This window comes from Chryseobacterium paridis (assembly GCF_016595215.1).
GTDB classification, from domain to species: Bacteria; Bacteroidota; Bacteroidia; order Flavobacteriales; family Weeksellaceae; genus Chryseobacterium; species Chryseobacterium paridis.
In genome coordinates this window covers 1,101,390-1,159,060 of sequence record NZ_JAENHK010000010.1, presented here as the reverse complement: position 1 = coordinate 1,159,060, position 57,671 = coordinate 1,101,390, and the positions used below count along the sequence as shown (strand labels likewise).

At 33.9% G+C, this 57,671-nt stretch carries 51 protein-coding genes (1 of these 51 only partly in view); 23 read left to right on the top strand and 28 right to left on the bottom strand.

Features of this window, described 5'->3' with window-relative positions; translation table 11 throughout:
- Both JHL15_RS14740 and JHL15_RS14735 read left to right on the top strand, forming a co-directional pair.
- Positions 1-1,416, top strand: partial view of an FAD-binding dehydrogenase gene (locus JHL15_RS14740; protein WP_200246932.1) — the 3' portion only. The gene continues 246 nt to the left of window position 1, outside the view; 1,416 of the gene's 1,662 nt are visible here — the last part of the coding sequence; its start codon lies beyond the left edge, outside the window; its stop codon occupies positions 1,414-1,416.
- Positions 1,417-1,433: 17 nt separating this feature from the next.
- Positions 1,434-2,237 carry an SDR family oxidoreductase gene (locus JHL15_RS14735; protein WP_200246930.1) on the top strand — a complete coding sequence of 268 codons (804 nt, stop codon included), beginning with the start codon at positions 1,434-1,436 and terminating at the stop codon, positions 2,235-2,237.
- Positions 2,238-2,268: 31 nt separating this feature from the next.
- Here JHL15_RS14735 and JHL15_RS14730 read toward each other — a convergent pair whose 3' ends face one another.
- The gene (locus tag JHL15_RS14730; RefSeq protein WP_200246929.1) at positions 2,269-3,114 is read right to left on the bottom strand and encodes a helix-turn-helix transcriptional regulator; all 846 of its coding nucleotides are present in this window, start codon (positions 3,112-3,114) and stop codon (positions 2,269-2,271) included.
- 81 nt (positions 3,115-3,195) lie between these two features.
- Here JHL15_RS14730 and JHL15_RS14725 point away from each other — a divergent pair, with 81 nt between their 5' ends.
- Both JHL15_RS14725 and JHL15_RS14720 read left to right on the top strand, forming a co-directional pair.
- A complete protein-coding gene (locus JHL15_RS14725) occupies positions 3,196-4,566 on the top strand; it encodes an MFS transporter (protein ID WP_200246927.1) in 1,371 nt (456 codons plus the stop codon).
- A 4-nt stretch (positions 4,567-4,570) separates the two neighbouring features.
- Entirely contained in the window at positions 4,571-4,963 is a 393-nt protein-coding gene (locus JHL15_RS14720) for a hypothetical protein (RefSeq protein WP_200246926.1), read from the top strand.
- A 218-nt stretch (positions 4,964-5,181) separates the two neighbouring features.
- Here the strand turns inward: JHL15_RS14720 and JHL15_RS14715 are convergent, their stop codons facing one another.
- Positions 5,182-5,706 (bottom strand): SRPBCC family protein, encoded by a 525-nt coding sequence (locus tag JHL15_RS14715; protein ID WP_200246925.1) that lies wholly within the window; start codon positions 5,704-5,706, stop codon positions 5,182-5,184.
- 841 nt (positions 5,707-6,547) lie between these two features.
- Here JHL15_RS14715 and JHL15_RS14710 point away from each other — a divergent pair.
- A complete protein-coding gene (locus tag JHL15_RS14710; RefSeq protein ID WP_200246923.1) occupies positions 6,548-8,023 on the top strand; it encodes a tetratricopeptide repeat protein in 1,476 nt (491 codons plus the stop codon).
- A gap of 80 nt (positions 8,024-8,103) precedes the next feature.
- Here the strand turns inward: JHL15_RS14710 and JHL15_RS14705 are convergent, their stop codons facing one another.
- The 7 genes from JHL15_RS14705 to JHL15_RS14675 all read right to left on the bottom strand — a co-directional run bounded on the left by JHL15_RS14705 (position 8,104) and on the right by JHL15_RS14675 (position 18,807).
- Positions 8,104-10,116, bottom strand: coding sequence for an alpha/beta hydrolase family protein (locus JHL15_RS14705; RefSeq protein WP_200246921.1), 2,013 nt, complete (start codon positions 10,114-10,116; stop codon positions 8,104-8,106).
- 239 nt (positions 10,117-10,355) lie between these two features.
- Positions 10,356-10,757 carry a hypothetical protein gene (locus JHL15_RS14700; protein ID WP_200246918.1) on the bottom strand — a complete coding sequence of 134 codons (402 nt, stop codon included), beginning with the start codon at positions 10,755-10,757 and terminating at the stop codon, positions 10,356-10,358.
- A 49-nt stretch (positions 10,758-10,806) separates the two neighbouring features.
- The gene (locus JHL15_RS14695) at positions 10,807-11,556 is read right to left on the bottom strand and encodes a LytR/AlgR family response regulator transcription factor (RefSeq protein ID WP_200246916.1); all 750 of its coding nucleotides are present in this window, start codon (positions 11,554-11,556) and stop codon (positions 10,807-10,809) included.
- Positions 11,557-11,560: 4 nt separating this feature from the next.
- Positions 11,561-12,619, bottom strand: a complete 1,059-nt coding sequence (locus JHL15_RS14690) for a sensor histidine kinase (protein ID WP_200246914.1) — start codon at positions 12,617-12,619, stop codon at positions 11,561-11,563.
- 509 nt (positions 12,620-13,128) lie between these two features.
- On the bottom strand, positions 13,129-14,334 hold the full coding sequence (locus tag JHL15_RS14685) for an MFS transporter (protein ID WP_200246912.1): 1,206 nt from the start codon (positions 14,332-14,334) through the stop codon (positions 13,129-13,131).
- Between the two features lie 91 nt (positions 14,335-14,425).
- The gene (locus tag JHL15_RS14680; protein ID WP_200246910.1) at positions 14,426-15,340 is read right to left on the bottom strand and encodes a helix-turn-helix domain-containing protein; all 915 of its coding nucleotides are present in this window, start codon (positions 15,338-15,340) and stop codon (positions 14,426-14,428) included.
- Positions 15,341-15,465: 125 nt separating this feature from the next.
- Complete coding sequence (locus JHL15_RS14675) at positions 15,466-18,807, bottom strand: DEAD/DEAH box helicase (RefSeq protein WP_200246908.1); 3,342 nt, start codon at positions 18,805-18,807, stop codon at positions 15,466-15,468.
- Between the two features lie 364 nt (positions 18,808-19,171).
- On the opposite strand from JHL15_RS14675, the gene JHL15_RS14670 reads away from it, so the two are divergent.
- From JHL15_RS14670 to JHL15_RS14660, 3 genes are all read left to right on the top strand, one after another.
- Positions 19,172-19,348, top strand: a complete 177-nt coding sequence (locus JHL15_RS14670; protein ID WP_089026768.1) for a histone H1 — start codon at positions 19,172-19,174, stop codon at positions 19,346-19,348.
- A 205-nt stretch (positions 19,349-19,553) separates the two neighbouring features.
- Positions 19,554-20,699: a hypothetical protein gene (locus JHL15_RS14665; RefSeq protein ID WP_200246907.1), complete on the top strand. Its 1,146-nt coding sequence runs from the start codon at positions 19,554-19,556 to the stop codon at positions 20,697-20,699.
- A gap of 160 nt (positions 20,700-20,859) precedes the next feature.
- Positions 20,860-22,431 (top strand): M20/M25/M40 family metallo-hydrolase, encoded by a 1,572-nt coding sequence (locus JHL15_RS14660; RefSeq protein WP_200246905.1) that lies wholly within the window; start codon positions 20,860-20,862, stop codon positions 22,429-22,431.
- A 52-nt stretch (positions 22,432-22,483) separates the two neighbouring features.
- Here JHL15_RS14660 and JHL15_RS14655 read toward each other — a convergent pair whose 3' ends face one another.
- The 3 genes from JHL15_RS14655 to JHL15_RS14645 form a co-directional block, all read right to left on the bottom strand.
- Positions 22,484-23,056 (bottom strand): RDD family protein, encoded by a 573-nt coding sequence (locus JHL15_RS14655; protein WP_200246904.1) that lies wholly within the window; start codon positions 23,054-23,056, stop codon positions 22,484-22,486.
- 9 nt (positions 23,057-23,065) lie between these two features.
- Positions 23,066-25,189 (bottom strand): Tex family protein, encoded by a 2,124-nt coding sequence (locus JHL15_RS14650; RefSeq protein WP_200246902.1) that lies wholly within the window; start codon positions 25,187-25,189, stop codon positions 23,066-23,068.
- Between the two features lie 92 nt (positions 25,190-25,281).
- The gene (locus tag JHL15_RS14645) at positions 25,282-25,947 is read right to left on the bottom strand and encodes an O-methyltransferase (protein ID WP_200246901.1); all 666 of its coding nucleotides are present in this window, start codon (positions 25,945-25,947) and stop codon (positions 25,282-25,284) included.
- Between the two features lie 254 nt (positions 25,948-26,201).
- Between JHL15_RS14645 and JHL15_RS14640 the strand changes: the two genes are divergently transcribed.
- A complete protein-coding gene (locus tag JHL15_RS14640; protein ID WP_200246900.1) occupies positions 26,202-26,879 on the top strand; it encodes a YceI family protein in 678 nt (225 codons plus the stop codon).
- Positions 26,880-27,068: 189 nt separating this feature from the next.
- On the opposite strand, the gene JHL15_RS14635 is transcribed toward JHL15_RS14640, so the two are convergent.
- Complete coding sequence (locus tag JHL15_RS14635) at positions 27,069-27,443, bottom strand: GIY-YIG nuclease family protein (protein ID WP_317193046.1); 375 nt, start codon at positions 27,441-27,443, stop codon at positions 27,069-27,071.
- On the opposite strand from JHL15_RS14635, the gene JHL15_RS14630 reads away from it, so the two are divergent.
- The 5 genes from JHL15_RS14630 to ychF all read left to right on the top strand — a co-directional run bounded on the left by JHL15_RS14630 (position 27,442) and on the right by ychF (position 33,487).
- Positions 27,442-27,738 (top strand): DUF1294 domain-containing protein, encoded by a 297-nt coding sequence (locus tag JHL15_RS14630; protein WP_317193045.1) that lies wholly within the window; start codon positions 27,442-27,444, stop codon positions 27,736-27,738. The two genes, JHL15_RS14635 and JHL15_RS14630, sit on opposite strands and share 2 nt — an antisense overlap.
- A gap of 187 nt (positions 27,739-27,925) precedes the next feature.
- On the top strand, positions 27,926-29,731 hold the full coding sequence (typA, locus tag JHL15_RS14625) for a translational GTPase TypA (protein WP_200246897.1): 1,806 nt from the start codon (positions 27,926-27,928) through the stop codon (positions 29,729-29,731).
- A gap of 128 nt (positions 29,732-29,859) precedes the next feature.
- On the top strand, positions 29,860-31,467 hold the full coding sequence (locus JHL15_RS14620; RefSeq protein ID WP_200246895.1) for a glycoside hydrolase family 10 protein: 1,608 nt from the start codon (positions 29,860-29,862) through the stop codon (positions 31,465-31,467).
- Between the two features lie 242 nt (positions 31,468-31,709).
- Positions 31,710-32,261 carry a ferritin gene (locus tag JHL15_RS14615; protein ID WP_200246894.1) on the top strand — a complete coding sequence of 184 codons (552 nt, stop codon included), beginning with the start codon at positions 31,710-31,712 and terminating at the stop codon, positions 32,259-32,261.
- 134 nt (positions 32,262-32,395) lie between these two features.
- The gene (gene ychF, locus JHL15_RS14610) at positions 32,396-33,487 is read left to right on the top strand and encodes a redox-regulated ATPase YchF (protein ID WP_200246892.1); all 1,092 of its coding nucleotides are present in this window, start codon (positions 32,396-32,398) and stop codon (positions 33,485-33,487) included.
- A 77-nt stretch (positions 33,488-33,564) separates the two neighbouring features.
- Here the strand turns inward: ychF and JHL15_RS14605 are convergent, their stop codons facing one another.
- The 3 genes from JHL15_RS14605 to JHL15_RS14595 form a co-directional block, all read right to left on the bottom strand.
- On the bottom strand, positions 33,565-33,762 hold the full coding sequence (locus tag JHL15_RS14605; RefSeq protein WP_200246891.1) for a hypothetical protein: 198 nt from the start codon (positions 33,760-33,762) through the stop codon (positions 33,565-33,567).
- A 63-nt stretch (positions 33,763-33,825) separates the two neighbouring features.
- On the bottom strand, positions 33,826-33,987 hold the full coding sequence (locus tag JHL15_RS14600; protein WP_200246890.1) for a hypothetical protein: 162 nt from the start codon (positions 33,985-33,987) through the stop codon (positions 33,826-33,828).
- A gap of 193 nt (positions 33,988-34,180) precedes the next feature.
- The gene (locus JHL15_RS14595; RefSeq protein ID WP_200246888.1) at positions 34,181-34,336 is read right to left on the bottom strand and encodes a hypothetical protein; all 156 of its coding nucleotides are present in this window, start codon (positions 34,334-34,336) and stop codon (positions 34,181-34,183) included.
- Between the two features lie 152 nt (positions 34,337-34,488).
- On the opposite strand from JHL15_RS14595, the gene JHL15_RS14590 reads away from it, so the two are divergent.
- On the top strand, positions 34,489-35,424 hold the full coding sequence (locus JHL15_RS14590) for a helix-turn-helix domain-containing protein (RefSeq protein ID WP_200246887.1): 936 nt from the start codon (positions 34,489-34,491) through the stop codon (positions 35,422-35,424).
- Between the two features lie 87 nt (positions 35,425-35,511).
- A complete protein-coding gene (locus JHL15_RS14585; protein WP_200246886.1) occupies positions 35,512-36,276 on the top strand; it encodes an SDR family NAD(P)-dependent oxidoreductase in 765 nt (254 codons plus the stop codon).
- Between the two features lie 104 nt (positions 36,277-36,380).
- Here JHL15_RS14585 and JHL15_RS14580 read toward each other — a convergent pair whose 3' ends face one another.
- The 6 genes from JHL15_RS14580 to JHL15_RS14555 all read right to left on the bottom strand — a co-directional run bounded on the left by JHL15_RS14580 (position 36,381) and on the right by JHL15_RS14555 (position 44,333).
- Positions 36,381-37,529, bottom strand: coding sequence for a methionine aminotransferase (locus JHL15_RS14580; protein WP_200246884.1), 1,149 nt, complete (start codon positions 37,527-37,529; stop codon positions 36,381-36,383).
- Between the two features lie 113 nt (positions 37,530-37,642).
- Positions 37,643-38,305: a YiiX/YebB-like N1pC/P60 family cysteine hydrolase gene (locus JHL15_RS14575; RefSeq protein ID WP_200246883.1), complete on the bottom strand. Its 663-nt coding sequence runs from the start codon at positions 38,303-38,305 to the stop codon at positions 37,643-37,645.
- A 3-nt stretch (positions 38,306-38,308) separates the two neighbouring features.
- Entirely contained in the window at positions 38,309-39,019 is a 711-nt protein-coding gene (locus JHL15_RS14570) for a hypothetical protein (protein WP_200246881.1), read from the bottom strand.
- A gap of 186 nt (positions 39,020-39,205) precedes the next feature.
- Positions 39,206-40,429: a T9SS type A sorting domain-containing protein gene (locus JHL15_RS14565; protein ID WP_200246879.1), complete on the bottom strand. Its 1,224-nt coding sequence runs from the start codon at positions 40,427-40,429 to the stop codon at positions 39,206-39,208.
- A 279-nt stretch (positions 40,430-40,708) separates the two neighbouring features.
- Positions 40,709-41,437: a LytR/AlgR family response regulator transcription factor gene (locus tag JHL15_RS14560; protein WP_200246877.1), complete on the bottom strand. Its 729-nt coding sequence runs from the start codon at positions 41,435-41,437 to the stop codon at positions 40,709-40,711.
- The gene (locus JHL15_RS14555) at positions 41,406-44,333 is read right to left on the bottom strand and encodes a sensor histidine kinase (protein WP_200246875.1); all 2,928 of its coding nucleotides are present in this window, start codon (positions 44,331-44,333) and stop codon (positions 41,406-41,408) included. Before JHL15_RS14555 ends, JHL15_RS14560 begins: the two co-directional genes overlap by 32 nt.
- Positions 44,334-44,474: 141 nt before the next feature.
- On the opposite strand from JHL15_RS14555, the gene JHL15_RS14550 reads away from it, so the two are divergent.
- From JHL15_RS14550 to JHL15_RS14520, 7 genes are all read left to right on the top strand, one after another.
- The gene (locus tag JHL15_RS14550) at positions 44,475-46,358 is read left to right on the top strand and encodes a DNA topoisomerase IV subunit B (protein WP_200246873.1); all 1,884 of its coding nucleotides are present in this window, start codon (positions 44,475-44,477) and stop codon (positions 46,356-46,358) included.
- A gap of 83 nt (positions 46,359-46,441) precedes the next feature.
- The gene (locus JHL15_RS14545; protein WP_200246871.1) at positions 46,442-46,927 is read left to right on the top strand and encodes a hypothetical protein; all 486 of its coding nucleotides are present in this window, start codon (positions 46,442-46,444) and stop codon (positions 46,925-46,927) included.
- Positions 46,927-49,509, top strand: a complete 2,583-nt coding sequence (locus JHL15_RS14540; protein WP_200246869.1) for a DNA gyrase/topoisomerase IV subunit A — start codon at positions 46,927-46,929, stop codon at positions 49,507-49,509. Before JHL15_RS14545 ends, JHL15_RS14540 begins: the two co-directional genes overlap by 1 nt.
- Positions 49,510-49,523: 14 nt before the next feature.
- The gene (locus JHL15_RS14535; protein WP_200246868.1) at positions 49,524-50,165 is read left to right on the top strand and encodes a rhomboid family intramembrane serine protease; all 642 of its coding nucleotides are present in this window, start codon (positions 49,524-49,526) and stop codon (positions 50,163-50,165) included.
- A 33-nt stretch (positions 50,166-50,198) separates the two neighbouring features.
- The gene (locus JHL15_RS14530) at positions 50,199-51,299 is read left to right on the top strand and encodes a helix-turn-helix domain-containing protein (RefSeq protein WP_200246866.1); all 1,101 of its coding nucleotides are present in this window, start codon (positions 50,199-50,201) and stop codon (positions 51,297-51,299) included.
- 144 nt (positions 51,300-51,443) lie between these two features.
- A complete protein-coding gene (locus JHL15_RS14525) occupies positions 51,444-52,229 on the top strand; it encodes an SDR family NAD(P)-dependent oxidoreductase (RefSeq protein WP_200246865.1) in 786 nt (261 codons plus the stop codon).
- Positions 52,226-53,242, top strand: a complete 1,017-nt coding sequence (locus JHL15_RS14520) for an NAD-dependent epimerase/dehydratase family protein (protein WP_200246863.1) — start codon at positions 52,226-52,228, stop codon at positions 53,240-53,242. The genes JHL15_RS14525 and JHL15_RS14520 overlap by 4 nt, the downstream gene beginning before the upstream one ends.
- Here JHL15_RS14520 and JHL15_RS14515 read toward each other — a convergent pair.
- From JHL15_RS14515 to JHL15_RS14490, 6 genes are all read right to left on the bottom strand, one after another.
- A complete protein-coding gene (locus JHL15_RS14515; protein ID WP_200246862.1) occupies positions 53,193-53,552 on the bottom strand; it encodes a DUF4180 domain-containing protein in 360 nt (119 codons plus the stop codon). The two genes, JHL15_RS14520 and JHL15_RS14515, sit on opposite strands and share 50 nt — an antisense overlap.
- A 3-nt stretch (positions 53,553-53,555) precedes the next feature.
- Entirely contained in the window at positions 53,556-54,605 is a 1,050-nt protein-coding gene (locus tag JHL15_RS14510) for a serine hydrolase domain-containing protein (RefSeq protein WP_200246860.1), read from the bottom strand.
- 112 nt (positions 54,606-54,717) lie between these two features.
- Positions 54,718-55,101 carry a 5-carboxymethyl-2-hydroxymuconate Delta-isomerase gene (locus tag JHL15_RS14505; protein ID WP_200246859.1) on the bottom strand — a complete coding sequence of 128 codons (384 nt, stop codon included), beginning with the start codon at positions 55,099-55,101 and terminating at the stop codon, positions 54,718-54,720.
- 55 nt (positions 55,102-55,156) lie between these two features.
- Positions 55,157-56,005, bottom strand: coding sequence for a peptide chain release factor N(5)-glutamine methyltransferase (gene prmC, locus JHL15_RS14500; RefSeq protein WP_200246856.1), 849 nt, complete (start codon positions 56,003-56,005; stop codon positions 55,157-55,159).
- The gene (yaaA, locus tag JHL15_RS14495; RefSeq protein WP_200246854.1) at positions 56,006-56,764 is read right to left on the bottom strand and encodes a peroxide stress protein YaaA; all 759 of its coding nucleotides are present in this window, start codon (positions 56,762-56,764) and stop codon (positions 56,006-56,008) included.
- Positions 56,765-56,958: 194 nt separating this feature from the next.
- The gene (locus tag JHL15_RS14490) at positions 56,959-57,570 is read right to left on the bottom strand and encodes an L-threonylcarbamoyladenylate synthase (RefSeq protein WP_200246852.1); all 612 of its coding nucleotides are present in this window, start codon (positions 57,568-57,570) and stop codon (positions 56,959-56,961) included.
- Between the last annotated feature and the right edge of the window lie 101 nt (positions 57,571-57,671).

Genomic DNA, 57,671 nt, shown 5'->3' with positions numbered 1-57,671 from the left:
GGCTTTGATCGTGAAGAAGATTATTGGCCTAAACAATGGGCCGAAGCGTATTTGAAATTTGCAGCAAATGAGAAATATGAGTATATCAGTAAAATGGGGATCAAGCTGATGTTTATGGTAGGATGGGCAGAAAGAGGAGATGGTTCAGCAAATGGTCATGGAAATTCAGTTCCCCGCTTTCATGTCAGCTGGGGAACGGGTACCGGAGTAGTGAAACCTTTTGTAGAAAAAGCTTACGAGGCTAAGGCAAAAAATTTACTTCAAATGAAATTCAGACACCGGGTAACTAATCTTATCCTGGAAAATGGTAGAATCATTGGTGTTGAAGGTGATGTATTGGAAGATGATAACAAAGCAAGAGGTGAAGCAACTAACAGAACTGTTATTTCCCAATTTACATATAATGCCCCTCATGTTATTATTGCTTCCGGAGGAATAGGAGCCAATCATGAAATCGTGCGGAAAAATTGGCCGGAAAGGCTGGGGAAGGCACCAGAGAAAATGGTTTGCGGGGTACCTGCTTATGTGGATGGAAAGATGATCGGTATAGCTGAGCACGCAGGAGCTGATATTATTAATAGAGATAGAATGTGGCATTACACAGAAGGTATTCAGAACTGGGATCCTATCTGGTCAGATCACGGTATAAGGATATTGCCAGGTCCGTCATCTCTTTGGTTCGATGCCAATGGAAACAGACTTCCTGCTCCTTTCTTACCGGGATTTGATACATTGGGAACCCTTAAATATATACAGGATACAGGCTTTTCCTATTCGTGGTTTATCCTGACGCAAAAAATCATTAAGAAAGAATTTGCTTTGTCAGGATCCGAACAAAACCCAGATATTACCAACAAAGATTATGTTCTTTTTCTAAAAAGGATTTTCGGGAAAAAAGCACCAGGACCTGTGGAGGCTTTTAAAGAACATGGAAAAGACTTTATCGTTTCAGATAACCTGCAAGATCTTGTTCAAAGAATGAATGAGCTCTCTGGTGATCATCTTCTGGAATATGATAAAATAAAATCTCAGATTGAAGCGAGAGATAGAGAGCTGGATAATCAGTTTTCAAAAGACACCCAGGTTAACTATATCAGAAGTACGAGAAAATATATTGGTGATAAATTAGGTAGAGTAGCTGCTCCACATAAAATACTGGATCCTGAAAATGGACCTTTGATTGCCGTAAGACTTAATATTCTTACCCGGAAAACATTGGGAGGAATAAAGACTAATCTTAACGGACAGGTTTTGAAAGAAGATGGAACCATACTGGAGGGTTTGTATGCTGCGGGAGAAGTATGTGGATTTGGAGGAGGTGGAATGCATGGTTATCGTGCATTAGAAGGCACATTCCTTGGTGGGTGCTTATTTTCAGGAATGAAGGCCGGAAGATATATTGGTTACAATAGATAATTGGAAATATTCAACGCATGAGTACCTATTTTAATGATAAAACAATTTGGATTACAGGAGCTTCTTCGGGAATAGGTGAGGCTTTAGTGATGAAATTGGCGGCAAAAACCACTGCAAGGATCATTCTTTCATCAAGAAAAGAAGAACAATTGGAAGCAATTGCCCAAAAAGCTAATCTTGGTAAGAATCGTTATGCTATATTACCGTTGGATCTATATAATTATAAAGAGATGCCTGCTATTGCAGCACAGGCAGTGGAAATATTCGGAAACATAGATATTCTTATCAATAATGCAGGCTTATCTCAACGTTCCTTAGCAATGGAAACGGATATTGAAGTGGATAAGCGTTTAATAGATGTTGATTATATTGGGACGGTAGCCATTACAAAGGCGATATTACCCTATATGGTTAAACATGGTGGTGGACAGATTGCGGTAGTATCCAGTCTGATGGGAGTGTTTGGTGCTCCTATGCGAAGTGGATATGCTGGCGCTAAACATGCGTTGCATGGTTTCTTTGAAGCTCTTCGTGCTGAATTATACAAAGAGAAAATCCTCATTACCATTATATGTCCTGGCTTTATACAGACCAATATTTCTATGAATGCAGTAACGGGAGACGGATCCTCGCAAGGGACAATGGATGATGCTACTAAAAAAGGAATGCCCGTTCACATTTTTGCCAGAAAAATGTTGAATGCCATTCAAAGGAAAAAATATCAACAGGCCATAGGAGGTAAAGAAGTTATGGGAGTGTATTTGAAAAGGTTTTTTCCAGTGTGGTTGGCCAGAATCACACGGAAAGCAAAGGTGGTTTAATTATAATAACACAAGTTTTAATATTAAATCCTCAACTACTTCTGTATTGTGAAGGACTAAGCCCTCTGTGCTTTTTAAATATTTTTGATAAATGGCTTTCATCACTAAAGCCCATTTCCTGGGCAATTTCTTTTAATCTCATGGTACTGAATTTTAAACGGGTATCAACCAATTTCAAGCGGTATTCCAATAGATAGTCCTGATAAGATATTCCTACATTCTTTTTAAAGAATTCACCGAAATAAGTTTTTGATACATCAAAATGCTCTGAAATCGTGGAGACTTTTGTTTTTCCTGGATTTTTAATATTCTTTTGTATATAACTGATGATTTTCATGATCAAGAACTCGGTACTGTTTTCATGAAGTTCCTGAGTGTCACTTAATATCAGGTTTCTGGCTACAAGATTAAGGAGAATGGAAATAGATTGCCGGATGATTAGGTAGTCCTTGTTTAGTAATGTAGTATACTCTCTTACTATATTATGGATGAGGGCCTCTGCAAATTGTAGATCATCTTCGCTTCTAAATATACAACCAGCCTGGCTATGATAGTTGTTAGCAATATAATTTAGTTTGTTAATGTTCTCACATGTTTCTATCCGGTCTGCCTCAGTTCTGACCTGATCAATAAAAGACAAAGGGCATTGAATTATAATTAAAGTAGCATCTTGAGCATAAAAATGATACATCAGTGAGGTGTTTAACAGGAAGAATTTTCCAGCTTTGAAATCATATTGATGATCATCTACATTTACTGTTCCTGCTCCTTTTTTAATAAAGATCATAGTGAATGACTGTCTGGAACTTACAGATAATGTACGATTTTTAATTTCTTTTTCCTGTGCGGAAAATATATCAATGCCTTCTCTGCTCATATTCAATTATACATGATAAACCTTCAATTGTACAAATATACGTGTATTTATTATGGTTCCTTTGCTGTAAGATTTTTTTATATGGAATACAGTAAGAACAGATGGCAGGCTTTAGGCTTTCTTACCATGGGAGCTTTTCTTTCTCCTCTTGATTATTTTATTGTGAATATTGCACTGCCTGAGATACGGTCTGATTTTAATGCGACTAATGCTGCTCTACAATTGGTTATTGCTGCTTATGGTCTTACGTATGCAGCTTTGGTTGTCTGTGGTGGAAGATTTGGAGATATATTCGGCAGAAAGAAGATGTTTATTACAGGACTGTATCTGTTTATGATTGCTTCAGCGGGATGTGCTTTTTCTCCAGGTATTAATTTCCTCATAGGATTCAGGATTTTACAGGGAATCGGTGCGGCGATGTTGGCCCCACAGGCTTTAGCGAATATCAGAATCATTTTTCCGGCAAAAGAGCAAATAAAAGCGATAGGGGTATTTGGCTCTGTCTTTGGATTTGCGGCTATTTTAGGACAGCTTTTGGGTGGAATACTCCTCAAACTTAAATTATTTGGATTTACGTGGCAATCAGTTTTTCTGATCAATATTCCGGTTGCTGCTGTTTGTATTATTGGGGTATCAAAAGTTCTTCAGGAAACAAAATCGGAGAAAAGAGCGAATATAGATTTCATTGGTGTTTTACTTATCATTACCTCGTTATTATGTATTATTTATCCTTTAATAGAAGGAAACAATACAGGTTGGCCTATATGGATTTTTATTATAATAGCTCTTGGATCATTGCTCTTATACATCTTTATTATCTACGAGTCCCGGTTAGAATTTTTAGGAAAAACACCATTGATCTACACAAGCCTTTTGAAGAACAAAGCATTTAGCAAAGGTCTTTGTATTATTCTGATTTATAACTTTACAGCAGGCCTTTTTATTTGCTATCCATATTACCTTCAAAAATATTTATTATGGACACCATTGAATACAGGATTGGCAATTTTGCCTTATGGTATTGGTTTTTTTGTTGCACCGCTTATCAGTACAAAAATACGTATCAGTAGTCACAATCTGACTAAAGCAGGATTGTTCCTGTTGATGGGCGGAACATTGATAGCTGCCTGTTTATTTTATCAAAACGAAAAACCAGATATAAAAGTTCATTTAGCATTGCTGATGGCAGGAGTAGGACATGGGACAGTAATGCCTGCTATGCTGAAAAACGTAATGGCTAATATAGGCGATAATGAAGAAGGGCAAGCCTCCGGAATTGTGAGTACAAGTATTCAGATAGGTAGTGTGCTAGGTGGAGCAATTATAGGATCCGTTTTTTTTTCAATGGCAGAAAGGGTGGGAGCGTCATCTGCTATTGCAGGAGCGATTGCCACTATTGGTATCTTCCAGATTATGGCCTTGATTATCTCTTTTAATAACTCAAAAAAATAAAGAAATGACTAAAAAAGAATTAGTACAAAAAGAAATCTTAGATTTTCATCAGAATATAGAAAATTGGTTCAAAGGAAAGACGAATGATAAGGAGGTTTTGCAGGATGTTATGTTGCAAAATTTTCATCCTTATTTCCGGATGAAAGGAATGGCTGGTAATGAAGTAGACTACGAAGGTTTATCAGGTTGGCTACTCAAAGCCTTTGGAAGGTTTCCAAAAATGAAAATTGAGATTTCTGAAATTAAAATCCAGCTTTCACATCAACATGCTTTGGCAGAATATATAGAAACTCAAAATACTGGGGAAGAAGTGAATATCAGAAAGTCCTCTGCTATATTTTTATTGAATTCTATTGATAGTGTTAGTTGGTATCATTTATTAGAACAAAGGGTTTAAACCAATAAACATCGGTGAAAGTGATTAAAAATTCTTAGCTTTTAAAAAGGAGGAGTTTTTTTAGTTGTAATAAAAAAACCTCCTGAATAAACAAGAGGTTTATAACTGTTGAGATTATAATAACACAGGTTATTAGACTATAAAAGTACAAAATTTTACATTTATATTTCATAATTCTATTTATAATAATCTGTTTCTTAATTATTGGCGAAAATAATTTACTTCTCAGCTTCCGTTTTTAGATCTTTCAACCACGTCTGTAGAGATTGTTCAAGATGAGTCTGAAACTTTGTACTCATCATAGAAACAAGCCACCCCTCCATACTTTCATCTACAATTACTTGAGTATCATTACTATCCCGGACGAATGTCCAGTTGTGAATGGCAAAAGCACCAAAAGCAGGTCCAGACCATCCTATTTTACGATTCGGGATTGTTGTATGTAAAGTTGAACAGATCGTAAGTCCGCCACTTTTCCAGTCGAAACTATTACCTTTTACAAAGGGAGTATTCATAACAGGATCCTGGATATCTTTATTCCAGGTCGACCAATGATTGACATCGCTCATTATGCGGTATATCTTTTCAGGAGAAGCGTGAATGGTAATTTTCTGCTGTGTTTTTACGGGTGCATTCCTGTTAATATCTTCTGTAACTTTGTAAGAGCTGGTGAGTTCAAGGATGCCAACGATTAGTATTAATGCAACTAATATCGCAAGAATGCTTAAAAAAATCTTTTTCATAATGATCTATTTAGAATATTTTGATAAACAAAGCTACTTATTTGCAGATGATGTAAATTGTAAGAAAGCGAAATAATCAATATAATTATTGATGTCCATTTATAATATATAAGACACAGAATAGACAGGATGATTTTTTACAGAAAAATCCGAAACCAAAGGTTTCGGATGGGAAAACAGTTGAAACTATTAACACTGATAAACGACTACTTCAAATTTTTAAAGGATAATCAATTAGAAAATCTAAAGTATAATAGCCCTTTTATTGAAATCACTTCCTCTCATCATTTGTGTTTTTTTTAGTAGGAGAAATTTATATTGGCTTCTTAAGATTTTTACTGATTACCCTTAAGTTTTTCATTTTTAAATAGTCAGTTTTCTTTAAAGTATGATGGGCTTATTATAAAATTGATGGGTTATCACACTTTTAACTTTAATTGTTTTTACAATTTTTTTATTTCATATTATATATTTGAAGATTGATTTTTATAATCTAAATATGTTTTACGATTTATTATTTTCTTCTGCAAAAGTATAATGAAAAAATACACAAACAAAGAGTAGGATCTGTATTGTGAATAGATGTGTTTATTTATGTATGTTTGTGTTAAGATAGTTTTTTGAAGACTGTATTTAATTAGTTGTATTATAATGTATTACGATAAATTACACATAAATACACAAAATACAAAATGCCTAAAATTATGGGAGTTAGAATGAATAAAAACAGGTGAGTAAATTAATTTTCAATTTATCTATCTTTGTTAAATAATTATGAAATATGTATAACAGCAAAATATTAAAAACATCTATATGCTCTATTGTTTTTTTTATTTTTTATATGAATACGGATGCACAAAATAGTAACAGGGAAATTGATAGCATAAGCCAGTTATTAGAAAAAAATTATATAAAGGGAGATACTAATCCGGGGATTACTCTTAAGAATGCTACCGCTCTTTATTATTTATCCCGTGAAAAAAAATTCTACCCCGGGCAGGTTTATTCCATTTTTGAAGAAGCTAAATTGTATCAGCTTAATGGAGATTTTGATTCTGCTCTGGTTAAGATAAATGAAGGTATAGATTTAGCCAAAGTGAACAACGATAATAATATGCTTTGTCGTATTCTTTTGTTATATCAGAGAGTACTTTTGCAATTAGACCATTTAAATGCTGCTAAACAAATCTTATACAAAACAGAGTATTACAATAAGCTTATCAAAAACGAAGATGATAGACGTCTAAATGAAGTTTGTATTATTCTGGCTAGAGTTGATTTATTAACAATTAGTGATAATTTTGATAAAGATACAGCTGAAGAAGTTACCAAACTAAAGAAGCAGGCTTATTCTGAATGTCTGAAAATAAATGATTCTAACAAACGAAAAAAGGTAACTTTAATCTATACCCTGCAATCATTGACTAGCTGTCTGGTAGATCAAAAGAAAATAGATGAAGCCCGAAAATATGTTGGAATTACTGAAAGGTTATTGGTATCGTTTCCAGATAATACTTTTATTGTTAGAAACTTTATCACAAAAGGTATTATTGAGAAAGAATCTCAAAATTACCCTTTAGCCATCGAATACTTTTCAAAGGCTATTAATAATTCGCAAAAAGATTACAATAGATATGAGCAATATGAAGTTTACGCTTTGATTGCAGAATCCTACGAAGAAATGAAAGATTTTGAAAAGTCTACATTTTTCTCAAAAAGATATAAGCGTCTAATGGACAGTATTACTTTAGTAAAGAAAAAGTCCGGGGATGTCAATTTTATTAATAATATTAATGTCAAGGTTTTAGATACAAAAACAAAAATACCTGCTGACAGATCAAATTTGATCATTGGTGTAAGTGTCATTCTTTTAGGTGTATTGATTGTAGTTTTCTATAGTAGAATGCGTAAAAAGAAAAGACTCAATTATGCTGGAAATACTACGGAAGATCCTATTTCGGATAATTTTATTGCTCTTGAGAAGCCAATAACTGAAAATTATATAGAAAATAATCCAAAATCAGAAAAGACAAAAGAATTGATTCTTTTGGCAAAAGAAGATATTAATGTATTCTATATTGAGTTTCAAAAGATGTATCCAGATTTTTACACGACTCTGAAAAATAAATACACTGATCTCAATATATCTGATATTAATTTTTGTTCTCTTTTGAAAATGAATTTTGGGATCAAGGAAATATCGCAATACACCAATTCTACTATCAGAGCTGCTGAAGCCAGAAGGTACAGGATAAATAAGAAAATGCAACTGAAAAGCCAGAACGAATTGTATATGATACTTTCAACAATAAATTAATGAATACTGCTTTGTAAAGGAAATCCGAAGCTTTTGGCTTCGGATTAAGAAACAATCTGAATTGTTTATAATGAAAACGACTATTTTAAATGTTGACTGAAAAAACCTACCATTGCTTTATAAAAGTCGATTTGGTTTTCTTCTTTTATAAAACCATGACCTTCATTGTATTTTACCATATACGGAACATCAAATCCTTTTTTTCGCAAGGCTTCTACGATCTGATCAGATTCGTTAATATTTACCCTCGGATCATTTCCTCCCTGTACTACAAATAAAGGGGCTTTGATTTTGTCAATATGATAGATTGGAGATACCTCTTTGGCTATATTAGCTTCTACCGGATCATCAAGGTCATACCATACATCTTTTAGCATTTCCCTTAGCGGTTTCCAATACGGCGGGAAAGCCTCAAAAAAAGTGAAAATGTTTGAAATTCCCACATAATCTACTCCAGCTTTGTAAAGTTCAGGAGTTTTGATTAACCCCATTAAAGTAGCGTAGCCACCATGGCTTCCACCATAAATAGCAATATTATTTTGATCTATCCAACCTTGTTTTATGGCATAATGAACACCAGCTTCCAGATCATCCATTATCTTTTGTCCGGTTTGCTTGAATCCGGCACGAAAGAATTTCATACCATATCCGTCGGAAATCCGAAAGTTAATCTGGAGTGTTGCATAACCTCTGCTTGCAAATAGCTGAGCCTCTTTATTGAATCCCCAAGTATCACGAGTGCCTTGAGGACCGCCATGAGGGTTTACTACCATAGGAACCTTTTTGCCTTTTAATGCTGTTTTGGGTAACGTGATATATCCGTGAATAGTAAGCCCGTCTCTAGATTTAAAGGTAATAGGTTTCATGACTCCCATATCTTCTTCTTTCAGTTTTGGCATAAGATCATGCAGCAAAGTTGCTTTCCTTGTGATGGTATTGTACTGATAAAACTTACCATACAATTGATCACTGCTAACCTTTATAAGATACTGATCTTCCTTGTCTGTAGGATCTGAAACCTCAAACTGATATCCTTTAAACTGCTTGTGAAGGTTTTTGTAAATGGTTTTAAAATGATGACTCAAAGGTTTTATAATATATCTTTTACTTTGATAATCTATATAGTCAGCTTCCCAATTTCTTTTTCGGGATAGTACAATATGCGTGGCATCAAAATTCTTATTTGAAAAAATCTTTTTTAAAACCTTTTTTGATTTCAGATCATATAATAAGATACGCGCTTTATCAGAATTTTGATTAGTGAGGACATACGCTTCATCTGGATTTTTAGAAGCGTAATTGAATGAAAGGATTTTAAACTTATTGTACCATTTAGAAGTGTGAACAAGCTCAAAATCTTTAGCACCAACAAATTTGTAGAAATATTGATATTCAGTACCATTAGAGATTCTGTTGAACCCTCTTAAGTTAAGGTCTTTATCAAAATCATAACCATCGATTGGATTGTCCGGATCTTTATCCTCATATAATTTAACAGTGTCACCCGTATGAATATTTACTTTATAAGGTTCAAAAGTCTGAGGATTATCTTTGTTCATTGAAACAATGAGAAAATCTCTTTGTTCAGGAGACTGTTTAAGAATGGTTGCCCTTACGCCATCATAAGGAGTGAGATCTATATTATTCGATCCATCAATTTCTACAGAATAAAGATGGTAATTTTCATTACCCCCATTGTCCATCAGATAAAGTAATCGGGTGTTGGTCGCCCATCCATATCCTATGATTACGTCTTCTTTTTCTTCGAGGGCACGGATAATCGTACCTGTACTTACTTCTTTAATCATAATATGCCCTTTACCTTTATCATCCCTTTCCTTGAAAGATAAGTGCTGGCCATTTGGTGATAATTGAAAATCAGAAAATTTTGGATGTTCAAAGAAATCTTCTACTTTATAAGGGTGATCTCCCTCAGATAATTTCATTAGCTCCTTTAGTTCTGCTTCGGTAGATACCAAAGCTGGATTACCAGGCTTATTTCCAGGTATGGATTTCTCATGAGGATCAGCTTGTGCATTTGTGACAACCATGCTAAGCATCAATAATGAGGTAAGGTTAAACTTTTGTTTCATTGTAATAGGTTATGTTGGTTATATAGTAAGCATGCTCAACTGACTTCCGATACTTTCACATCTATTTTTCGGGATTGATATTTGATTATGACACATAACTTTCCTATAGCCATATGATGAGCTATATAAAATTGATGTTAAAAATGATTGAAAATAGCTGAATGTGCAGTCAACAGTAGAATAAGATCTGCAACAGAAGTCAGAAAAGCTGCCTAAGTTAGTCTTAGAGGGTGATAGACTTACTTGTATTTAATGAAAGTTGCCTGTACTTTTTTCACCTTCATATTCGTGGTGATGGATCCTCCACTATATGTATTGTTTTTGCTTCCGTTTTTTACGTTTCCAAAATCGCTTTTAGAACTTCCGGTAACTTCCTCAGTTAGTTTCATAATAACACCGTCAGCGCCTCTGGATTTTCCCAGTTCAATTGCTTTTTGTTGCATAGCATCTATAGAACTGAATCCCTGATCAATTTCTGTTGTTCCCATTGTTTCATGCTCTCTTTTTACATCCTTTGCATCGAAATAAACATCTACATTCTGAGTAGCGGCGTATGTTTTCCCAAAATAAGAGGGTGTACATGAGGTTGCCACTGAAAGAGCTAAAATTCCAATGGATTGGATAAATAATGATTTTCTCATTTTTTCTGATTTAAAAATTAATTGTTTTGTTATTTTAATGTGTGTACTGTTAATTCCCTGATTCCGTATCAGAACCTTCTTCTTTTTTATTGGTGATCACCTTGTCCATCATTTGGCTCATGAAAACATCGCGGTAAGTTTGACCGATAGGAATTTGATTTTTGGCGAATTCAAGCTGAATCATATTTCCATGGATCATCATGATAAATGGAACTGCAATGATGAAAGATTTATGTACCCGAAGAAAATGATCGCCCGGTAATTTGTTTTCAAGTCCACCGATATTAAGTAAAGCCATGATCTGCTCTCCGTCTTTGGTATGAAAACATACATATTTACCTTTTCCTTCGATATAGATAATGTCTTGAATCTTAATTTTTAAAAGCTTTCCTTTATACTCTGTTTTCACCATAATAAAATCATCATCTGTTTCTTTTTTGGGTGAAGAAATGATTTGCTGAGCACGTTGTACGGCTTTTAAAAATCGGGGGAAGAAAATCGGTTTCAGAAGATAATCTACTACATTGTGATCATATCCATCAAGAGCATATTCTCTGAAAGCAGTAGTCAGAATAACCTTGTATTTATTATTTAATAATGGTAAAAACTCGATCCCTGACATGCCCGGCATTTGAATGTCCAGAAAAATAAGATCTACATCTGTAGTATTGATAAGCTGTAATGCTTCAGCGGGATTGGTAGCTGAACCCACCAATTTTAAAAAGGGTGTTTGCTCAATATGTAAAGTAAGTAATTCTATTGCGTGGGCTTCATCATCTACGACGATACAGTTAATCATGGTTCTAAAGATTAATGGTTATTTCATTTAAATAATAGTTTTCATCCTCTTTGATCGTAAAGGAATGCTTAATTCCATACATGAGATCCAGACGTTGCCGGATATTGCTTAGACCAATTCCTTTTGAAGGTTCTTTCGGTCCCTTTTTCTTTTTATTGCTTACCAGAAAATAGATTTTACTCTTCGTAACTTCCAGCTCAATGGTTACCTGGTTTTTCTCGTCATTCAGCTCACCATGCTTAAAAGCATTTTCTACCAAAGAAACAAAAGCTAATGTAGGAACATAAGATACATATGCATCATCTGTTTCAATATTTTCATAATACTTCACCTTCAATATATGATTGAAGCGGATCTGATTCATTTCTATTACCTTTTTCATATGATCAATTTCTAAGGCAAGAGGTACGGTTCCGAGCTCATCCCAATCATCCAGAGCATAATTCATAATTTCTGAAAGCAGGTGAACAGCATGGGCTGCTTCGGGGCTTGTTTTGAGTGTTTTTGTATAAATAAAACTCAGTGAGTTAAATAAAAAATGTGGGTTGATCTGATATTTTATGGCAGAAAGTTCTGCTTTTAGCTTTTCTTTTTCTAGTTCTTCTTTCCGTTTACGCATGTCATTCGAAGTTATGATCGTTGCAAAAAAGAAAGCGATAAGAATGATCACGATGTCCAGTAGTCCTGCGGTGATAAGAAATGTACTTGGGGAAACATAACTGGGATCTTTTGGACCTGGATCTTGGATGTTGAAATTCCATACATATTCATACACTGTTAGTACTCCAAAAAATAGAATGGTCTGAAGTCCGATTTTTTTCCATTTTCTGGTTGTAATAAGTGGAATAGCCAAATGATAAATGGTAATATAATAAATAACAGTGCCTTTAATTATAGTATGAATAAAGTTGATATAAAGCTTACTTCCTGTTCCGAACTGTTTCAAAGTAGTTTCCAACCCCTGTAATCTGATAAGAAATAGAAATACAGCCAGGCTCCACGCTGTATAGACCAATAAGATGATCAAAATCTGTTTCCATTGTTTTTTGATGAACTCAATCATTTTTTAATGCTTTACTTTGATATTTTTATGAGAGAGAAAATAATATCAACAATCTCTATGAAAATTACAATATTTTATGTTTATAGTATACTATGAGTTTATATGTTATTTGTAATAACAACTTTATGTATTAACAAATCGATTGCCGGCATGAATAAGAGAATCATGATGGTTATAAATGTAAATGTTGTTAGGCTCCATATGATAAAAATAATCAGGACTACCAGTATCTGCTTCCATTGCCTTTTCATGAATTCTGTCATTTCTAATGCTTTGTTTTAAACTTATAATAATGTGATCAGATGGCTAAAAGGAGAAACAAAGTTCTCTCGTTTTGATAGATAATGCATCTGCCTTTTTTTAACAGTGCAATATTAGTTCAAATGCCATATATCATAAAAACATTATCCATCAACAATTGAATTACTGGTATCAACAATGTGATTCGGGTAATTTTGTAGTGATCAGAAGCAATAGATCATCCTGGTTGATAATAAAAAAAGCAGAGATTAATTCTCTGCTTTTTCTTTTTTTAAAGTGTGATTCATGGTGAGGATAATACCAAAAAGGATAAGAGCTATAATTAAATACCGCCAGGAAAGATCCTTTTGCAGGGAAACGGTTCCACTTACTGAAATAATGAAACTTGTAATAGATGTGATAATGTAGACCAATCCACCCATTAGTCCACCTGCAGTTCCGGCATTTTTAGGAAAATACAACATACTGGTGGTAAAGAAAGATGTAAATAAAATACCTGAACAGATATGAATGAAAAAGGCAAACGGAATCATGATGTACAAGCTTTCTGTAAAATAACTTACAGCAATCAGGCTTATAATAAGAATTAATTGTAAAATGATAGGTTGTAAGATTCTTGATTTAAAACCTAAAGAAACCCTTTTTTTACCAATAAAGCCACCAATCATCCAGGAAAACCCTAAGATCAGTGTACAGTATCCAATCACAACTGGAGTGAAATGAAACGTATTTTCAATAATGAAAGGTCCTGTAATATTGAAGAGCATGACAATAGAATAGCTTAATCCCAAAATGATGATTCCTAGCATAAAAATGCGATTTTGTAACATCATTTTATATAACCCAATGTTCTCTGAAAAATTAAGTTTCTTTTTCTCCGGCAAACTTTCACCACTGAAAAACCATTCAAATATAAAGATGGCTCCTGCATAAAAGGCCAGGAAATAAAAATTAGCATGCCAGTTAAATAGCTTTTCGAGATAACCACCCAGGAAAGGAGCTAAAATAGGTCCTAATGACCATACGATGGTAAAATAACTCAGGTAATGTTTTACTTTATCAGCATCATAAATATCTACAAAAATAGCACGGGTGGCAACCACCATTACGGAAACGGCTATTCCCTGAAGGACACGCAGTATACATATTAATAAGATACTATTTGTCATGGTGATTAAAATACTGCTTACTACCAATAAAAGCAATGCAGCTAATTTAGGACGATAACGGCCAATGTTGTCCAGAATTCCACCGATAAAGAGTTGTGAAATTCCATAGCTTAACAAATAGGAGGTAAGGGTAATCTGAATATCTTTTTCTGAAACTTGCATTCCTTTTGCCATTGATGGGAAAGAGGGTAGATAAATATCTGTAACAAACCCTGATAAAGGGATTGATATAAAGGCCATAATGGTAATTAATCTGATGCGTTGCTCAGATGCTGCTGTCAACATAATTCATTCTTTTTTTAACAATACAAAAATAAGGCAAGAATCTTTGATATTCATTTTAAAAGACAAAGTAAAAATTACAAAAATCAAAGAATTAATAAGCGTGCTTAAATTTGAGTGGTGATGTATTTGAATGCTTCTTAAAGAAATTATTAAAATGAGAAGGCTGTTCAAATCCCAATGTATAGCCAATCTCGGCAATATCCCAGTTGGTATACTTTAAAAGGTTTTTAGATTCTTCAAACATCCTTTCTTTAATAATGTGGGTTGTTGTAAGATTGGTTACGGATTTTACTGAAGAATTTAAATGATTGACATGTACGTTGAGGTGCTCTGCAAAATCTGAAGCCGTTTTTAAGGCAAGCGGGTAGGCAGGCGAGTCTAGTGGAAACTGTTTGTTAAGCAGTTCGTCAAATAAGCGATATAAACGAACATTTGCTGGAAGTTCATTGAGATCGATATCCTCTACACGGTTTTCTAAAGCTAAGTGGAGAACAGAGGCCAGGTGACTTTTAATACTTCCACAACGAAAAGGATAGGTTGAGTTGTTGAGTTTGTACATCTGCTCAAAATAAATGGTAACCAGCTGTGTTTGCTCTTCTGTTAAAAAAACAATAGGCATGCTCCATTCCTTGAAGATTGATGTTTTCTTAAATAATTTGAACTCTGAATTTCCATTAAAAAATTCCTGATTGAAAAGGCAGAAATACCCTTCCTGTAAATCTCCGTCACATTCCCAGGAGTAGGGAATATTAGGAGAAGGAAAGAACAATGCAGGCCGATCTATATACAGTTTTTGCTGTCCATACTGGAAAGTTCCTTTGCCTATAATGAAGCTTATTTTATAATAATCACGTCGGTTATAAGGACTTTTGAAACTGCAATATTTTCGCATAGATATATTGAAATGTGATTTTCCCAATTCGAAATCATGAGAATCAAACATTCTTAACTGGTTTTCTCTGATGTTTCTGTAATAATCTTCAATCGTTTCTAAATGATCACTCATAATTTTAAAAATTATAAAAATCAAAGGTACGTAAAACGAATTTATTCTATAGTAAATTTCCTCTTCCTGACGAAACAAAAATGTTTCACGAAAGCAAGAGACTGTTTTTTTATTGATAAGCTCTATTAATCCAAAAGCTCTAGTAGTTCTGTTTTATTAAATCCCTGCGATTTAGATTCCTCTGTTTTTATGAGACCTTGTGCCAGTTTACTTTTCTTCTTTTGAAGGTTTAGAATTTTTTCTTCAATAGTATTGGTACAGACCATCCGTACAGCTACAACATGTTTTGTCTGGCCTATTCTGTAACTTCGGTCAATGGCCTGGTTTTCTGCCGCTGGATTCCACCATGGATCTACAAGATAGACATAATCGGCTTCCGTGAGGTTAAGCCCCACACCGCCAGCTTTTAAGCTGATAAGAAAAACCCGGACATTTTCATCTGTCTGAAAACGGTGAACCTTGGCTCCTCTGTTTGTACTTTGTCCAGTGAGGTATTCAAAAGGAATATTCTTATATTCCAATTCTTTTTTGATGAGGTCAAGCATCCCTACAAACTGTGAGAATACAAGAATTTTATGTTCCTGTGATTTATTTTCAATCTGCTCAGTTAACAGTTGGATTTTTACTGCATGTTCGCCTGAATGGCCTTCCTTCAATAATATAGGAGAGTTGCAGATTTGCCTTAGTTTCGTTAAACCTGTTAAAACATGCATGCTATTTTTTAAGGTCTCATCATCTGTGGAGGCAGATATAAAATCACGTAATTCACGTTCGTAAAGATCATAAATTCTGCGTTGCTCTGCATTCATTTCACAATAAATGACCATTTCTGTTTTCTCAGGAAGTTCCTGGGCCACCTGTTTTTTCGTTCTTCTTAAGATAAAAGGATTGATCTTTTGTTGAAGTTCGATAGTCCGTTTGTTATATTCAAACTTATCAATTGGAATTGCGTAAGTATCTTTGAAATACTGCTTACTACCTAATAATCCGGGACAAGCAAAGGAAAGCTGCCCATAAAGGTCAAAGGTATTATTTTCGACAGGTGTTCCCGTAAGTACAATCCTGTTTCTGGATTGTAAGAGACGAGCTGCTTTGTATTTTTCCGAGTTCGGATTTTTAATTGCCTGGGATTCATCCAGAAAAATGTAATTAAAATGAAATGATTTAAGGAATTTGATATCCGAAAGTAACATACCATAACTGGTAAGAATTACCTCATAATTGCTAAAATGATGTGCCGCTTTTAGTCTGTCAGGACCATAATGCAGCAATACGTTTAAAGAAGGAGCAAATTTTTCTATCTCTTCCTGCCAGTTGAACAGTAGGGAAGTGGGAACAATAATCAGATTGGTAATAGCCCCATATTTTTCTCTTTGATGTAATATGAAGGCAATAATCTGTACGGTTTTTCCTAATCCCATATCATCAGCAAGGCATCCTCCAAAATTAAAATTGTCAAGATGTGTCAGCCAGTTCAATCCTTCCTGTTGATAGTTTCTGAGATTGGTTTTTAATTCCATAGAGACTGGAACGGAAGGAGCTTTTCTCGATGTTGAAAACTGTTTTGAATACGAAACAATTTCTGTCTGTACTTCTTCACTCAGGATTTCTTTTTCAAATAAATCTGAAATTTCACTAAAACTGATCTTAGGGATTTTTAATAATTCTTCATCGATATCGCCGGCCTGAAAATACTTTGTTATTTTACTGATCCATTCATCAGGTAAAATTCCCTGTGTGCCGTCATCGAGCTGAACAAATTTTGTTTTATTACGAAGAGCACGATGGACCTGTTTTAAGGTTGCTTCTTTTTTTCCAAAACGAACACTTAGTTTAGCATTGAACCAATCGATACCGCTTGTAACCTGAATATTGATTTTGGCTCGATGTGGATTCAGTTTATTGTTTTTGAGTTCATTGAAGCCTAAAATACTTATCCCCTCATTCCTCCAGGCTTCAAAAGCTTGTAAGAACCAATCAGCATCCAGAAATTTATCTTTATGTAAATAGAAATATTCATATGCTTCGAGTTGTTCTTCAAAATCAGGATGCTGATGCATTACCGTTGAGATCAGACTTATTTCTGCTTCATAATTTCGTTCTATTTTGAATTGATTTCCGTTCTGGTCTGTATCATATAATTGTTTCCTTGAGTAAACGGCTACTTCTACAGATCCATATTTCATTACGGGGGTGATAGATATGTAATTGCCTTCCTGGTGCAGATAAATGATTTTTTCAGTTTCAAAGTTTTTTTCTTCTAACTGTACAGGAGTTGCAGAATGTATGTAACTATAGTTAATGTGGATATATTGTTCTAGAGATGACAAAACGGTCTGTAAAAAGTTTTCATACTTAGAGGAGTGAATGACAAGGATTTCATTATTCGATTTGAAAAACTTGATCACCCTAAGCATATCGGGATTCTCAATTAGACTCAGTGTATTTTGATAATGAATGAAATAATCATTTCTGATAACAACATTTTTAAAGGGAAGAGAAACATCATTAAAAATCAATTCACCGGTAATTTCATAGAACGGATCTTTTTTAAATACGGTGAGTTGTATCTCAGCCTTTAAGAAACGGAGTGATATGAGATGCAACGATTTAGCGGAAATGGATTCTGCGATGTGATGATCATGGTAATACACATCCAATTCAAGGGGATTCTGAACGATCAGTTTCAGGGCTTCTAATTCTATAGGATCCTGTTCGTCACCAAACTTATTTTGAAATGTTGAAAGTGCAGTGAAAAATTTAATTTCTGACGGCTGATCAGATTTCCATATCAATTGTAAAGGATCAATAGAATGAATAGGGTTTTTGATTTTACCGGTACGGGTAATTTCGGCTTCCATCAGCGAAAAAATCAAATGGTTATAATAGCGGTGCTTGCCTATAATTAATACTTGTCTCTTATCACTATCCTGTGCTGCCAGCTCTTTTACAATGGATTGTCGTTGAGGAAGAAGACTCTCTTTAAAGGATTGTTCATCAATTTGAAGCAATTCCTTTATTTTGGGTTGGATATCCAGTTTCCCATTCTTGAGTTCTAGGTGAAAATAGGAGTCAAGATCAGGCTCGTTTTCTAATCCAAAACTTTTGGCAAAGGCAACCAGAGTTCTTTGTCGAAGAAGCGGATCAAAGAAAATGCGATAGTTCTTTTGTTCTAAAATACTATAAATGATCTCGGCCTGATGTTCGCAGAGTTTGTCTTTAGGTTGATCACATGAGCATGCTGTAATTAATGAAGATCCAACCTGGCTAACAGAAACGTTGGGATAGCCAATGACAGAAGATGCTTTAGTAAAAAACCCAGAATTAATATCCAGAATAATAGGTTTAATATTTCGGAAATCTTTTTCTTCTATAAATCCTGCGGTCTGTGTATGCTTTAAAAGATCATACACAGAAAGTGTGCTGATATAGGTATCCTGTAAAATATATTCTTTCGGAAGCTCCATAGATAAGAAAGCAGCAGATTATTAAAAAAACGAAGGTACATAAAACCCATAAAAAGATTACAAGAGTGCTTTACATTTTATTTAGTTGCAGACATTGACTTTATTTTTGAAAAATGTTATTAATTTTTTTGATAATATTTCTTCCATAGACTTACCGAATATTTTCTTAGTTTAAATCTTTAAATTGAAATAAGAATAGTAGAAAATTCTACTTTAAATTAAAAAATTCATTCATTTCCAGTTATTCTAAATTTCATCACTTATTATTAGCGATTATTTTTTTCAAATTTTTACAAACTTTTTTCATCACAGTTAGGCTGGAATCACCATAAAACCTATATTTGCACCCTAAATTTTAAAATAAATGAAAGAACTTATTGAAAAGATCAATGCGGAATTTGAAGCATTCGCAACTGAAGCAAACCAACAAGCTGAAAAAGGAAACAAAGCAGCTGGAACAAGAGCTCGTAAATCGGCTTTAGAACTAAGCAAATTGTTCAAAGATTTCAGAAAAGTTTCTGTTGAGGAATCAAAAAAATAAATTTCCTAAAGCCGGCTTTTTAAGCTGGCTTTTTTTGTGCCATGATTTTTTCGTCGATCGGGCTTTCAAATATTATATTTCTTCATTGGCAGTCATTTTGAAAATTAAAAATTAAATAGTATTAAATTTCATCAGGGTATTGTTTTATTTACCTATGCGGATATATATTTGTGTAGTTCGTTCTTTTAAATTAATAACACATCTTATGAAGCATTCTTATTTATTTTTGATTCTTTTTTCTGCCTTTTTTTCTGCCCAAAAAGTAAAAGTAGTAGATTCAGAAAATGGGAAACCTATATTCTATGCAAGAATTGTTCTCAATAATCAAATAGTTTATACTAATGAGGAGGGCTTTGCTCCGGTTAAATCCGATGCAAGTAACTTTGAAGTATCAGCTTTCGGATATCAGAAAAGAAAAGTGATGGGTTTTAATTCTCTCATCAAATTAAAGCCTACATTCAAAAATATTGAAGAGGTAAAAATAGTAAGTGTAGATATAAAAAAGCTTTTTAATGATGTAAGAAAGAACTATAAGAAAAGATATTATAATGAACCTTCATTGTATGATGTAGTATTTAAGGAAAAAAGGTCAGATAATGACGAACTTTGCTTTTTAGTGATTACAGAAGCTAAATTATGGAGCAAGAGCAACCATTACAATTATAAAGACGGGATCCGCAAAAATTATGACAGGATGCTCCAAATGCAACTGAATAATGTGAAATACCTGAAAAATACAAAATCAGACAGTATTTTTTCACCGGGGAATAATGAGTTTTCCCATGAATATATGGGAAATTATTTCTTTAGCTTTGAGCTGAACCGTACACTGAATCATATTAACAGTATCAATTCTAAATATTCTGGGAAAATGATCTCTGAAGAAGGGGATGAGCAGTTGATTACCTTTAAGATCCAATCCGGAACAGGAATTGAACTTATAGGAGATTTAAAATATAATAAGAGTGATAAGGTGATCACTTATTTTGATGTTCATTACCTGCAGACAGATTATCCGCCAATCAGAAGAAAAATGGCAAATGGGGTAGAATATGATTACCAACTCGGTGATGCTTCACTTACTTTTGATTTTTATAAAAAGGATGGTATGTATCTGCCAGCTTTAACCAGATTTAAAGGTGAAAAATACTCTGCTTTCTATCTGGGAAAGAAGCATGAACGAAAATTCAGCCGGGAAATTATTTACAATACTTTTGAAAAGTCAAATAATGAAGGACTTTCCCAGAAGGTAGACTTCAGCAAAAACATCTGGGAAAGTGTTCCTGTAAAAGAAGAAAAAGAGGATGTTATCCTGCTTTCTGCTGAGGAACAGGCCTTTATTGACGAATAAGTAACAAATTTTTAATAAGAATTATAGATTGTTATTTTCATGTGATTTTTCAGTATCCTTGAGAATCTTACATATTCAAGAGGTTTTTAAGCCTTTTAACTTCGCGTTTTTTTCTTCATTCACTTAAATTCTGTTATCTTTATGAATTCAATAATTTACTATGAAGATAAATACCTTTTTTGCGATGCCTGCTGTAGTTTTGGCTACGCAATTTTCATGGGCACAGGCTCCTTCAAAATCTCAGGAAAAGCTTAATCCTATTGTAGAAAGCTTCGTGAATGAAGTGAATACCAATTCTCAACTCGAAAATATGGCTTACGAGCTGCTTGACGGTATTGGACCTCGTTTGGTTGGAACTCCTGAAATGTTGGCTGCAAATGAATGGACGGCTAAAATATTACGTTCTTGGGGAGTAGAAGCAGATCTTAAGCAGTTTGGAACCTGGAAGGGTTGGCAAAGAGGAACGACACATGTAGATATGGTGTATCCTAGGGTAAAATCATTATCTGCAACGCAACTGGCGTGGAGCCCGGCAACTAAAAAAGCTATTGAGGCAGAGGTTATCATACTGCCTAAAGCATCTTCTAAAGCAGAATTTGATCAATGGCTATCTTCTGTGAAAGGTAAGATTGTTTTGATCGCACAATATCAAAAAATTGGCCGTTCTGATGAGCAAATTAAAGAATTTGCTACTCCTGAACTGTATGAGAAATTAAAAGCAGAAAAAGAGCAGGCTGCTAAAGATTTCCGTGACTATGTGAAAAATATAGGATATGACAACAATACACTGCCGGAAGCATTAGAAAAAGCAGGAGCAGCGGGAATTGCTATTTCCAACTGGACCGGAATTATGGGAGCAAACAGGATATTTGGTGCAAAAACTTCAAAAATTCCTATGATTGATATTGATGTAGAAGACTATGGAATGCTTTACAGGATGGCTGAAAAAGGAGCCCAACCAAAAATAAAACTTGAAGCACAATCAAAAATCCTTCCTGAAGCAAAAAGTTTCAATACCATAGGAATGATTAAAGGAAAGGAAAAGCCTAATGAATATGTCATTCTTTCGGCTCACCTTGATTCGTGGGATGGTGCACAGGGAGCTACAGATAATGGAACAGGGACACTAACGATGCTTGAAACCATGAGAATTCTGAAAAAATATTATCCTAATAATAAAAGAACAATTGTTATTGGACTTTGGGGAAGCGAAGAGCAGGGATTGAATGGATCCAGAGGTTTCGTTGCGGATAATCCTGAAATAATGAAAGGAACACAAGCTGTATTTAATCAGGACAATGGTACGGGGCGTGTAGTAAATATTAGTGGTCAGGGGTTTGTAAAATCTTATGATTACATTGGAAAGTGGCTGAATGCTGTTCCTAAAAATGTACGTGATAATATCAAAACTGATTTTCCGGGAATGCCTGGCGGTGGCGGATCTGATCATGCTTCATTTGTCGCAGCTGGTGTACCTGGGTTTTCTTTAAGTTCATTAAACTGGGGGTATTTTGGATACACATGGCATACCACAAAAGATACCTATGATAAGATCGTTTTTGATGAGGTTAAAAATAATGTAATATTGACCGCTACTTTAGCTTATATGGCGTCAGAAGATCCTGAATTTACCAACAGGGAAAGAAGAATAATGCCACAGGATGATAAAGGAGAAACCATAAAATGGCCAGAAGCAAAACAACCGAGAAGAGATTCCAAAGATTTTAAATAAACGGAGAAAAAACCGCCACAGAAATGAGGCGGTTTTTTTATGTGAAAATTGTTTATGACAAAAGATTTTGATTCTCTTGATGTTTTAAGAGCTCTTCGATTTCAGAAATTTTACTTTCTTTAACAATGTAGGTTTTACAGATCGTATTGTTAATATACATGCTGAAATGTATAAAAGATTTTCTCGACCCTCTTCTTAAATAATTGGGGATTGGAATGAAATCTGTAAAAGTGGGGTATAAATTGGCCAGGCATAAAAGATTTCTTTGGATTGATTTTAAAAATCCAGGGTAGTTTCCATTGTCATCAACTACTTTTATTTTAAATGTTTTTTTACCTAAAGTATTTCCCCAATAAAATTCTGTGATTGCTCCTAAAATAAGAACACATGGAATAGACAATAAAATACTTATAAGAATCATTTTATGAAATATAAAATGAAAAATCAAAAAGAAAGGAAGCATATCAATCACTTTTGCAAAAAGTCTTTCTGTTTCATTTCCTTTATAACCTGGATTGTAAGGTAGATGATACTCGTATGCATGATAAATTCTTTGACCGGACTCATCAAAATAACGAGTGGGCCTGTGAATTACTTTTCTTTCTTTAATTTCAGATATTTTCAAATTAACTCTTTATAAGATCATACTTAACTGAATTCTTTTTCTGACTTCATCTACTTCTGTTACTTTTACCTGAACATGCTGGTGTAATTTTACGACTTCATTGACATCAGAAACAAAACCATCTTTGAGCTGGGAAATATGAACGAGCCCGCTTTCCTTAATCCCGAGATCTACAAAACATCCAAATGCAGTTATATTATTAACAATTCCCGGAAGAATCATTCCTACTCTTAAATCTTTTACGCTTTTTACTTTAGGATCAAATTCAAATACTTTTGCCGCCTTTCTGGGATCCAATCCCGGTTTTTCAAGCTCTTTTAAAATGTCTTTAATCCCTAAAATACCAATTTCATCAGTGATATATTTCTCTGCCTGAACCAAGGCAATTTTTTCTTTATTGGCTATAAGTTCGTCAGATTTGATTCCAAGATCTTTTGCCATTTTCTCAACAACACCATATGCTTCAGGATGCACTGCAGAGTTGTCCAGGGAGTTTTTGCCATTGGTTATTCTGATAAATGCAGCAGCCTGTTGAAAAGCTTTTTCTCCTAGCCTAGGTACTTTCTTTAATTGTTTTCTGTCTTCAAAAGCTCCATTTTCAGCACGGTAATTAACGATGTTTTCGGCCATTTTCTCCCCAATCCCAGATACATAACTTAGTAATGATTTACTAGCTGTATTAAGGTTTATTCCTACAGAGTTCACGCATTTCATCACTGTAGAATCCAGTTCATTTTTCAGCTGGGTCTGATCTACATCATGCTGATATTGTCCAACACCGATGGATTTAGCATCAATTTTAACTAGCTCAGCTAATGGATCAGCCAATCTTCTTCCAATAGAAACAGCTCCACGAACAGTTACATCATAACTTGGAAACTCTTCTCTCGCAATCTTGCTTGCAGAATAAACAGATGCACCTGCTTCAGAAACTACAAAAACCTGTAGCGGTTTATCAAAAGCTATTTTTTTGATGAAGAATTCAGTTTCTCTGCTTGCTGTACCGTTTCCAATGGAAATAGCTTCAATGTTGTAAGCATTCACCATCGAGCGGATCTTTTTCATAGCCATTCCAGATTCATTTTGTGGAGCATGAGGGTAGATGGTTTCGTTATGAAGTAAATCCCCTTTCTCATCGAGGCAGACAATTTTACATCCACTCTTATAACCGGGATCAATCGCTAAAATTCGTTTTTCGCCCAAAGGTGGTGCCAATAGTAATTGGGTCAGGTTTTCAGAAAAAATTTCAATAGCTTTTTTATCCGCTTTTTCTTTGGATTCTTGCAGAGTTTCATTAGAAATAGCGGGTTCTAACAATCTCTTGTAACTATCTTTAATGGCTAAAGCGATTTGTTCAGAACTTTTATTATTAGATTTAATGACCGCATTTTCTATAAATTCAATAGCTTCCTCTTTGTCAATATCTACGCTCACTTTTACAAAGCCTTCTGACTCTGCTCTTAGCATGGCTAAAAGACGGTGAGATGGAGTTCGACCAAGGCTTTCATCCCATTCAAAATATTGAGTGAATTTCTGAGCTCCTTCCTCATCTTTTTTAGCTTTTACTACTTTAGAAGAAATAACTGCTTTACGCTGGAATAATCGACGCAGGTTTTTACGGACATACATATTTTCGTTGATCCATTCTGCCATAATATCTCTGGCTCCCTGCAAAGCTTCTTCTTCAGAAGATACCATATCATTTAGATATTTTGATGCTAAGGATAAAAGATCATTGCTCTTTTGGCTCATAATGATTTTGGCCAAAGGTTCTAATCCTTTTTCTTTTGCAGTATCCGCTTTTGTTTTTTTACGTTTTTTAAAAGGTAAATAAAAATCTTCTAACTCCTGGAGATCAAAGCATTCCTCGATTCTTTGCCTAAATTCTGGTGTTAATGCATTTTGTTCTTCGACGGATTTTAGAATAGTTTCTTTTCTTTTTACAATTTCTTCAAACTGCTTATTGATTTTTGAAATTTGTTCTATTTGTATTTCATCCAGATTTCCGGTAAAATCTTTCCGGTATCTGGATATAAAAGGAATAGTGCAATCTTCTGCGAGTAATTGAAGGGTATTGTTAATGCTCTTTTCAGAAATATTGAGCTGTTTTTTTATAAATTCTACGGTCGTCATTGTTCTGTTTTCGGAATGCTAAATTAGCATTTTGGAATGAAAAAAGGCGTGTAACAACGCCTTAAATGTTTATTCTTTACCAAGAGGGATTTCTAGTTTACAATTGCAATTGCCATTCCGTCATATTCTTTAGCGCCTACTGTTTGCATGATAGTCGCTGTAACTTTTGGATTGTTGGCCAGCATTTTATTGAAACGTTGTACACCCTTTACTCTTTCATCATTAGTGTTCTCGTCCAAGACTTTGCCTTCCCGAATTACATTGTCACAAATGATAAGTGTTCCGGGATGTGAAAGCTGCAAGGCTAATTCAAAATATTCTGCGTAAGGAGGTTTATCAGCATCGATAAAAATAAAATCGAAAGCATCTTCACCATTGGAGATGAGTTCTTTTAATATATCCATGGCTTTACCAATTCGAAGATCAATCTTTTCAGAAAACCCTGCTTTTGCAATATTCTGGCTGGCAATATGAGCATGATGAGGATCAAACTCTACAGTAATTATTTTACCATCAGAAGGAATTGCTCTTGCCATCCAAATCGTGCTGTAGGCGCCTAAAGTACCCAATTCCAATATACGCTTAGCTTTGGATGTTAACAGCATCAATTGTAGAAATTTACCCTGTGTTGGGGTTACGCTGATTTGAGGCATTGAGGCATCGTCTAAAGATTGGATAGTTTCCTGAAGAATGATGTCTTCAGGTGCCAGTAAATTGCTGATGTATTCATCTACTTTTTCAAACAATTGTTGATTCATATTTTTAATTGTTAATGGTTGAAATATATATTAAAAAGAGATTTGAAATTATAATTGTAATACTATTTGCTTAATCTCAAAGTTAGCGTATTTTGAGGCCATTTTATTATTTATAGTGACCAATAAAATGAACAATTATTATTTCTTGATCTATGTTAAGATAATAAGTAATAAGGTTTTTCTACTTTTGAAACTTCAGAATTTGAAAACTGAAATACTATTTTTAATAAAACAATTTTAAACAATAAACAATTATGAAAAAAATTACAGTTATCGCGTTAGCAGGAGTAGGATTGCTTGCAGCATCTTGTAACAAAGGAAAATCAGCAGACACCACTACAGCAAACCAGGAACAGACTGTTGCAGAAAGCAAAGGAGAAGTATTAAAAGTGGATACTGTAGCTTCTATCGTGAACTGGAAAGCATCTCACAAAGGAGGTTTTGCACCACGTTGGGGAACTCTTAATGTTAAATCTGGAGATTTAAGTGTTGAAGGCGGGCAAATTGCTGCTGGAAACTTTGTTATTGATATGACTTCTATTAAAGTTGATCCAGCTTCAGTTACAGAAAAAGATAAAAAACCGGAAGATTTGGTTACGCACCTAAAAACTCCTGATTTCTTTGATGTAGAAAAGAATCCTGTTTCAGATTTCAAAATTACTAGTGTTACGGATTTAAAAGAGGTGCCAGCAGATGCTGTAGCAGGAGCTAATAAAACAGTAAGTGGAAATCTGACCTTATTAGGAAAAACAATGAATGTTACTTTCCCTGCTAAAGTAGATGTGACAGATAATTCAGCTTCTATCGATGCTAAGTTTGTTGTAAACAGAGCAGATTGGGGAATTAAATTTGGTACTTCAGAAGCAGATCCTGCAGAATGGATGGTAAGCAAAGATATTGAGATTGGTGTCAATGTAAAAGCGAAAAAATAACGTTGTTAGATACTAAAAAAAGAGCTGCTTTATCATAAGGCAGCTCTTTTTTTTGGATGGTGCTATCCATTCCTGAGTTTTTTAAAATACTATAATTAGATTAGGGAGAATATTCGTGGGTGGCTGAGGCTCTCGAAGCCACCTCTGCCTTCGAGGGCCTCAGGCATCGGAACAAGCAAAGACCAGTGATCAATCTAAGTTATTCCTCACATCTCTGTAAGCGATTGCCAGTTTTGGTAAAAGTTCTGGCACTCCATTGATTAACGCTTCTTTTTTCTTACGACTCCATCCTTGTATTTGTTTTTCTCTGTAAAAAGCAAAATATACTTGTTCATACTCTTCATAATAAATCAGTTTTAATGGAAGTCTTTTACAGGTGTGATTTGCGCCTTCTCCCTTTTGATGTTGTAAAATCCTTCTTTGAAGATTATTAGTGCTTCCTGTGTAATAGCTATCGTCAGAATATAGCAGTATGTACATCCATCCTTTCATCTTTAAATTATTTGTGTTTTTATAAAGATAGGGAATTTGTTTAAAGGTGGTCTCGAGTGCTTCAGCCACCATGAGTTTTAGTAATATTTCTATTACATTTGCAAAATCTATGATTTACTTTCTTTTGATTATAAATTTCATTTGTTTCGTAGTTTTTTATGTTGATAAAAAGCGAGCGATTAAACATCAAAGAAGAATTTCTGAAAATACATTATTATCATTAATGCTTTTGGGAGGAACAATAGGAGGGGTATTAGGAATGTTTATTTTCAGGCATAAAATTTCAAAGAAATCTTTTTTATTGAAATTTGGATTAATTTTTATTATTCAAGTAGTGTTGATGTATTTTTTCAAAAAATATATTTAAAATTATCAGTTAATTAATACTTAATACTAAGATGATTAGATACATAAGAATTTAGTTAATACCCATATTGTAATGCTCTAACCATCATGTGTATTTTAACTTTCTCATTATGAATTTGTTAAATAATACATAATCATACTAATTAATTAATTAAAAAACACTATTTTTGCACCCGTAAAAATCATTCATGCAAAACATTAGAAATATTGCGATTATCGCACACGTTGACCACGGGAAGACGACTTTGGTTGACAAGATTATTCATGCTACAAACATTTTCAGAGAAAATCAGGAAAGTGGAGAATTAATAATGGATAATAACGATCTTGAAAGAGAAAGAGGGATTACCATTTTATCTAAAAATATTTCTGTTACTTATAAAGACGTTAAAATTAACGTAATCGATACTCCTGGTCACGCCGATTTTGGTGGTGAAGTAGAGAGAGTTCTTAAAATGGCAGATGGTGTAATTTTGTTAGTAGATGCTTTCGAAGGGCCAATGCCACAAACCAGATTCGTATTGCAAAAAGCATTAGAATTAGGTTTGAGACCATTAGTGGTTATTAATAAAGTTGACAAACCAAACTGTCGTCCGGACGAAGTACATGATCAGGTATTTGATTTATTCTTCAATCTGGAAGCTACTGAAGAGCAATTGGATTTCCCAACGTTCTATGGATCTTCAAAACAAGGTTGGTTCAATACTTCATTAGAGCAAACAGAAGATATTTTCCCATTATTAGATGGTATTTTACAATATGTTCCTGCCCCAAAAGTATCTGAAGGTAATCTTCAAATGCAGATTACTTCTCTTGATTATTCTTCTTTCTTAGGAAGAATTGCAATTGGAAAAGTAACAAGAGGTGATATCAAAGAATCTCAGTGGATTGGTCTTGCTCAGGCTGATGGTAAAATTGTAAAAGGAAAAGTAAAAGAATTATACGTTTTCGAAGGTTTAGGAAAGAAAAAAGTAACTGAAGTAAAAGCTGGAGATATCTGTGCTGTAGTAGGTTTTGATTCTTTTCAGATTGGTGATTCTTTCGTGGATATGGAAAATCCTGAACCATTACCAAGAACTGCAATTGATGAACCTACATTGAATATGACGTTCTCTATCAACAATTCACCTTTCTTCGGAAAAGACGGTAAATATGTTACTTCAAATCACCTGAAAGAAAGATTAACAAAAGAATTAGAGAAAAACTTGGCATTAAGAGTTCAGCAGACTGATGATGCAAATACATTCCTTGTTTTCGGTAGAGGTATTCTTCACTTATCAGTTTTGATCGAAACAATGAGAAGAGAAGGGTATGAAATGACAATTGGTCAGCCACAGGTTATCTTAAGAGAAATTGACGGTGAGAAATGTGAGCCTTATGAATCATTGGTTGTTGATGTTCCTGAAGAGTATGCTTCAAGAGTTATCGATTTGGCAACTCAGAGAAAAGGTGACCTTCACATTATGGAAACTAAAGGAGAGATGCAACATATGGAATTTGAGATTCCTTCAAGAGGTTTGATCGGATTGCGTTCTCAAATGTTAACTGCTACGGCTGGTGAAGCTATTATGGCACACCGTTTCACAGAATATAAGCCATTCAAAGGTGCTATTCCTGGAAGAAATAATGGTGTATTGATCAGCAAAACTCAAGGTCCTGCTACTGAATATTCTATTGCTAAACTTCAGGATAGAGGGAAATTCTTTGTTGATCCGGGTGAGGAAATCTACGCAGGTATGATCATTGGTGAACAAAACAAGCCAGGAGATTTAGTTGTAAACATCGTAGAAGCGAAACAGTTGAACAACATGAGAGCTTCTGGAAAAGATAAAGATACTGGTGTTGCTCCGAAAATTTTATTCTCATTAGAAGAATGTATGGAATATATCCAGGGTGATGAAGCAATCGAGGTGACTCCAAACTTCATCAGAATGAGAAAGAAAGTACTTTCTGAAGAAGAAAGAAAAAGAATGGAAAGATCAGCGAAAGCGTAATGAAATTCAATATCATAAACAAAAAGCCTCGTTTTTTCGAGGCTTTTTTATTTTAAAATATTTATAATTCATTTTATTATAATATTTTTAAAAACCCGAAAAAATAATTTAATGTAGTTTTGCACCCTATGAAAGTTAGTAATTTAAAATTGATATTACTTGCAGGCGTTTTGGCGTCTTGTGGTAGTTCCCGTACCATTCAGAATAACACCGTAAAACCTGCGAAAAATCCTAATACAGCCAACCCGGTTAAGGAGGTCAAAAAGGATCCTGTTACAATCAATAAGCCTAATCCTGTAAAACCACCAGTTGACGAAGTTTTTAAAGTGAGTCTTCCAGCTGTAAACAGGGAGTTTCGTGGAGCATGGATTGCAAGTGTAGCTAATATCAACTGGCCTTCCAGAAATGATTTATCTATTGATCAGCAAAAAGCAGAGGCGATTGGTATGTTGGATATGTTGAAAGATAATAACTTCAATGCTGTTATTTTTCAGGTACGTCCTTCTGCAGATGCTTTATACACCAGTTCATTAGAGCCATGGTCTTATTTTCTGACTGGCGAAACTGGAAAATCTCCTTATCCTAATTATGATCCATTGCAATTTTGGATAGAGGAAGCTCATAAAAGAGGATTAGAGCTCCATGTATGGTTGAATCCTTATAGAGCCCATCATACCAATGGAGGTGCTGTAAATAGCCTTTCAATGGTTAATAAACTTTCTGATATTGTCGTACGATTAAGAAATGGGATGTATTGGTTTGATCCGGCTAACCCTAAAACACAGGGACATGTTTCAAATGTTGTAAAAGATATTGTAACAAGATATGATATAGATGCTGTCCATTTTGATGACTACTTTTATCCTTATGCCACTTATAATAAAGGGGCGGAATTTCCGGATAATGCAACCTGGAGTGTTTACGTAAATAGTGGGGGTACTTTATCCAGAGCAGATTGGAGAAGAGACAATGTCAATAAATTTGTTGAAAGAATTTATAAAGAAATTCATGCTGAAAAGAGTTACGTAAAATTCGGAATCAGTCCATTTGGAATCTGGAAACCCGGATATCCTGCCGGAATTACGGGTTCTTCTCAATATGACGAATTATATGCTGATGCAAAACTTTGGTTGAATAAAGGCTGGGTAGATTATTTCTCTCCACAATTATACTGGCCGATTGATTCTAAAGGACAGAGTTTTGGAGCATTGCTGGATTGGTGGAAATCAGAAAACACATTAAACCGTCATTTATGGCCGGGATTAAATACCGTAGAAATTAAATCCTCAGATCGTCCTACTGAAATTAAAAACCAGATTGAACTCTCAAGAGAGATCTTAAAAGGAGATGCTGGAGAAGTTCATTGGAGTATTGCAGGATTAACAAGAAATCCAATGATGTTAAGTACATTGAAAAGTGGTCCTTATAAAGAAAAGGCATTGGTTCCAAAAAGTCCATGGATAAAAGCTGTACCTTTATTAACTCCCACATTGTTTATTACAGAGAGCGGAAGCTCCGTACAGGCAAACTGGAGCAGCAAAAATATGAAAGATGTTTTCCAGTGGGTATTGTTTAAACAGTACAATGGCGTCTGGGAAACAGAAATACTAACATTGGATACTCTTTCTAAAGATATTCCCAAATATAAAGATGGAAAGACTTTAAATGCTATTGCAATAAAAGCAGTAGATCGATTAGGAAATGAGAGTGATTATATGGCAAAGAAAATAAAGTAAAAATCGGAATAGCAAAAAGGCGAAAACGCTAATTCCTAAATTGGTTAAGGTTTATTCGATTAAAATAGATAAAAAGCAGTTCGTCAGAACTGCTTTTATTTTAGAATAACTATAAATTATTAGTTTAAAATATTGTTTTTCAGTTTGTTGTGGTGCTGTTTTCTTTTGTTTAATTAAAATTAAAAACTTTAGCGGAATCATTTTTGTAGGATTGTATTCATAATCACTAAAAATATTACATTATGAATACGAACAGACTTTCCCCTGCAATCGAAAAAGCATTGAGTGATCAGATGAATAAAGAAATTCATGCGTCACATACATTTCTGTCTTATGGAATTTGGGCAGATGATAAAGGATATCAGGGAATTGCTAATTTTCTGTATAGACATGCGCAGGAAGAAAGAAATCATTCCATTAAATTTATGGAATATGTTTTAAACAGAGGCGGAAAGCCTAAAGTGGCTGCTATTCCGGCTCCTCCTGCAGATCCAAAAACCCTGACAGCATGTTTTGATGGGATTTTTAAACATGAGGTAGATAATACAACGGCTATTTATAAAATTGTAGACCTTTCATTACAAGAAAAAGATTGGGCAACCTGGAATTTTATGCAGTGGTTTGTACAAGAACAAATAGAAGAGGAAACGTTGGCTCAGAATTTAATTGATAAATTGAAAATTGCCGGAGGTGACCGTGCTACAGATGAATCATTATTTACTTTAGATAAATCATTGAAAGAATCTCCAGATGATGCTCCATTAGCGCAAAATGCTACAGGAGCCAATCCATAAGACGAAATACTAAATAAAAAGATCTGTCGGACTCCGGCAGATTTTTTTATTATGAAACTCACCTTAAAATCACTATCTTTGCACACCTTTAACAAGCAATAGGCTAAATGCTTTTTGCTATAAGCTTAATTATTATGAAATGTGGAATCGTAGGCTTGCCGAACGTTGGTAAATCAACTCTCTTTAACTGTTTGAGTAATGCAAAAGCTCAATCAGCGAATTATCCTTTCTGTACGATTGAACCTAATTTAGGAACAGTATCAGTACCAGATCAAAGATTATTTGAATTGGAAAAATTGGTAAACCCGGAAAGAGTTTTACCAGCTGTTGTAGAAATTGTAGATATTGCAGGTTTGGTAAAAGGCGCAAGCAAAGGAGAAGGTTTAGGAAACCAGTTCTTGGCCAATATTCGCGAATGTGAAGCGATTATCCATGTTTTAAGATGTTTTGATAATGGAAACATCATTCACGTAGAAGGGTCTGTAGATCCTATAAGAGACAAAGAAATTATCGATATAGAACTTCAGTTGAAGGATCTTGAAACTGTTGGGAAAGCTGTTGAAAAGGCTAAAAAGTTCATCAAATCAGGAAAGAAGGAAGATATCTTAACATACGAAACTCTTCAAAATCTTCAGAAATTTTTAGAAGATGGTAAAAATGCTAGAGAATTTCCTTTAAATGATCAGACAAAATCTATCATTGCTGATGTTCAATTGTTAACGAACAAGCCGGTTCTTTATGTTTGTAATGTTGACGAGAATTCAATTAAGAACGGAAATGAATGGATTGCTAAAATCGATGAAATGGCTCAGAGAGAAGGTTCTGAAATTGTTGTGTTAGCAGCTCAGATTGAAGCGGATATTAATGAGTTAGAAACGTTTGAAGAAAGAGAGATCTTCCTTGAAGAACTAGGATTAGAAGAGCCTGGAGTAAATCGTTTGATTAGAAAAGCATATGATCTTTTAAAACTTCAGACCTATTTTACGGCAGGTGTTAAAGAAGTTAGAGCCTGGACTATTGGACAGGGGTGGACTGCTCCTCAGGCAGCTGGAGTAATCCATACGGATTTCGAAAAAGGATTTATCCGTGCTGAAGTTATTAAGTATAATGACTATGTAAATTATGGTTCTGAATCCAAAGTAAAGGAAGCTGGAAAATTATCTGTAGAGGGTAAAGAATACATCGTTCAGGATGGTGATATCATGCACTTCAGATTTAACGTATAAAGAATATTAAAGTTATAGTAATTAAAAAAACGCTTCCATGAATTTGGGAGCGTTTTTTATTCTTAAGAAATTTTTAATTAAAATCCTGGGCGGCATTCCTTTTGAAAACAGCCGGGTGCAATAGTTGTACAGCCATTTGGATACTCAGGAAGAGGTGGGTCACAAGGATAAGTGGGACAAGCAACAGGTTGTTTACAATCTAACATACCTCCGACAATTGTTTTTAGCTCTCTTTTTGAAAGCTTTTTTCCTTTTTGAAATTTTTTGTTTTCCATGATAATGATTTTATTAAGTTCATTAAAATTGATGAAGACTTCTTAAATGGTAAAAATTTTTATTTAAGGAATTAATTCCGGACGACACTGAGGTTCTGCACATCCCATAGAAATAATTCTACAACCATTTGTTTTTGGATCACGACATTGCATTAATCCGCCGGTAATCACTCTTAGCTCTTTTTTGTTCAATTTTTTTCCTTTGTTTAGGTTTTGATTTTTCATGATGTTAATTTTAATAAATTAGTATATAACGAATGTATTGAAAATAATTCAATGTATCTCACATTTTCATGAATAATATTAATGATTTGAGTGTATTTTATTTGTGTATGTGTAAGTGTATCACAGTATTATGAAATGCTAAGAATAAAAAAAGCCACTCTGTGAAAGAGTGGCTTTTGTAAAAAATATCAATTTAAGGAATGTATTTGCACTGAAATTCTGCACACTGGCGTCCATAAGCGATGCATTGATTAGTATCCGGGTCAATACACATTTGCAAGCCGCCTGTAATTGTTCTTAACTCTCTTTTGTTTAATTTTTTTCCTTTTTGTAGGTTTTGATTTTTCATAATATTGAATTTAATAAATTAGTTTATGTCTAAGTTATAAAAAAATGTTTATTATGTCACTTAATTATGAAAAATATTTGATTTTTGTAAAGAATTATTGTAATTCAATAATTGTATAACTTTGTATATTTGAATTTTACAAATTCGGTATTATGGAAAAGATTGCACATGCTTCTTTAGAAGACTTCTATAAGGAAATGACTGCCAAGCTTGGAAAAGACTTGGAAAGTATTTTTCCTAAGGGCCTGCATAAGGATATTGGTCATTTTAATGTATTTGATATCGCACAGACCATTGAAAAAGCAAGGACAACTTCTGAAATGCCTTATAACAGAAGGAAATATTACAAAATCAGTTTAATTAGGGGCCGGAATAGAGCAGAATATGCTGATAAAGTAATTGCTATTAAAAATAATGCTTTGCTATTTGCTACTCCCAAAGTTCCTTATCACTGGGTTCCGGAAGACCCCAACCAGTCTGGTAGTTTCTGTGTATTTACAGAAGATTTCTTTATCAAAGATAAGTCACATAATACACTCGAGGATCTTCCTATATTTCAACCGGGAGGTTTTCCGTTGTTTGAAATTGATGATGCATTAGCCGATGAAATTGAAATCCTTTTCAAAAAAATAAAGAATGAAATTGAATCTGACTATATTTTTAAATATGATTTAATTCGAAATTATGTGTTAGAGCTTATTCATTATGGGCAAAAGCTACAACCGGCGACTAAACTTTCTACATCGAATGACACTTCATTAAGAGTAGTTTCATTATTTATAGAATTACTCGAAAGACAATTTCCTGTTGAATCCAACCAAAGATTACAACTGAAAACAGCAAAGGATTATGCAGATAGGTTAGCGGTACATGTTAATTATTTGAATAAAAAACTTAAAGAAAATACTGGGAAGACTACCACAGAATTTATTGCTGACAGACTTATTCAGGAAGCCAAAATATTATTGAAACAAACCACATGGAATGTTTCTGAAATATCATATGCTTTAGGTTTTGAGGAAATCGCTCACTTCTCAAACTTCTTTAAAAGAAAGACATCTTTCAATCCATTGCAATTTCGTTCCTGATTTGAATTTTGCAAATTTTAGATTGATTGAAGCAAACAACAATATCCTGGAATATCAGAACTTTGTCCTATTAAAAACAATGAAAAAATGAACACAAAAACAAAAATTGCATTAGTAACAGGTGGAAGTCGTGGAATAGGGAAAAATTCAGCTCTAAGAATTGCTGAAAAAGGACTTGATGTAATCATTACTTACAAAAGCAGTAAAGAAGAAGCAGATGCTGTGGTAGATGAAATTAAAGCTTTAGGTAGAAAAGCTGTAGCTTATCAATTAGATACAAGAGACGTGAAAAGCTTTGATGCTTTTGTACAGGAGGTAACCAGTCACTTAGTAGAACATACTGGAAGCTCTAACATTGATTATCTTATCAATAACGCAGGGACGGCACTGTATTCGCCTATGACAGAAACTACAGAAGAACAATTGGATGATATTATTGATATTCATTTTAAAGGAGTATTCTTTTTAAGTCAGAAATTTTTACCTTTTATGAATGATGGTGGTGGTATTATTAATATTTCTTCCGGGCTTGCAAGAGTAGCATTACCTGGATCTTCAGTGTATGGATCGATGAAAGCAGGTGTGGAAATGCTTACAAAATATATGGCAAAAGAGTTAGGTTCGAGAAAAATCAAAGCAAATGTAGTTGCTCCCGGAGCTATAGAAACAGATTTTGGTGGTGGAAGAACAAGAGATAACAAAGAGGTTAATACATTGGTTTCAAATATTACCGCTTTAGGAAGAGCAGGACTCCCTGAGGATGTAGGTGGAGTGGTAGCTTTCTTATGTACTGAGGATGCTGCCTGGATTAGTGGTCAAAGAATTGAAGTTTCAGGAGGAATGGCCCTATAAACTTTATTGTAGATAATTTCATCTCAAATAACAAAAGAACCAACCTTATTCGGCTGGTTCTTTTGCTTTATTTCAAAGCTGTTTTTTAGACCTTAATAGTAAAATTAAATTTTTGTCAGGTTTTCAATTGCTTTTTCTAATGTTTCCTCTTTTTTAGCAAAACACAGGCGAATCACATTTTCATTCACTTTATTTTTATAGAAGGAAGAGAAAGGAACACTAGCTACTTTGTGGGTAACTGTTAATTCACTGGCAAAATCAAAATCATTTTTATCTGATACTTTATCGTATTTCAATGCCTGAAAATAGGTTCCTTCACAATCCAGAAGTTCGAAAGAAGTACTGGCAAGACCTTGTCTTAGAAAATCCCTTTTTTTCTGGAAAAAACTACTCAGTTGATTATAGTGATCATCATTTTTCATGTATTCAGCCAATGCCAGCTGAATAGGGGTGTTTACACAAAAAACATTAAACTGATGTACTTTTCTGAATTCGTCAGTTAAAGCTTTAGGGGCAGCGCAATATCCTATTTTCCAGCCTGTCACATGGAAAAGTTTTCCAAAAGAAGCTACAAGAAGACTTCTTTCCTTTAATTCAGGGTATCTGCAAATACTTAAGTGTTGTTTCCCGTCAAATACAATATTTTCATATACTTCATCACTCAGAATAAGAATTGAAGTATCTTTTACAATCTTGATAAGTTCCCGAATATCGTTTTCCGTTAAAATTTTTCCTGAAGGATTATTGGGGTTATTGAGGATGATCATCTTGGTTTTTTCACTGATGAGCCCTTTTACAGCATTCCAATCAATTTCATAATGTGGAGCCTTCATTTCAAAACGTTTTACAATCCCTCCAAAAAGTTCTACTGTAGGTTCGTAACAATCATAAGCCGGCTCAAAAATAATGACTTCATCATCTCTTTTGATAAATGCAGCAATGGCAGTAAAAATGGCTTGTGTTCCACCTGCTGTAACTGTAATTTCAGCATCAGGATGATAGATTGCCTGATGACTATTTTCGATTTTTCTTGCAATTTCTTCTTTCAGTCCAATCATACCACCTAAGGGAGCATATTGATTAAAACCTTTTTTAATGAAATCATCCACATAATTGAGCAATTCAGAATCCGGCATAAAATCCGGAAAACCCTGCGATAGATTGATGGCTTGGTTTTCATTGGCCAATTGCGTCATCTGACTGAAAATGGTAGTTCCTACATTGGACAGTTTAGAAAGAGGAAGTTGTATCATTGATGGTATTTTACTTATACCGAATTTAATTCATTTTTTTGAATAGAAGAATATGAATCTTATAAAAGGCTACTCAATTTTTGATCGCTTTATTTTTCTAAAATATAGAGGGCTTATTTTATCCATTCAAATACTTTAGTTGCTTTATCGGTGCTTTCAAAACCATCCACAGGAAAGTAGGTAAGAGTATCTTTTTTTAGAATTTGTTTGATCATTCCCGTTATACTTTTTTTATGATAGGACATGATTTTGATACCGTTTTTTTGAAGTTCATCAACAATGTATTCTGAGCAATAATAAGCTTTACTGCCTTTGTCGAAATTAAAATCAAAATTGATATTTTGCTTTTCGGATTGAGTAAGTGTGTTTTTTATGTCATTGAATTTTTGCAGATCGATATTTTTCAGCTGCCAGATAGAAAGATAATTTAGGTCTTCAGGTCGAATGAAATTATCAATTGTTTCTACATACAAGCTGTTTCCTTTACTATTCTTGTCTACATAAACATGATAAATAGTAAGGGCATTATTTTTAAGATATCCAATGCCTAAATGGGAAGCATATTTATTTTTAATGTTGAAATCTTTAGCTACATTTCCGAGTTTACCTGTTGTGCCCCTTTGTATTAAATAAATTGCCCCATTATTCAATTCAATATTTTTAATTTTATATTCTAAAGACGGGCTTTTATGGAAAGAGAAAACTGCTGTTATGAGCACAAGGCTCATAACAGCAATTAAGAAATCTATTTTTTGATAAGTAAATACAGATCGCATAATTTACTTAGCTCCAAGTATAGCTCCTGTTACAATGCCGCCAACAACACCGATTCCTGCTCCTACAAGTGCTCCAACAGGACCCGCTACTGCAAATCCAATAAGGCCGCCACCCACCATACCGATCATACCACCTGTAATCCATAAAGGTTGTTTGCTGGTTGGAATTCCTGTAATCATATAGTTTCCTTGTTCAGTATTGTATTTATAGTCATTGATATTTTTAATCATTGATTTTTCATTAGCAGGAAGGTTATTGTATGCTGCATTCGCCTCCAAGTGGATGATTGAACCATCATTAATGGTTATCGCTAATGATTTTGCAGCATTTGAAATATTTAATTGCTGAATAGCTTGGGCAAAAGGAACCTGCATCAGACTTATTGTTTTGTTAATAATGCTATTAACCTGGTCCAGAGGTAATCTTTCATTAGGTACAATTTGAGCTTTGTCATAAAATGCATTCAGATCCTGTTGATTCAGAACGTATCCAGGATTTTGTGCAAACTTACTTCTGATAAATTCAAATCCGGCATTTACAGCTTGTGGATCTGCAAAATAATTTCCGTTCGTAAAGCTTGGGGTTGTTTTAGATAATGATGCAGTAGACTGATAACTTTCATTTTGAAGATTATTATTGTCCTCAGCACAAGAATTGAACATAGATTGTGTAGTTGCCAGTCCAACCAGGACCAGAAAAGTTTTTGTTTTCATAGGTTAAAGTTTTTGTTTTTTTGGTTTTATAAATGTATCTGCATATTAAACATCACGATATTGTGAATTCATAAGTGTGTTTATTTTCCTAATAAGTGTAGCAGAAGTGATAATAAGTGTAATTCTGATGAGTATATAAAGAGCTATTCAATTTTGAATAGCTCTTATTATACAGATGAATAAAATTTACTTTGAAATAATCAATTTTTGAGAATTGGTTTGGGTGTTAGATTTTGTTTCAACGATATAACTTCCCTGAGGGAGATTTTCTGTATTAAGTCTAATGTTTTGTCTGCCACTTTCATGGTTTTCAGATTTTTCCAAAACCGTTTTTCCGGACATATCAAAAACTCTTACTGAGACTGATCCTCTTGATGAAAGGTTTGTTTGGATGTCTACATAGCTTTTAGCAGGATTAGGTACCAGTTTGTAATCGTTATTTGTTGTCATTTCTGTTTTACCAACTGTTTGAATGTCAAATTGTGGAATTGTACTTACTGAATTGGATTCTCTTGAAGGCACACTGGCTTTTGAATAACAGAAAGTGAAGCATCGGGTACATAATATCATCTTCCCTTGTTTTTCCGTTACACATATGGTATAGGTACCAGGATTAGTGTAATTATGTGATAGAGTTGATATAATATAAGGTGATGAAGTTCCGTCACCCCAGTTTACAGTATAGGTACTTCCTGGATTGTTAGGAGTAGAAACTAAAATTGGATTAATAATGGTAAGTTGAGCCGATGCAGTATTAGTGTTGCTGGCAAATGATGTCTCTAACTTGAAATCTGCAGTACATCCGTCACATGACTTGATACAGATATTATCGAAATATACTCTTTCGCTTGGACTTGAAGTAATATCGGGAGATATCATTACAGCAGTTGAATTGTTCATTACATTATTGAAGTCTGTCCATGTTCCTCCAGGCATACTCCATGTTCCTTCTGCGTTACTTGGGAAGGCTGAGCTTGTAGCTAAAGCTAATGGAGCTCGTACCCGAACCCATCCACTATTAGGGGTTACTGTAGCATTAGCAACAAAAGTTATTACTTTGTTTCCTGAAAGAATGTAGATTGTTGGATGTAATGGAGCGTTAAAACCTCCATCTTTTTCAAGGTAAAAATCAAAATATAAGCATTGTCCTAAAAATCGTTGCCCTATATTCTTGTAGTCAACAGGGTTGATAAACCAGGAACCTCCTGATAGGTCATCCAATATCAAATATTGCGAACCATCCAATGCATTAGGACTACCAAGATTATAGTTTACGGCATTGTTAACGGGATCAAGTTGCCAATTTCCCAAAGGATTACTGGTGCCATTGAAATCAGAACAAGGACCTTGTGCATTAAACAGAAGGCATCCAAGGAATACATAAATTGTTAAAAAATATATTCTTATCATAATGTGTAACTGATTTTATAAATCAAAAACCAGTAAAAACTTTAGTTATTAGTATTTTGTGTATTGAACCTGTGATAAATGTATCACGATATCTGATATCATAGTATAGTGATTTAATAAGTGTACTTGTTTTACTAATAAGTGTTATGCAATTTCTCTTAATTGTGATTGAGTAGAATAGATTTCTGCAAAATTTTCTTGCCTATATGTAAAAATCCCTCTGTTTATTTTCAAAGTAAACAGAGGGATTTTCATATTTAAAAAAAAGGAATTTAGAATTTATTCCAAATGTTCAATTTTATGCAGGAAATCGTTTTTCTTTCTAACAGAGACATCAAGGACAGAATTGTCGGTCATAATGACTTGTCCTCCTTTTCCTTTGATATATTCCTTTAGATGGCTTAGGTTGATCAGGTGTTTATGGTGAATTCTAAAAAAATTATAATCTGCTAAAAATTCTTCAAATTCATGCAATGTCTTAGAGACTATTATGTTGGTCTTATCACTCATATAAAAAGTAGTATAGCTGGAGTCAGCTTCACAACGTACAATATCGCTAATATTGGTTAATTTAAATCCCTGTAGGGTAGGGAGGCTGATTTTATTCTGGCTGGAAGAAACGGAAATACTTTTATTCTTTTTGTTGATTTCAAGGGCTTTGTTTACGGCTATAATAAAATCCATTCTTTTAATTGGTTTCAGGAGGTAATCTGTAGCGCCATTCTTTATCGCTTGAATAGCAAAGTGTTCAAAAGCTGTAATAAAAATGATCAGAGAGTTGATTTCTCTGAATTTTGAAAGCAGATCGAATGCTGTTCCGTCCTTTAACTGGATATCCAGGAAAAGGATGTCAGGAGCACTTTTAATAAGATTTACATATGCTTCTTCTACGCTTGAAGCCTGAAATGAGATCTGGATGTCCGGAAACTCATTCTTCAGCAAAAGAGAAATATAATCTCTTCCGTCTTGTTCGTCATCAATGATGCATGCTTGTACTTTCGTTTTCATAGGGAGTCATGTATAGTTTTATTTGTGTTCCTGGTTTTTTTTCTTTTTCAGAAAGATCGTTAATTTCTAATGTTATATTAGTCTCAAAAAGCTGTCTGAATGTTTCAATTCTTTTTTGAGATAATTTTACCCCGAAAGAATTGGTCTTGGCATTAGATTCTGGTTTGTTTCCTATACCTACGCCATTGTCTTCAATAGTAATACAGAGTAATGAATCTGCATAATCAAATAATATTTCAATATTTCCTTTTCTGTCTTTTAAATTTGAAACACCATGTTTTATAGCATTTTCAACAAAAGGTTGGATTAAAAGGGATGGAATAACCCAACTTTTATTGACTGCGGGAGAAATCGTTATTTTATAATCAAACAAGTCTTTTAATCGAAGCTTTTCCATGTTTAAGTAGAGAGAAAGATAATCGGTTTCTTCTTTGATTGGCATAAAAGTTTTCTCAGAATAATGTAACGTTTTTCTGATCATTTGAGAGAAGATGTCCAGATAATTTTCAGTCTCCGTATAATCCTTTTTATAAAGTAAAAATTGAATAGAATTAAGACAATTATAAATGAAATGAGGATTTATTTGTGCTTTAATGGCCTGTAGTTCCAGCTCTGCAATTTTCTTCTCATAGTACAATGTTGCCAATTTTTTATTTCGTTTTCTTTGGAAATATAAGGTAATGAGAGAGAAAAGTATTGAGCCCACGAGGATGATTATTAAAAACCTGAACCACCATGTTTGCCAGAATTTGGGTTTAATTTCGAAGGTGATGTCAGTAGATGTGCGAGATTGTTTTCCATTATAACCCAATCCAAAAACTTTAAAAATATATTTTCCTGGTGGAAGAGCATTGAACATAATCTTTGGTGAACTGCTGATTTGCCATTCATCATTCAGGCCTTCAACCTTATATTTGTAGCTTACTTTTCCTTGTGAAGCATAATCGAGAAAACTCAAATTAAAGGCTACTGTATTTTCAGGCGCCTGACTTGTAATTTTTTGATTGAGATTATATATTTCCCGATCTCCTACTGCAACAGAATTGACGATTACTTTCTTATTGATAAATGTTTGCTGTCCTATTAAATTGCTAATGGGAAGAATAGCCAAACCTTTTGTAGTTCCAGCATAAATAGTGTCATCTCTTATTACACACCCTGCAACAACATTGGATGGAAGGCCGTCAGTTTGAGTGAAATTATTAATCTTAACATGGGCTCCGTGTATTTCAATCCTGCTCAATCCGGAATTGGTGCTAGCCCAAAAGACATTTCCATTCTGGACTTCTATTTTCTTTATCTGGTCCGTTGATAACCCGTTTTTTTCAGTTATTCTTCTGATAACTTTTTTATTATTAAAAAATATAATACCGTTAAGATTAGTGGCCCCAACATATAAATTGTTTTTGAGCTTTTTGATATCTGTGAAATAGTATCCTTCAAGAAATAAATTTTTCTTTTTTGTCCTGACATTCAGCTTATACAAGTCTTTAAAATCTCCAACAAATATGCTGTCTTTGTCATAAGATAAAGCATTGTAGGTTCTTTCATTAAGTAGCTGTGAATATGTATTTGTCACAAAATTATAAGCAGTTAGCCCTTGTGAGGTACAAAGAAATACAGAATCATTCGTATATGGAAGAATATTCTTTAAGCTAAAATCCTTGATATGAGTTACTTTGCGGGTTAGGGTATTGTATTTAAAAATACTTAAAGTACACCCAAATAAAATAGTATTTCCTTTTGAAAATATGGACTTAGTCTGAATCTTTCTATTTTTTTCAAGGGTGATATCCGTTATGGTGTTGGATTTTAATATACCGCTTTTGGCTTCATTGTATCCCAGAATAATATCTTTTCCATTTTTTTCAATAGCTGTAATAAAAGATGAATTATTCTTTACCGGTAAATGAATATAATTATTGAAAAATTTATCGGTAATAAAAAAGACTCCATTATTTCTAGTCGAAAACCACACATTATTATCCCGGTCTATCAGAATATGATTCATCACAAAATCATCCATGATCTTTATAGGATGAGAAAGATTTCCTTGCCGCAGAGTCTGCTTATAATAAAGCACACCTCCTTTGTCAAGACAGAGCCAAATCCTGTAATTCTTGTCAATAACGATTTGGTGTATTTTCTCAGGAACAGAAAATGACTGAATTTTTTTGAAATAATATCTATTGTATCTTTTATAAATAACCACTTTATTATCCAATTTTGTAACTAAAAAATCACCTGCTTTATAAATCGTGGTCTTAGGTAAAAGGAGATTACAAATCGTTTTCTTTTTGGTCAGAATATCATAGGTCATCACCTGGCCATTCTGATCTGTTAGATAAAGTAGATGGAGGTCAATGTCAAAAGAAAATACATAATACTTGTCCGATGATGTGATTTCTTTACCTAGGTGTAATGGAATAGTTTTTACCTTCTCATTATGATATACAAAAATTTCTTTAGGAGCAGTGGCATTAAATATAAACACAGAGTCTCCGTTGCTGTAATTTGCAGATAAATGGGTGAGCTTTTTGAGTTCTTTATTGCGATCGGAATTGATGATCTTTCCATTTTTCAAATAAGCAAAGTCACTCAAATAAGACATGATGAAATTTTCACCATTAGATAGGGGATTACACGCTAAAACATCAATATTTTTCAGCCCGTTTTTCTCATTAAATTGTTTGAATTCTTTTCCGTCGAACCTGAATAATCCGTTATCACTACCTATCCAGATGAATCCGTTATTATCCTGATTAATTGAATACGTAGTTGAACTATTTAATCCGTCCTCTTCGCTATAATTTACCAGTCCGGGGATCTGAGCAAATGAGATAAAAGGTAAGAATAGTATTAATAAAAATAGAGGAAAATCATGTATGCTTTTCACTTAATATTGAATAATGGTGTAAATATAAAGGTTGCTTGATAATAATGCAATACATGGTAAAGAATATTACAAAAAATGAATTAGAAAAATTCGGATAATTTTGATCATTTTCGTACTTTTGTATGTTTGCTGAAATAACTTATGTCACAAGAAATAAATCCAATCTATTCGGAAGATAATATCAGAACCCTCGATTGGCAGGAACATATTCGTTTGCGTCCCGGTATGTACATCGGAAAGCTCGGAGATGGTTCTTCTGCTGATGATGGAATTTACATTTTACTTAAAGAAATCCTGGACAACTCCATCGATGAGTTCAGGATGAAATCTGGTAAAAGAATCGAAATAAAAGTAGACGATGGTAAGGTAACGATCCGTGATTTTGGTCGTGGAATTCCTTTAGGGAAAGTAGTGGATGCAGTATCCAAAATGAATACCGGAGGTAAATATGATAGTAAAGCATTTAAAAAATCTGTTGGATTAAATGGTGTTGGTACAAAAGCGGTAAATGCCCTTTCTGATTACTTTAGAGTGAGATCTTTCCGTGAGGGGAGAATGAAAGTAGCCGAATTTTCACGTGGAATTATTTCAGAAAATCACGAAGAAAAAGAAACTTCAGACAGAAACGGTACTGAAATTTCCTTTATTCCTGATGGAGAAATATTTCTTCACTTTAAATACAGAAAAGAGTATATCGAAAGAATGCTCCGAAATTATGCCTATCTGAACCCAGGGCTTAAGATCATATTCAATGGGGAGACTTATTATTCTGAAAATGGTCTTAAAGATTTGTTGGAAGAAGAACTGGAAAGTGAAATTCTTTATCCGATTGTACATTTAATGGATAATGATATAGAATTGGCTATCACCCATTCAGACAAGTCACAGACAGAAACTTATTTTTCATTTGTTAATGGTCAGAATACCACTCAGGGTGGTACCCATCTTAATGCCTTCCGAGAAGCCTATGTAAAGACGATACGTGAATTTTTCAATAAAAATTTCGATGCTTCTGATATCAGAAAGTCGATTATTGCAGCGATTTCAATCAATGTAGAAGAGCCTGTTTTTGAATCTCAGACGAAGACTAAATTAGGTTCTAATGATATGGGGCCCAATGGACCTACCGTGAGAACTTTTATCATTGACTTTTTAAAAAGCAAGCTGGATAATTTCTTACACAGAAATCCTGAAATCGCAGAAGCTATTCAAAGAAAAATCTTAATTTCAGAAAGGGAAAGAAAAGAGCTTTCAGGAATTCAGAAATTAGCAAGAGAAAGAGCAAAAAAAGTATCACTTCATAATAAAAAACTTCGGGATTGCAGACAGCATTATAATGATCAGAAAGCAGAAAGAAAAGGCGATACACAGATTTTCATTACCGAGGGTGATTCTGCATCAGGATCAATTACCAAATCAAGAGATGTAGAAACGCAAGCCGTATTTTCATTGAAAGGAAAGCCTTTGAACTGTTATGGTCTGACCAAGAAAGTGGTATATGAAAACGAAGAATTTAATCTCTTACAGGCGGCTTTAAATATTGAAGAAAGCCTTGAAGATTTAAGATATAACCAGGTTATCATTGCAACCGATGCCGATGTTGATGGGATGCACATTCGTCTTTTAATGATTACATTCTTTTTACAGTTTTTCCCTGATCTGATTAAGAATGGACATCTTTATATTCTTCAAACCCCCTTGTTCAGGGTGAGAAATAAGAAAGAGACAAGATATTGCTATACCGAAATGGAAAGGGTAAAAGCATTGAATGATTTAGGTAAAAACCCAGAGATCACACGATTTAAAGGGTTGGGAGAAATCTCACCTGATGAATTCAAACATTTCATTGGTAAGGATATTCGTCTTGAGCCCGTAGTGGTAGGAAAAGATCAAACCATAGAACAACTTTTAGAGTTCTATATGGGTAAAAACACACCAGACAGACAGGTATTTATTCTTGAGAATCTGGTTGTAGAAGAAGGAGATATCGATAGTAGAGAATTAATAACTGAAGTAGAAAGTTAAATAGATCCCTCGAAAAACTTTCTATAAAAACTAGCCATAAAAAACTTTTAATGAGATAACTTTAAACCTAAACACAAATAATAATGAGATTAAGTAACCGCAATAAAGCGCCGGGCTATAACTTTATTAATACCCTGTTAATAATGATTTTAGTTGGCGGAATTGTATCCTTCTTTTTAGAAGAATATAAATTTAATATTTTAGGATCAGAAAGCTATTTGTTAATTATAATACCATTAATTATGTTGGTTTCTTTCCATCTTATGGGAAGGCAGATATTTGAATACGATAGCGATGGAGAGGCTCTCAACTTCAAAAACAGGAATATTATTCCCTTTTTAGATAAACCTTTAAGTGATGAATTTCCAAAATATAAATTAATAAAATATGAGATTGTAAATCTACTTTTTATCAAAAGATTATATGTCACGATTTCCAGTAAGAATAGTGGCTCAACGATGTTAAAATATGAAATATCCTATTTAACAACAAAAGAAGTAAACGATTTAAAATTCTCTTTAAATAAAGTAGTGAAAGCTAATAACGAGAAAAACGTCAAAGACAGATAATGACAGAAGAAAATTCACACGAAGGCGAAAGCTTAAAGAAAGTTTCCGGACTTTACAAAGACTGGTTTCTTGACTATGCTTCTTACGTGATTTTAGATAGAGCAATCCCATCGGTTTATGATGGATTAAAACCCGTTCAGAGACGAATCATGCACTCTATGCGAGAGCTGGAGGACGGAAGGTATAATAAGGTCGCCAATATTGTTGGTAATACAATGAAATATCACCCACACGGTGATGCTTCTATTACCGATGCGATGGTACAAATCGGGCAAAAAGAACTTTTGATAGATACTCAGGGGAACTGGGGGAATGTCTATACCGGAGATTCTGCGGCTGCGGCGAGGTATATCGAAGCCAGATTAACACCCTTTGCTTTGGAAGTGGTTTTCAACCCTAAAACCACAGAATGGTCCAAGTCTTATGATGGCAGAAATAATGAGCCTATTGATTTACCTGTAAAATTTCCATTGCTTCTTACGCAAGGGGTAGAAGGAATTGGGGTAGGGCTATCTACTAAAATACTTCCGCATAACTTTAATGAACTGATCAATGCCTCTGTTGCACATCTTAAAGGCAAAAAGTTTGAATTATTTCCTGACTTCTTAACTGCAGGTTATTTAGATGTCTCAGAATATAACGATGGTCAAAGAGGTGGAAAAGTTCGGGCAAGAGCGAGAATTACACAGACTGATAAACATACATTGGTTATCTCAGAACTTCCTTTTTCTAAAACAACGAGCGATCTTATAGATTCTATTTTGAAAGCGAATGAGAAAGGAAAGATCAAAATCAAAAAAATTGAAGATAATACTTCAGATACAGTGGAGATTCTGATTCATTTGCATAATGATGTGTCACCGGATAAAACGATTGATGCTTTGTATGCATTTACAGATTGTCAGGTTACAATTTCTCCAAATGCCTGCGTTATCGTAGGGGATAAACCAATGTTCCTGAATGTTTCTGAAATTCTAAGAATGAATACTGATCATACCGTTTCCCTATTAAAAAAGGAACTGGAGATCGAACTTCATGAATTGCAGGAAAGCTGGCATTTTTCTTCATTAGAAAGGATTTTCATTGAAAACAGAATCTATCATGATATTGAAGAAGTGGAAACCTGGGAAGATGTTATCAAAACCATCGATGCTGGTTTAAAGCCACACACAAAACATCTTTTAAGAGCAGTAACTGAAGAAGATATTTTAAAACTGACAGAGATCAGAATCAAAAGAATTTCCAGATTTGACTTAGATAAATTTAAAGAAAACATTGCAGCTCTTGAAGGTAAAATAGAGCTGGTAAAACATAATTTAGCCAACCTGATTACCTATGCTATTGAGTATTATCAAAATATTCAAAAGAAATACGGTAAAGACAGACAAAGAAGAACGGAGTTAAGAATCTTCGATACGATTGATGCTACGAAAGTGGCAGTTGCGAATGAGAAGTTCTATGTGAATAGGGAAGAAGGCTTTATCGGGACATCATTACGAAAAGATGAATACCTCTTCGATTGTTCAGATATTGATGATATCATTACCTTCAGAAAAGATGGAAGTATGAAGATCGTTAAAGTAGAAGCTAAAACTTTTATCGGAAAAGATCTTCTGCATGTTGCTGTCTGGAAGAAAAATGATAAAAGAACAGTGTATAATATGATCTATCGCGAAGGCAAAGAAGGTCCTTATTATATGAAACGTTTCTCTGTAACAGCAGTGACCAGAAATACAGATTATCCTTTAGCTTCAGACAAAAAAGGATCTGAGGTTCTTTATTTTTCAGCCAATCCAAATGGAGAAGCAGAAACTGTTACCGTTTTGTTGAAACCTAATCCTAGGATCAGAAAAAATAAAATGGACATCGATTTTTCTGAATTAGCGATCAAAGGACGTGATTCCAAAGGTAATTTAGTAACCAAATATTCGGTTAAAAAAGTAGATCTTAAAGAAGAAGGTATTTCTACGCTGGCTCCAAGAAGAATTTGGTTTGATGATACAGTAAGAAGATTAAATGCTGATGGAAGAGGTACTTTATTAGGTAATTTCAAAGGAGATGATAAGATTCTTACCATCAATTCCAATGGGGAAGCAAAATTAGTAAGCTTCGACCTTGGAAACCGTTTTGATGATGAATATCTGATCCTGGAAAAATGGCGTCCGCAACAGCCTGTTACTTGCATTTATTATGACGGGGAAAAGGATATTTATTTTATTAAAAGGTTCCTTCTTGAAAATAATACCAACCCACAAGGTTTTATGCCTTCAGAGCATAGTAAGTCATTTGTCGAAAACGTGATTGTAGCAAACGGCGCTACTGCTGAAATTATTTTCACAAAAGATAAAGGAAAAGAAAGAGATCCTGAAACCATCAACATTGATGAATTTATCATGGTGAAAGGAATAAAAGCTATCGGAAATCAATTCACTAAATTTAAAGTAAAAACCATTAACGTTACGATACCAGAAGTTGAAGAGGAAGAGCCGGAAGTGTATGAAGATCCAGAACCTATAGAAGGGATTGATGAAGACGGAGGTATTATAGGAGACCTGTTTGAAGGGGATGAAAATGAAAATTAAATATTAAACTAATTATGAATATAGTCGTTTTAATTATTATAGCTGTCACATGCATTATTAGTTATATGGGTTTAAATAATTCAAGTTTATTTGAAAAGTATAAATTCAATGTGGCTGCAATTACAAATCGAAAAGAATATATCAGATTAATTAGTTCTGCTTTTTTACATGCAGATTTTATGCATTTGTTTTTCAATATGTTATCTTTATATTTTTTTCAAGGAGCAGTAATTGGCTTTTTTGGGGAAGTAGGCTTTTTGGTCATTTATTTTGGCTCAATGCTTTTGGGGAATTTATTTAGTCTTTTAATTTATAAAAATCAGCCATGGTATTCAGCTATTGGAGCATCAGGAGCAGTTTCAGGAATTATTTTTGCTGCAATAGCGATGGCTCCAAATGAAATTAGTGTGAACTTTTTGCCAGGTTGGCTCTTTGGAACATTATATTTTGGATACTCTGTTTATATGATGTTAAATCCTAAGCAATGGGATAATTTAGGACATTCAGCTCATTTAGGAGGTGCTTTTTTTGGTTTGATTTATTCTATTTTGATGCATCCAGATTTAGCAATGAGCAATATACTTTATCTTGGAATAATGTCTCTTCCCTTAGCTTATTTAAGCTATGAAATTTTTGTAAGGAAAAGAATAGGATAAAAAAGATTATCTTTAATCAAAATATCAAAACCAATGAACACAATAGAGTTAAATCGTTTTATCGTTATACTTATCTTTGGTTCATTGGTTTTGCTTTCTTTATTAAAACTAACAAACCCTCTTAAAGTAAATAGAAAAGCCAATATTTGGTTTGGTTTATTTCTTTTTTTGTGGTCAACTTTCTGGCTGGATGAGATTTGCTCTCTTATTAAAGGCTTTGAAGTGGAATTTCACTCTATTCTTGTAGTCCAGTTTGCTCAGTTTTTGACACCTATTATGTTTTATTTTAGTGTCTTATTTTTCTCTAATCCTTCCTTCAGGTTTAAGATTCTTGATGTAAAATATGCTATTTTACCAGTTATCTTTCTGGTTAATTTACTGTTACAGCGGTTTGGAGGGTTTGAAGATCAAAGCTTATTTGGATATGTGTATATTGGGCTGATCTTATTTCAGGCGGTATTCTATACGGGACTTTCTTATTTTACTATACGTAAACACCAAAAGAGAATCCAGCAATTCTCAGCTAATACGGAAGGAATCAATCTTAACTGGCTGGAGTATATTATCCTCATCCTTTTTATCATAAATATTGTATATGTTATTTACAATCTTTTCTATGATCCTACTTCATTAAATGCTTTTATTAATATCGCGTTTTTATTGGTTGTTTATTTTGTGGCTTACTATTCTTTAAAGCAAAAAGAAATCTATCCGGTTGAAGAAAAGAAAAGAGATGAATTCATCTCAATTAACGAGGAAAGTGAGAGCGAAGAAATTAAAAGAAAATTGATCCCTGATGAAGAATTGCTGAGAATAAAGACAGATCTTGAAAAGCTAATGGAGAAGGAAAAACCTTATCTGGACAGCGAGCTGAATTTGATTAAATTATCCGAGCAACTTTCCGTATCCACTCATCATTTATCCTATGCAATCAACACCGGGTTTCAAAAAAATTTTTTTCAGTTTGTCAATGAATATAGAATTGATTATGCTAAAAAGCTTTTAAAAGATAACAGCGCCAACAAACTTTCTATTTTAGGAATTGCTTACGAGTCCGGATTCAATTCCAAGACATCTTTTAATACTACTTTTAAAAAATTTACAGATCAGACTCCTTCCGAGTTCAAAAAATAAGTTCAGGTTTATAAATTTTAACCTTTTTTATTTATAATGTATTTGTTTTCAGTTAATTGTATTTTGTTCTTAAATATGTTCACTGATATAATCCGGAACAGAAAAACCTATTTATGAGGATAGATTTGTACCATAATTTTTGTTATGGATACCAAAGAATCATTCGCTGTTGTTACAGGTGCAAGTCAGGGATTAGGTAAGGCTTTTGTCGAGCATCTTGCTAAGAAGAAGATTAATGTCATTCTTATTAGCTTACCCAATCAGAACGTAAAGGAATTGAGTGAAAGAATTGCTGAAAGCTATGAGGTAAAAACGCATTACTATGAGATCGATCTTTCCTCAAACGAAAATGTATTGAATCTTACAGATGAGTTAAACAAATCTTTTAATATTCATATTTTGATCAATAATGCAGGATTAGGAGGAACACAGAAATTTGTGGATGCTACACCTGATTACATCAATACCATTCTTCAGGTTAATGTGATGGCTACCTCCATGATGACTCATCAGCTGCTACCTAATTTATTGAAACAGCCTAAAGCCTATATTTTAAATGTTTCCAGTATGGCTGCTTTCTCACCTATTGGTTTTAAAACAGTATATCCGGCATCTAAAACATTTATTCATTCATTTTCAAGAGGATTGTATGAAGAGTTGAAAGATACCAATGTCTTTGTAAGTGTTGTGAATCCGGGAGCAATGAAAACCAATAAAGATGTATGCAAGAGAATTGAAAAACAAGGTTTTTTAGGAAAATTGACTTTATTAGATCCCAATAAAGTGGCTGCACGCTGTGTAAATCAGTTATTTAAAAGAGATTCTGTGATCATGGTAAATCCCATAAGTTGGCTTGTTATGAAAATACTGCCTATCTGGATCAAATTACCATTGATGACCAATGCAATAAAAAGAGAAATTGGAGCATGAAAAAAGTATTTGTAACCGGAATTACCGGACTTCTAGGAACTAATGTTGTTATAAAATTATTAAAAGATGGTTATTTTGTTATTGCTTTGGTGCGGCAGAAAAGTCGCTATTATGGTCAGGAAGATGAAAACCTCCAATTAGTGGAAGGTGATCTCCTAAGTGATGTTTCCCAATACCTGAAAACAGTAGATTTTGTCATTCACATAGCAGCTGAAACCAGCCAGAATCTACTTTCTTATGAAAAATATAAAGAAACAAATTACGATGTAGTTGTTCACCTATTCTCAGAATCTGTGGAAGCAGGAATTAAAAAGTTTCTGTTTGTCAGCACAGCAAATACAATGGGATATGGTGATATAAAAGGACTGGGAAATGAACAGTCCAGACAGAAATATCCCTTTACAAAATCATTCTATGCCCAAAGCAAACGGGAGGCGGAAAATTATCTTTTGAGGAATAATAAAACAACAGATGTTGTTATACTCAATCCCACCTTTATGATTGGAGCTCATGATCGAAAGCCAAGCTCCGGAAAGATTATCTATTGGGTGTGGAAAAAGAAATTAGTCTTTTATCCTTCAGGAGGTAAAAATTTCGTACACGTTGAAGATGCAGCTCAGGGAATTATAAATGCAATTGAAAAGGGGAAAAATGGAGAAAAATATCTTTTAGCCCATGAAAATTGTAAGTATAAAGATTTTTTTAAAAAAGTAAATGCAATCACAGAACAAAATCCGTTGCTTCTTCCATTACCTGATTTTGTTTTAATCTTTTTAGGTGTTCTTGGTGATGTATTGAGGTTTTTTAACATCAAGACAAACTTATGCTCTTCTAACATGAAAGCATTAAGAATTAATAATTATTATACAGGTCAAAAATCCATTGATGAATTAGGAATTCATTATCAGCCAATGGATAAAGCAATTATGGACGCCATCAATTTCTTTGAAAATAAAGAATATGCTATTTCGAAAGTTTCTCTAAAGCCTCAGGTAAGGCTTCAACAAAATTGACATGCCGGGTTTTGTTGCTTTCAAAAATAAAATCTTTAATACTTTTGCTTTCATACTTATCAAAATTTCCTACAATAGCTAATCCTACACGATAATTCGAAAATTTTTGAAGTATATCGCCGGCAATTTTAGTTTTAAGATCAAAGAAATCTGGCGTCAAATTTTTTTCATAGATGATCACCTTATCAAAGCCCTGATAATACATATTGCCAAGGAGGTCGAGACCATCCTGAGCTGATTCTATTATTACAGTATCGGAGATTATTTCTGCTACTTTAGTTCCATTGATCTCATGGGATCTCACTTCCATATCTTATTTATTTTTTAATATTGATTCTCTCATATCATCCAGAAAATTCTGCAAAGGAAATGCATCTCCCTGATTGGTAAGAGTAATTATAGTTTCATTATTTTTAATATCCCGCCAGAATAAAGCCCGAAAACCATCTAATCCACCAGTATGGCTTACTACTTTTCCTTCTCCGGAAAAATCTATAAACCATCCAAATCCATAATTGGAAAGCTTTCCGTTGGATAATGTGAAAGGAGTATACATTTGATCGGTATTATCCTTATTTATGAGTGAAAATTGACGGAGAGCTTGGTCAAATTTGTATAGATCTTCAGGCGTTGAATAGATACCACCATCTCCGGTAGTCAGAATGGAGTAGTCATCAGGTTTTTTTTCGCTATCGTAGCCGAGAGCCCTGTTCTTATTTGTAGGTGTTGATCCATCATATACCTCTGTATTATTCATTTTTAGAGGGATAAAGATATTTTTCTCAAGAAAACTCTTATAGGATTCTCCTGAAATTTTTTCAATAATAGAAGACAGGATAATATAGCCACTGTTGCTATATTGAAACTTACTTCCAGATGGAAATTGCAACCCTTTTTGTTCCTGTAGCCAATGAAGAACATCTTGATTGGTTAATCCCTTTTTACCACTCAGAATGTTTTCATAATCTCTTATACCTGAGGTATGACTGAGTAAATGTCTTATGCTGATATTCTTTGCATAATCAGGAAGCTCCGGTAGATATGTAGAAGCTTTGTCATCGTAAGACAATTGCCCTTTTTGTTGCAATAAAATGATAGCTGTAGCAGTAAATGGCTTGCTTAATGAAGCAATATAGAGTGGAGTATTCTTAGTAAGAATCCTTTTATGGCTGAAATCAGCATAACCCACCACTGAATCATAAATAATTTGGTTGTTTTGCATAACCAGAATGCTACCATTCAATTTTCCTTTTTTATGGTATTGGGTAATGATATCTTCTGGAGTTTTTCCACATGAAGGCAGGAATAAACAAAACAAAAAAACAATGTATTTTTTGATATATAAAGCAGAAAAATAGTTCATTGATTTCAAAGTTAAATTGTTTCTTAAAAGATACTAATAATTATCAGTGCCATTTAACCTAATTACTGAATCTATTTGGGTCCTGAAATTTACAAGCAGTTAAAAAGATTTATTAATTACCAAAATGTCTGTTTTTGTTTATATTTTCAGGATTGATTAATGATTTGTTACAGTAGGTTGCTGCTTCAAATTCTGTGATATTCATTGATAAAAAAGAAATTTCAGGAAACAGCAGATTGAGACGTTCAATTACCTGTCTTGACAGATTTGCTTTTTGTTCAGCAGTTCTTCCTTCCATGATATTCCCAAAAATATGGATGAAACCGTTCTTTCCTTCACCAAGTTTATAATATTTGAAAGGTGAAATTCTAACCTTAATGTCATTTTTTGCGAAAAGGCCAGATGCTTCAGCACCTTCGTATACAGCTTGCATAATTTTACCAGGAGATTGTTGACTTAAAATATTTACGGAGCATTCTATATTAAAATGTGGCATGATGATTAAAAATTTTAATTAAAGATACACATCTTACCTCTTAATATGCTCAATATTATTTTATTCCAAAAATGAACCGGTCATTTTCTGATAGATCTTTAACCAATTGGGCTGTTGTAAAATGAGAATAAAGCGCGAGTGTTTCGGGACCTAACTTTTGATTAATTTCCAGGAATAACAATCCGTTGTCGTTCAGGTGCTTCTTAGAATCCTCTGCAATCTTGCGGTAAAAAATCAATGCGTCCGAAGTAGGAGAGAAAAGAGCCATTTTGGGTTCAAATTCCTTTACTGACTCCGCAATTCCCACTTCCTCTTCAATTCCGATATACGGAGGATTTGAAATAATAACATCGTAATTTTCAGTGAGTTTCGTATTCAGGTAATCTCCATGGACGAAATTGACATCGAGCTGATGAAAGTCCGCATTTCTTTTGGCAATTTCTAAAGCTTTTTCCGAAAAATCGATGGACGAAATGAAAGCTTCTGGAAAATGTTTTTTCAGTACCAAAGGAATGACCCCACTTCCTGTTCCAATGTCAAGAATTCTAGGTTGAGGGTTGGTGAGAGCTAAACTTTGGATTTTATGAATAGCCATTTCTAGTAATTCCTCAGTTTCCGGACGAGGTATTAAAACATGCTCATTCACAAAAAACATCATCCCATAAAACTCTGTTTCGCCTAGAATATGTTGATAAGGCTTGTTCGTTTTTAATTCCAGGATAATTTTCTCAAGTTTTTCTTCGTCCTCAGATGACAACTCCACATCAGAAGATCTTCTCTGTTGGAATGCATCAAGTCCCATGATTTTTTCTATAAAAATGGAAGATAAAAATGAACTTTCAGATTCTGTATAAAGCTGCTGAAGTTCATTTCTAAAATGTATTTTAAATTCTGCGATTGTCATTTATCTTACAAAAACCAATTTTGTATCAGTGGATTTTTCTTCATCGATCAGGTAACCTTCATAGTTAAATGCTTTTACGTCATTCAAGGTTTGGGCATTGGTTTCAGCACAGAATCTCACTACCATACCTCTTGCATGTTTGGTATACACTACAATGGTTTTCAATTTTCCATCCTTTAATTCATAGAAATCAAAATCGATCACCTTGTGATTTAATTTCTTTCTGTCAATTACTTTTCCATATTCATTACTGGCTAAATGAAGCAGAATCTCATTCTTTTTCATTTCAGAATTCAATTGTTCTGTAATTTTTACTCTCCAGAATTCATAAAGATTTTTGTATTGATCAAATTCAAAGTGGCGACCCATTTCAAGCCTGTATAACATTACTTTATCGGATGGTTTTAATAAACCATATAATCCGGATAGCATTCTATAGTTTTTCTGTAGATAATCGATTGCTTTTTTATCCAGTGTTTTAGCATCAAGACCTCTGTAAACCTCTCCTGTAAATGCAAACATTGCGGGAGCTGATTCTTTCGGCTTTGGATTCGATTTCCAGTTTTGATTTCTTTCCCAGTTCTCATCGGCCAACTTTGGCGATATTTCCATTAATTCGGAAAGATATTTCGGTGATTTGTGTTTTAAAAAAGATTGTATAAATTCTGCATCTTCAATGAATTTCGGAGTAGTCGATCTCAATAAATCGGTTGAGTTTTCTACATTCATTAATTTGGCAGGTGATGTAATAATTTTCATAAAATAATATAATAAAGACCCTACAGAAGGATATAATAAATAATTAGTTACGGGATTCGGGTTTCGAGGTTCTGTGTGTTATTTTCTGTATCACTTTCATCTCCCATCTTCCATCTTCTGACTTCCAGCTTTTAAACTTCTAACCTTCACTTTCCATTTTCAACTTTCCACTTTCCACTTTCAATTACATGAAACTAAATAACTCCTTTCCCTTGTCTGATCACTTCCGGCTCTCCAGAAGTAAGGTCAACAATAGTAGAAGCTACGTTATCTCCATAACCGGAATCGATGACAATATCTACTAAATGGTCATACTTTTCAGCAATAAGTTCGGGATCAGTAGAATATTCGATCACTTCATCTTCATCTCTGATGGATGTCGAAGCGATTGGATGCCCCAGTTTTTCAACAATCAATTGTGGAATCGAGTGGTCAGGAACACGAATACCGATGGTTTTATGCCCTTTATACGCTAATGGAACACTTTTGTTGGCATCCAGAATAAATGTAAAAGGACCGGGAAGATGGCTTTTCAAAAACCTGAAAACGGAAGTGTCAATAGGTCTTGTAAAATCTGAAAGATGGCTGAGATCATTACATATAATTGAAAATTGAGCCTTTTCCAGTCTCATTTTCTTTATCTGAGCTAGTTTTTCCATAGCTTTGATATCAAAAATATTACAACCCAAGGCATAAATAGTATCTGACGGATAAATAATTAATCCACCATTATTTAAAGTTTTAATCACCTCATTTATAAGATTTTCCTGAGGATTATCAGGATAAATTTTTAAGATTTTTGCCATGAAACAAAGATACAAATAAATGAATAGTTTTCATAAAACTCCTTTATTTAAAAGAAAAATTAGGAATTTAAAAAAATAGTCGTACATTTGCAATCCAATAT

Bases quoted from the DNA above. Each gene is read 5' to 3' on its own strand.
- JHL15_RS14505 (WP_200246859.1), bottom strand. From the start codon at position 55,101: ATGCCACATTTTAATATAGAATGCTCCGTAAATATTTTAAGTCAACAA.
- prmC (WP_200246856.1), bottom strand. From the start codon at position 56,005: ATGACAATCGCAGAATTTAAAATACATTTTAGAAATGAACTTCAGCAG.
- JHL15_RS14565 (WP_200246879.1), bottom strand. From the start codon at position 40,429: ATGATAAGAATATATTTTTTAACAATTTATGTATTCCTTGGATGCCTT.
- JHL15_RS14520 (WP_200246863.1), top strand. From the start codon at position 52,226: ATGAAAAAAGTATTTGTAACCGGAATTACCGGACTTCTAGGAACTAAT.
- JHL15_RS14630 (WP_317193045.1), top strand. From the start codon at position 27,442: ATGAGTTTTAGTAATATTTCTATTACATTTGCAAAATCTATGATTTAC.
- JHL15_RS14615 (WP_200246894.1), top strand. From the start codon at position 31,710: ATGAATACGAACAGACTTTCCCCTGCAATCGAAAAAGCATTGAGTGAT.
- JHL15_RS14540 (WP_200246869.1), top strand. From the start codon at position 46,927: ATGACAGAAGAAAATTCACACGAAGGCGAAAGCTTAAAGAAAGTTTCC.
- JHL15_RS14515 (WP_200246862.1), bottom strand. From the start codon at position 53,552: ATGGAAGTGAGATCCCATGAGATCAATGGAACTAAAGTAGCAGAAATA.
- JHL15_RS14695 (WP_200246916.1), bottom strand. From the start codon at position 11,556: ATGATTAACTGTATCGTCGTAGATGATGAAGCCCACGCAATAGAATTA.
- JHL15_RS14580 (WP_200246884.1), bottom strand. From the start codon at position 37,529: ATGATACAACTTCCTCTTTCTAAACTGTCCAATGTAGGAACTACCATT.
- JHL15_RS14700 (WP_200246918.1), bottom strand. From the start codon at position 10,757: ATGAGAAAATCATTATTTATCCAATCCATTGGAATTTTAGCTCTTTCA.
- JHL15_RS14560 (WP_200246877.1), bottom strand. From the start codon at position 41,437: ATGAAAACGAAAGTACAAGCATGCATCATTGATGACGAACAAGACGGA.
- JHL15_RS14665 (WP_200246907.1), top strand. From the start codon at position 19,554: ATGAAGCATTCTTATTTATTTTTGATTCTTTTTTCTGCCTTTTTTTCT.
- JHL15_RS14525 (WP_200246865.1), top strand. From the start codon at position 51,444: ATGGATACCAAAGAATCATTCGCTGTTGTTACAGGTGCAAGTCAGGGA.
- JHL15_RS14575 (WP_200246883.1), bottom strand. From the start codon at position 38,305: ATGCGATCTGTATTTACTTATCAAAAAATAGATTTCTTAATTGCTGTT.
- ychF (WP_200246892.1), top strand. From the start codon at position 32,396: ATGAAATGTGGAATCGTAGGCTTGCCGAACGTTGGTAAATCAACTCTC.
- JHL15_RS14535 (WP_200246868.1), top strand. From the start codon at position 49,524: ATGAATATAGTCGTTTTAATTATTATAGCTGTCACATGCATTATTAGT.
- JHL15_RS14660 (WP_200246905.1), top strand. From the start codon at position 20,860: ATGAAGATAAATACCTTTTTTGCGATGCCTGCTGTAGTTTTGGCTACG.
- JHL15_RS14550 (WP_200246873.1), top strand. From the start codon at position 44,475: ATGTCACAAGAAATAAATCCAATCTATTCGGAAGATAATATCAGAACC.
- JHL15_RS14730 (WP_200246929.1), bottom strand. From the start codon at position 3,114: ATGAGCAGAGAAGGCATTGATATATTTTCCGCACAGGAAAAAGAAATT.
- JHL15_RS14720 (WP_200246926.1), top strand. From the start codon at position 4,571: ATGACTAAAAAAGAATTAGTACAAAAAGAAATCTTAGATTTTCATCAG.
- JHL15_RS14635 (WP_317193046.1), bottom strand. From the start codon at position 27,443: ATGGTGGCTGAAGCACTCGAGACCACCTTTAAACAAATTCCCTATCTT.
- JHL15_RS14715 (WP_200246925.1), bottom strand. From the start codon at position 5,706: ATGAAAAAGATTTTTTTAAGCATTCTTGCGATATTAGTTGCATTAATA.
- JHL15_RS14570 (WP_200246881.1), bottom strand. From the start codon at position 39,019: ATGAAAACAAAAACTTTTCTGGTCCTGGTTGGACTGGCAACTACACAA.
- JHL15_RS14705 (WP_200246921.1), bottom strand. From the start codon at position 10,116: ATGAAACAAAAGTTTAACCTTACCTCATTATTGATGCTTAGCATGGTT.
- JHL15_RS14680 (WP_200246910.1), bottom strand. From the start codon at position 15,340: ATGAGTGATCATTTAGAAACGATTGAAGATTATTACAGAAACATCAGA.
- JHL15_RS14685 (WP_200246912.1), bottom strand. From the start codon at position 14,334: ATGTTGACAGCAGCATCTGAGCAACGCATCAGATTAATTACCATTATG.
- JHL15_RS14530 (WP_200246866.1), top strand. From the start codon at position 50,199: ATGAACACAATAGAGTTAAATCGTTTTATCGTTATACTTATCTTTGGT.
- JHL15_RS14735 (WP_200246930.1), top strand. From the start codon at position 1,434: ATGAGTACCTATTTTAATGATAAAACAATTTGGATTACAGGAGCTTCT.
- JHL15_RS14600 (WP_200246890.1), bottom strand. From the start codon at position 33,987: ATGAAAAATCAAAACCTAAACAAAGGAAAAAAATTGAACAAAAAAGAG.
- JHL15_RS14590 (WP_200246887.1), top strand. From the start codon at position 34,489: ATGGAAAAGATTGCACATGCTTCTTTAGAAGACTTCTATAAGGAAATG.
- JHL15_RS14640 (WP_200246900.1), top strand. From the start codon at position 26,202: ATGAAAAAAATTACAGTTATCGCGTTAGCAGGAGTAGGATTGCTTGCA.
- yaaA (WP_200246854.1), bottom strand. From the start codon at position 56,764: ATGAAAATTATTACATCACCTGCCAAATTAATGAATGTAGAAAACTCA.
- JHL15_RS14545 (WP_200246871.1), top strand. From the start codon at position 46,442: ATGAGATTAAGTAACCGCAATAAAGCGCCGGGCTATAACTTTATTAAT.
- typA (WP_200246897.1), top strand. From the start codon at position 27,926: ATGCAAAACATTAGAAATATTGCGATTATCGCACACGTTGACCACGGG.
- JHL15_RS14645 (WP_200246901.1), bottom strand. From the start codon at position 25,947: ATGAATCAACAATTGTTTGAAAAAGTAGATGAATACATCAGCAATTTA.
- JHL15_RS14595 (WP_200246888.1), bottom strand. From the start codon at position 34,336: ATGAAAAATCAAAACCTACAAAAAGGAAAAAAATTAAACAAAAGAGAG.
- JHL15_RS14490 (WP_200246852.1), bottom strand. From the start codon at position 57,570: ATGGCAAAAATCTTAAAAATTTATCCTGATAATCCTCAGGAAAATCTT.
- JHL15_RS14605 (WP_200246891.1), bottom strand. From the start codon at position 33,762: ATGGAAAACAAAAAATTTCAAAAAGGAAAAAAGCTTTCAAAAAGAGAG.
- JHL15_RS14620 (WP_200246895.1), top strand. From the start codon at position 29,860: ATGAAAGTTAGTAATTTAAAATTGATATTACTTGCAGGCGTTTTGGCG.
- JHL15_RS14585 (WP_200246886.1), top strand. From the start codon at position 35,512: ATGAACACAAAAACAAAAATTGCATTAGTAACAGGTGGAAGTCGTGGA.
- JHL15_RS14725 (WP_200246927.1), top strand. From the start codon at position 3,196: ATGGAATACAGTAAGAACAGATGGCAGGCTTTAGGCTTTCTTACCATG.
- JHL15_RS14675 (WP_200246908.1), bottom strand. From the start codon at position 18,807: ATGGAGCTTCCGAAAGAATATATTTTACAGGATACCTATATCAGCACA.
- JHL15_RS14650 (WP_200246902.1), bottom strand. From the start codon at position 25,189: ATGACGACCGTAGAATTTATAAAAAAACAGCTCAATATTTCTGAAAAG.
- JHL15_RS14510 (WP_200246860.1), bottom strand. From the start codon at position 54,605: ATGAACTATTTTTCTGCTTTATATATCAAAAAATACATTGTTTTTTTG.
- JHL15_RS14690 (WP_200246914.1), bottom strand. From the start codon at position 12,619: ATGATTGAGTTCATCAAAAAACAATGGAAACAGATTTTGATCATCTTA.
- JHL15_RS14670 (WP_089026768.1), top strand. From the start codon at position 19,172: ATGAAAGAACTTATTGAAAAGATCAATGCGGAATTTGAAGCATTCGCA.
- JHL15_RS14710 (WP_200246923.1), top strand. From the start codon at position 6,548: ATGAATACGGATGCACAAAATAGTAACAGGGAAATTGATAGCATAAGC.